Below are 42,276 nucleotides of genomic sequence, written 5' to 3'. Positions count from 1 at the left end.
GCCTGCCCACAAGGCCGCCGGCGTCCGCGACGCGATCGAGACGGCGGGGGCGAGCCTGCTCTATCTCCCGCCCTATACAAGGCGCTGATGCGGGCAAAGGCCGAGCGGACAATCAGCGCACTGTGGGACGCAGTCGGCGCGATCCTCGAACGCTTCACCCCAGCCGAATGCGCCAACTACTTCAAGGCAGCTGCATACGACCCAGATTAAACAGGACGCGCTCTAGGTATCACGTCCTGACGGGCCAGTTGGGGATTCAGAAAGCAGGGCCGCCTGTGCTGCTAACAACGCGCGATACCGGCAGCGATTGAAATGGTATCGCCTGCAAATCTTATTATGGGCTGATGCTGGCTGTTAGTAACGTCGAGGCTCGGCGGCGGTTTCCTGGCTGTTGGCGACGCTGCAATCTGCATCTTGCTCCGGTCGGCGCGCCTCTAAGGCCGGATTGGTTGCCCGTGTGTCCACAGCTTTAATGGCTATCACGCTTCCTGTGCAGAGGGGACGCTTACCGGAGGCACTCCGCCGTGGATTACGATAGCTTCTTGATCAACCACAGGGCGCGTTGCTTCAACGGGGATCGATGAGGCGATTGCGGACCGCCTTCTGCGACGGGCGAGGTCTGCTTCTGACAATACCAATCATAGCTTTCCGCGAGCATACACCGGTTTGAATACTTTGCGCGCCATCCAAGTTCGATAAGCGGCTGAACGTCGAAGTAGCATTCCTTATGATAAGTCAAATAGTGCCACGGCACCAACGGCGACAAGCGAAGGAAATGCAAAGTGCGAAGTGCGTTGATAGCAGGCCCTTCCGGAAGGCTTCGTACCTTTGATGTGCTGCCAGCATGTTGGATGAGCTCCTCCAGATCGTGACGGAGCGTTCCAAAGTCGTCCGTCCCCACATTGTAGGTGCCGCTTTTTCCGGCATCGAGTGCCAGCATGTAAAGATCCATCAAATCATGTGCATGGATAAACTGGAATTTGATGTTTCCGCTACCGATCACGTAAACGGATCTGTTCTCCTTGATCCACTCGAAAAGGATCTGGAAAATTCCGAGCCGGCCTGCGCCTAAAGTGGCCCTCGGTCGAATGGTGATCAAGTTTATGCCGTTTTTGCCGCAGACTTCCTCTGCAACTCTTTCTCCGGCAAGTTTCGATTTCCCGTACGGCTCAACGGGATTGAGAGGGGTTGCCGCCGTGATCGGCCCCGATGGGGGAATGCCGTAAGCAGCCGTTGAACTGACATGAATCAACGACTTGACTCCGGCCTTGGCGGCTTCATCCGCGACGATCCGGGTGCCTTCGACGTTTACATTCCAATAGTCCCGTCCCGCGTCGGTCTGCGCCACAAGCGCTGCGTTGTGGTGGACTACATCAACGCCTCGCATCGCCGACGCAACGCCATCTCTATTCAGAACCGAGCAGTTGATGAATTCGATCTGCTTGGGTTGCGATGGGTCCGACCAGATATCCAGCACGCGAACTTGCTCACCGCGCTCCAGCAAGCGACGCGCGGTGAGGTTTCCAATGAACCCAGAACCACCTGTTATCAAATGTCTCATGATGTTGGCCGCTCTAACGCAACTGATATTCGATTGTTTGCGAAACGTTTCGGCGAACCATCGCCATAACCGTACCCTGAGGGTTCACCACTGTTGGTTCGCATAGGATCGAAGAGTCGGCGATGAACAAATTCTCTGATCCGTGGACTCGCCCAAACGAATCGACAGCGCAGATGTCCTGGTTTTCGCCCATAGGGCAGGATGAAAATAAATGCATCGTTGTTGGATTTGCCTGCTGTGGCTGCATGGTCAGAGGCAATCTTGCAACATCATCAGACGATCGAAGCACCGGGTATCCGGCAATGCTAGGATAGACAGCCTCAGCGCCCGCGGCAAACAAAACTTCAGACAATCTTGCAAGCCCCTCAGCCAGCTCCGCGAGGTCTGCGGCTGTCAGATGGACCCGGACGAGGGGATCGGAAAAGCCGGGGAAGTTACGGACGTTCGCGCGGCCGCCTGTGCTCTGCACGTAGTAGATGGCCATCCGCCGCCACTCGCGATCCACTTCCTCCATCATGTTCGGGTGCACACCCATTGCCATCGCCAAAGCAGGTCGCTTGCTCATCGAGCAGCCCATGCTGAATCGTGGATCGAATTCCTTTACCTGGTGGGTGGGCTCGAGCTCACCCGGCGTATTGATTTCCTCTTTGAAGATGGCGACAACCTTGAGCATCGGGTGAAAACGCAGCGAGTCACCAACGTTCTTGCGTATGCCCGACCGCCTCAAGAGCGCGGGCGTCTGAACAGCGCCGCACGCCACGAACACCGACCTGGCAGAATAGTTCACCTCTCGTCGGCTCCCGTTCGATTGCGCTTGGACGGTTCGAACATGCCAACGACGGTTTGAATACCGAAGCCGAACCGCGCGGGTGTTAGCAACGAGGCGGCCTCCCGAGGCAAGGAGTTGCGGGATGAAGGTTTCGGACATTGATTGCTTTCGACCGGGAATGCCTGATCGTGTATCCGTCCCGTAGGCATAGAGTCGCGGAACCTCCAACGAAGCCCAGCCAAGCTTTCGTGCACCTTCGTCGAGCCGCGTCGACAATAAAGGTGCAGGCCCCGGCAAATACTCTACCTTCGCCGTTTGCTCGCAGGCTTCAAAGTGGGGGGTCAGGGCTGCGAGTGATAAGTCCCTCACATTGTATTTCCGACTCCAACCGTCGAGGACGGTGTCGGATATTCTGTGATAGAGGCCGCGGTTGATTTCGCTTCCGCCTCCTACGCAACATCCCTCTACATAGGCCACTTTGGAGCGACCCAGTGCGATGTTGATTCCGGCATTGCGGTATTTCTGAAGAATCTCTTCTCGAGAAAAATGCGCGGCGGATTCGAGGGGCAGGTTTTGTCCCTCTTCAACCATGATCACCGACCTGCCTGCTTCTGACAACAGCGTGGCAGCTACCGATCCCCCTGGCCCGGACCCGATAACGATGACATCAGCAGACGGCGACTCAACGTTGCTCATGGTCGTGAACTTTGTCATATTGATAATCGCGGCCGTAAAGATCCGAATACAATCCAAAGATCGCCAGCGACCCATAGAACTCTACAAATCGCCTTCGAAACTCCAGACGGGATTGCCGCCAAGCATCGACCTGAGCGCTGCGCTCCAGATGGCCTAACCGGTGGAAGGGTTTCCCTGTGCGTGGCAATGACCATGCATCAAAAAGCAGCACAAGAAGCACAAATGGTGGCCGAAGGTAGTCAGGCATCCTGCGATGCACAGATTTCAGGAACTTGGCGACTTCATGTGCCAGTTGATCTGCATCTTGAGGCGCGGGCCGTCTTGCCTGCACGACTGTCTCGGCGAACGCATCTAATGCCTCATCAAAGCTAAGCCACATTCCAAACCTCTATTTGTACCGTCATAAGTGACTTCGATACGAAAAAACAAAGCTACCCAGAACAGTTGCTCACCACATCACACGCCAGATATAATCACGCTCAGGATCTTTCGAGAACAAACGATTGCGCTTCCAGGATATCTCTATGGCATGGCGCTCCGTGCCTCAAACCGAAGAGCATCATATGTGTACTTCACGACTGCTCGGCTCTAGATTGGTCAGGTATTTCATCTTCGGCTCGATCGCCGCAACGCTGCAACTTGTTCTGCTTTACTTGCTGGTGCAGTACGGTGAAATGTCAGAGTATCTAGCCTCGCAAATCGCATTGCTAAGCGCAATTGTGTCGAATTATTTCTTGCAAAGGCGTTTCACCTTCAGATCAACAGCTAGCCACACATTAGCGCTACCGAGTTTTGTGGCGATGTCCATCCTGGCGAGCTTGGTCAATTTCCTGGCCTTCTCTGCTCTCTTACCTTATCTGCATTACATCGCGGCACAATGCGTTTCACTCGTCGTTGTCTTTCTGTTTAACTTCATGATCAGCAGCAAGATTATTTTCGCCAGGCTATAACTGCAGGCGAGATCGATCGGTGCAATCGAATGCGCTGATCGAAGCTTGTCAGAACGGCCGCTAGGTCCATCTCACTGAAATCCATCCGGCGCCACTCGCGCCTGAGCATCACCGGCGCCGGCCGCACTACGACTCAGCCGGCGGCGCCTTCAAGCTGATTGCCATCGAGCGTGGGGCAACGCCCGCCTTCGTTTTTTGACTCCGGCGATTTACCGCCTCGTGCGGTGGTTTGTCCGCTCCGAAGGCGAAGCCGGAACTTGCTTTTCGCGTCCCTTGTGATTTTAATTGGATTTGATCACTGTTCCATTGCTTTTCGCGTCCCTTGTGATGTTAATTGGATTTGATCACTGTTCCATTTCCGAGGCAATCGTGTTCTTGCCCGTCGTCGCATTTATTGAGCCGATCGACATGCCGGATTTAAAGGCCTGTCACGACAGTCCGAACGAATGGGCGATCGCGGTCGATGCGGCAAACCAATACGCATCACACAGCGCCTTCACTGTTTCTCCGGTCCGGGGCGCTGGAGATGCAGCGTCATGAAGCATTCGAGCAACGAAACAGTACGCTCATTCTGGGGACACGATGCGAGCGTGAAGGATTACGTTGCTATTGCTCGCCTGGATCACGCGACGAAACATGTGTTCATTTTGCCGGGCGTGGTTCTGGCCTATCTTCTTAAGGGCGTACATTCTCCCAATGTGACTTGGTCAATCTTTGCGGGGAATACCGTGAGATTGTCGCAGCACACGGGAAGGATACTCTGGTCCGGTACCGCCGCAGCTTCGCGGGCTACACTGAGGTGAGTCTTACCGTTTCGACGTTTGTTTATGGTCTCTTCAGCGTCGCAATGTTGGCAATCTTTCTTATAAAGTACCGCATCGAATACGTTATTTTGCTGCCGGTAGTCTCGCTTCTCTTCGCACAATATCTCGCCATGTCCATGCTACCGAATTCGACAGCTCAGAACCCGAAAATCTTTTCGCAGAACGAGGCCTGATGGTCACGACGGCCAGCTTGGGCGCACTCTTCCTTCTTTTGAGTTTCGTGGATTTACCGATACTCGAACGGCTCACCAGCCAAAAGTTCATCAGCTTTGACTGAGCCAACAACGTTCGATTGGGCGCCAATACGTCTTATTGTCTTCGACGTTGATGGGACGCTGTACCGGCAAACACCGCTGCGACTTCGGATAGGCGCCGAGCTTATGGCGCACAGCATTCGTCGGGCCAGTTTTCGCGACCTTTTTGTCGTTCGGTCATATCGAAAGCTGCGCGAAGACGTCGGCGTCCGAGAGATCGCCGAGTTCGAGGAGCATATCGCCGATCGAGTTGCGAGCCGCTTCAACTTAACCCCTCGCCAGGTTCAAACGATTGTTGCGGAATGGATTGAGGCTCGACCTTTAGTCGCCTTGGCTCAGTATCGCTATTCCGGCGTCGATAAGGTATTCAGCAGCGCGAGATCATCGGGCCGAAAAATCGGTGTTTTTTCTGACTATCCCGCAGGCGAGAAACTCATGGCGCTTGGCTTGGAAGCCGATTATGCCGTCAGCGCGCGTGATGTTAACGCGTTGAAGCCAAATCCCCGAGGCTTGGAATTGATTATGGAAAGGGCTGGAGAAAATCAAAACAGTACCGTCTTGATCGGGGACAGACCGGAGCTGGACGGGGAGGCAGCGCGTCGAGCAGGAGTTCGTTTTCTGCTGCGGAGTTCAAAGCAACTGGAAAGCTGGACGTGCTTTAGTTCATACAGCTACTGTTTATTTGAAGGCTTGCACGCAGGAGGCTGAAAAGATGCCTGCTGACGTTCTGTGAGAATGCGTCGGCGGTCTGCGCAAGCGCAGGCAGGAATTTGCAGCGCCGTCAAACCGGGCCGGCCCCACAATCAAAACCAGCCATTGGAGATGGAAGATGGAATTAGGCCGGCACCGCCATTGTCAGCAATCGGGTTTGCCTCGCGCATGCTCTTTGGCGACCAACAACTGACCCGCGTTTGTCCTGTACGCTCCTCGCAGATCTATTTGAAAACAAACAAAGCCTTCTGAAGCTGCGTATTTTTTGAACCCATCCTCGAGTTTGGCGTCCTGGCTGAAAGCAAACGAGTAGCCGACGAGTACTGTCTGCACTTCGTTTGCTTTCAGCCAGTTCGCTACCCTCGACGGACTGGTTCCCCGTAGCCGCTCCAACAATCTCGCATCGAGCATATCGTTGGTACGGTAAAAGAAAGGGGCGCTGGCGAACGTGGGGTAAATGCCAAATCCAGCGTCGATCGGATAGTATGACATCAAAGTCGCGATTTTGAGTTCTCGGTTAGGAGAACCGAGGGCGTCGTGCAGTTGCGATCGTACAATACTGAAATGCGTTGCTGCCCACTTGTTGCGGCTCCAGGCGCGTCGCCTGTTCAATTCAGTTTCGACGCCCTTCGATACCATGCTCCTTACGTGTGCCAGCGCCCCGTTGTTGTACAGGAAAAGTCCTGGCACTGCCTGCGCCATCGCTACCGCGAGAATCACGGCCCAATTGCGGGCTATCTTGTTGTCAGTTGCACCAGCAACAATGGCGACCGCACCCCCAACGAAGGGAAGCATCGGTGCGAGATACTGAAAATGCACTGGAGCCGCCAGCAAACAGCTTATGAGCACAGATATACTCGATAAGCCGCACAGCAAAAGGATTCTGGCCTCTGCAGTCGAGGCGAACCCCCTCATCGCTACGAACCCAAAGCGCGCCGACAAAAGCAGAACAAATGCAATGCCGCCGAGAAGAATAAGCGAGGGATCTCTCATCAACTTCAAGAGATCGATGATCCGTCGCCTCAAGCCCGGAATCTCGCCCATCTTCCAGAGAGCGTGCGACTCCATGTGAAAGTCGATATTGGCATAGAAAAAATTCTGGAAGTGTTGGCCCGCATACCAAATCGCGGGAAGCGCGCCGATTAAACCTCCTAAAAACACTGGAAGCAGCACCGCTTTGAAGTTTGAGGAGCGCGCCATCGCTGCAGCCAATGCGTAGATCGCCACCGCTACTGCAATGAATGCGTACGACTGCTTGCTTCCCGCAGCAATGGCTACAAGCAGGCCAGCAACGAAATGCAGCTGGGACGACCTGTCGCTCTGTTTCGGCTGAATCGAAAGGGAAACGAGGAGTAAAGCCAACGCAGATAGCGCGAGCGGCATCATATCGTTTCGCGTAACTCGCAGCGAAATGTCCAACAAGGAGCTGGTCACAACCAAAAATGTGAGCAGAGACGAGAACAGCAAGTTTTTGGACAGCGTCTTGAATGCGAAGAAAGATGCGAAGATGAACGTAAAGCTCCAAAGTACGTTGAATATCCTCGCAGAAAGATAGTGCTGATCGGTGACAAGCTCGGTGATCCGCCACCACCAGTCCAGGGCGATGACGAAGTAAGGCGTTTGAGAGTAGAAGAAATCTCGGTAGACACTCGAGGTGCGGTTCAGGAAAGCCGATGCAAGATACTGCACTTCGTCATGACTGGTCGGCAGTGAAGTGCCGACAATGGCGACCAGGACACAAAGGGCCAGCAGGACGGACAGCGCTGCGAGTGGACTAACGGAGTTCAACCGTGCTTGCAGCCCTGCACCAGATGTTGATTCGTGCATTGGTGCGTTTTCCAACGAAGCCGTGCTGAAATTTATTTGCCGATATAATTGGCGGTCCGCCGCGTCGGCGCTCAAATAACAGTATCCTCTAATTTAGGCCTTTATTGGCTTGTCGACCAGCAGATTTTTCGGCGGGTCGTCCCCGAGGGTGACTGAAATCGAGTTAGGAACGGTCGTTCCCTTCGATGCGAGCGAATGGCAACAATTGGCGCTCTGTGCTCGTTCCCGCTGACCGATTCAATCAATACGATTCTCGGCCATTGGCGGCAGCCAGTCTGATTGGCGCTAGTCTTCGAACGCTACCCTCAACGTTTCGAATGGCCCGTCATGATCTTGGCGATTTCGGCGGTCAGGAATTAGTCGGGGCCGGTCTTTTATCTAGTCTCGCCAACCACGCTCCGTCCAGCCAGAAGGAAGTTTCTTGATGCCCATCCCCGCCCCCTTCGTCTCGCGCGCCATGGACATCGAGAAGGGCTGGATCGACTACAACGGCCATCTCAACATGGCTTACTACAACGTGCTGCTCGACCGCTGCTCCGACGAAGCGTTCGAGATGATGGGGATGGGGCTGGACTACGTGAAGCAGCGGCGGCTGACCATCTACACGGCGGAAGTCCATGTCTGCTATATCAGGGAGCTGCATCTCGACCACAAGGTCAATGTCTCATTCCAGCTCCTCGATCATGACGACAAGCGGCTGAGAGCCTATCAGGAAATCCGCCACATCGACGGCTGGCTCGCCGCCACGTCCGAATCACTGTCGCTTCATGTCGACATGTCCGGGCCGAAGGTGGCGCCCTTCCCGGCCGATGTCCTGGCCAAGATCGAGGCCATGCGCGCCGTCCACGCGGCGCTGCCGATGCCCGAGCGCGCCGGCCGTTCGATCGGCATCAAGGCGCGCCGCGTTTGAAGAGGTTTTTGCGGCGCTCGACTTAAGTCATTGTTTTTATTCATACTGTTGCCCCAAAGCCACTACGCCCTGGTAAGCAATTGGCACTAGCCCGCAAGATCGCTTGAACCGCGACCCGGCCGCCGTTAACCTTACCAAGGTTTTAACGTGAACAAGCCGGATTGAGGCGTTGAACGACTCAGCGCGGCGGTCGAAAACCGTCCCCATCGAGTTGCGATACGGGCGGCTGGGCGGAAGCGGTTCGGGGAACGTGCATGAAAACCGACATAAAGGTCGAGGCGGACAGGCTGGCGGCCGACCCACGCATCAGCGACTACGATTTCTGGCGATCGCTGAAGAACCTCAACTACGAAATTTTTTCCATCGCCAACAACAACGAGCCGATCCCTTTCGCCATGATCCGCTGGCGCGCCATCCTGAAGCAAGCACGGTTGAAGCGCGGCCACGCCTGATCGTTGCGGAAAGAAGTAGGCTCGTTGTTCGATTGCTTTTTCTGGGGCGTTTGCGCCGCCCCTCATCCGGCTGCCGCCACCTTCTCCCCGTATAGTGACGGGGAGAAGACGCTGGGCCGCAACCTCGGCTCTCTTTCGGCAACGCCGGCAATTGGCGAAACTATTGGTGACAGCGTCCTTCTCCCCGTCACTATACGGGGAGAAGTGCCCGGCAGGGCGATGAGGGGCGGCGCGACTTTTTCCAGTTAAGCTTATGTACTGACGAACACCGCCGCCAGCGGCGAACGCGCCACCACCGGCGACGACTGGATGATTGCGGTGTTGGTCATCGCAAACGGAATGATGCGGTCGATCACCCGTTCGAGCTCGGCCACCGAGCCGACATGCGCCAGCGCGATGAAACAGTCCTCGCCGGTCACCCGATCGCACTGGGCGATTTCCGGCAAGTCGCGGATGATCTCGGCCACCACAGCCAACTGCCCGGGCACCGGCCTGATCCGCAGCCATGCCGACAGCTTCATGCCGAGCGCGGCCGGGTTGATCCGAACAGTGTAGGCCTCGATCACGCCGCTCTCCTGCAGCCGCTTGATGCGTTCGGCCACGCTCGGCGCCGACAGGCCGACCGAGCGCGCCAGTTCGGCGGTGCTGGTGCGCGCATCCTTTTCCAGAAGGCGCAGGATTTTCAGATCCGCCGCATCCAGATCAGCATTTTCGTTTCGAATGCGTTTCAGGAAAAACTCCTTTGTTCAGTAGAATAAATGATCTCGTTGGTCGGCCATTACCTATATAAAAAGGTAAAACTGCCTGCGATAATGATCCTATGGACGATCAAGCGCAAGCCCCAGCTGCTATCCCTGCCCTCGGCGGCCCTGTCTTTGGCAGGCTGGCGACATCGCTGCCGCCGCATGTCTGGTTCGGTGTCAGCGCTGTGTTTCATTATCTCGGGCCGGCTTTCGCCGTGCTGCTTTTCCCGCATGTCGGCGTGCTCGGAATGGCCTGGCTGCGCATCGTTACCGCCGCCCTTGTCTTCGCGCCGCTGACGCGGCCGTGGACGGTCTTCGCCCGCGCCGACCGGCCGACACGGCTGCTGCTTCTCGCCTTCGGCGCTTGCCTCGGCGTGATGAATTGCTCCTTCTACCTGGCACTCGACCGGCTGCCGATCTCGCTGGTCGCGGCGATCGAGTTCGTCGGCACCATCGGCGTTGCGCTGGTCGGCGTCAGAAGCCCGCGCAATCTCGCAGCCCTTGCCGTTGCCGTCACCGGCACCTTGCTGCTGATCGACGTCAAATGGTCAAGCGACCCGATCGGCCTGTTCTGGGCTTTCCTTAACGGCGCGCTGTTCGTCGGCTACATCATGCTTGGCCATCGCGTTGCCCGCGCCGGCGCTGGCGACGGCATCGCCGGCCTGGGCGCGGCCATGGCCGTCGCCTGCCTCATCGTGCTGCCGATCGGCTTCACCGATGCGCTGCCGGCTTTCTCGGCGCCGCCACTGCTCGTCGCCGCCATCGGCGTCGGCATCTGCTCGTCGGTAATCCCCTATATCTGCGACCAGCTTGCCATGTCGCGGCTGCCGCGATCGAGCTTCGCGCTGATGCTGTCGTTGCTGCCGGTCACCGCCACGCTGATCGGCGTCATTGTGCTCCGCCAGATACCCAGCCCTACCGATTGCATCGGCATCGCGCTGGTGGTGGCCGGCGTCGCTTTTCACAAACCGGCAAATGCCTGATCAGGCAAGCTTCTCCTTGAGAAAGGCGATCGTCCGGCCCCAGGCGAGGTCCGCCGCGTTCTTGTCGTAGCGAGCCGCCGACGTGTCATTGTTGAAAGCATGATTGGCACCTTCATAGACATGGATCGTGTACTCGACTTCGGCTGCATCGAGCTCCTTCCTGAAGGCGTCGATACCGGCATTGATGCGGGTGTCGAGCCCGGCATAATGCAGCAGCAGCGCCGCCTTGATCTTCGGCACATCCTCGGCCTTCGGCTGCATGCCGTAATAGGCGACAGCGGCAGCCAGATCCGGCGCATTGGCAGCCAGTGTGTTCACCGTGGCGCCGCCCCAGCAGAAGCCGACCGCGCCGACCTTGCCGTTGCCATCCTCGCTGCCCCTGAGGAAAGCGGCCGTTGCGACCGCATTGGCGGTGGTCTGCGCCGGATCGAGCTTGGAAAACTGCTCGCGCGCCTTGTCTTCGTCGGCCGGCGTGCCGCCGAGCGGCGACAGGAAGTCCGGGGCCAGTGCAACGAAGCCTTCCAGCGCCACGCGCCGCGTCACATCGCGTATATGCGGGTTCAGCCCCCTGTTCTCATGCACGACGATGACGGTGCCGAGCTTGCCGGACTGGCCGGCCGGCTTGACCAGATAGCCCTTCATCTCGCCACCGCTGCCGGGATAGCTGATGTCCTCGCCGGTCACGCGTGAATCGTCCCCGGCAACAATCGCCGCCCGGGCCGAATTCGCCGCCAGCAGCGGCACAATTGCGGCGGCCGCCGCACCTGATCCGGCAAGCCTGGTCAACTGTTCCATGAAGCGGCGCCGGTCGAGCGTCAGATGCGTGTATTCGTCATAGGCGTCGATCATCGCCTGGGTAATGGCGGGTCTGGTGACGGCGGGGCTGGCAGGGCTCGGTTTTGTCATGGCGCTCTCCTCGGCTTCGGGAACATGTCCGCCGCGCAAGATAGGGCAGAAGCCCGCACGGTCCAGTCACGGATCGGTGAGGCGCTGCTGACGCAAGCGCAGGTCCGCCAGACCGGCGGCTGGTCCAGGATGACACCGTTCGACTGGTGCGCTGTCCCACTTTCTCCGACCCGCCGTCCTGTCGAGCAGGCCGGCGCTACGGCTGGCGTGCCATCGGATTTGAAGCTCCCCCGGCTGGACAGAGAACAAAACGGAGACACTTCTGGCCTTTCGCTGCCGAATCACTACATTCGGGGGAGATGTCCGGCTTTTCGGAAGATATGCCTTTTTTTGATGAACGGAACGCGCGCCCCGTGGCCCCGTCGGGCATTGCTGCGCGCGCCATGGCTGCCCGCAGCGGCCATGCCAATGCGCCCGATTATCTGAACGGGCTCAACCCCGAGCAGCGGCTGGCGGTGGAAACCACCGAGGGTCCGGTTCTGGTGCTGGCCGGCGCCGGCACCGGCAAGACGCGCGTCCTGACCACCCGCATCGCTCACATCCTCGCCACCGGCAAGGCCTTCCCGTCGCAGATCCTCGCCGTCACCTTCACCAACAAGGCGGCGCGCGAGATGAAGCAGCGCATCGGCCTGCTGATCGGCGAAGGCAATGTCGAAGGCATGCCGTGGCTCGGCACCTTCCACTCGATTGGAGTGAAGCTGCTGCGCCGCCACGCCGAACTTGCCGGGCTCAGATCCGACTTCACCATTCTCGACACCGACGACGTCGTGCGCCTGATCAAGCAGCTCATCCAGGCCGAAGGACTGGACGACAAACGCTGGCCGGCCAAGCAGTTCGCCCAGATGATCGACGGCTGGAAGAACAAGGGGCTTGGCCCCGCCGAGATTGCCGAGGGCGACGCCCGCGCCTTCGCCAACGGCAAGGGGCGTGAGCTCTACAAGGCCTATCAGGAGCGGCTGAAGACGCTGAACGCCTGCGACTTCGGCGATCTCCTGTGCCACCCGATCCGTATCTTCCGCGCCAATCCGGACGTGCTGAAGGAATACCACAAGCGCTTCAAGTACATCCTCGTCGACGAGTACCAGGACACCAACACCGCCCAGTACATGTGGCTGCGGCTGCTGGCGCAGCGGCCGGGTGCCGGACGAGCTTCAACATCAACAGGTTTGCAAACGGCCGAAGGCCGCAAGCCCGACCGGGCGTCCGAGCCCTTGCGAGGCCCCTCCCGCGACGCCGAAGGCGCGCAAAAAAGGGGGGTCGGGCCCGCGCCGGCAGGCGCGGAACAGCCCGTGAGCGAAAACAAAGTAAATATCTGCTGCGTCGGCGATGACGATCAATCCATCTACGGCTGGCGCGGGGCCGAGGTCGACAACATCCTGCGCTTCGACAAGGATTTCCCCGGCGCCACCATCATCCGGCTGGAACGCAACTACCGCTCCACCGCGCACATCCTCGGCACCGCCTCCCACCTCATCGCCCACAATGAAAGCCGCTTCGGCAAGACGCTGTTCACCGAAAAAATCGCCGAGGACGACGAGAAGGTGCATGTCCATGCCGCCTGGGATTCCGAGGAAGAGGCCCGCGCCGTCGGCGAAACCATCGAGGCCTACCAACGGCAGAAGCACAATCTCAACGACATGGCCATTCTTGTCCGCGCGTCCTTCCAGATGCGCGAGTTCGAGGACCGCTTCGTCACCCTCGGCCTCAACTACCGCGTCATCGGCGGCCCGCGCTTTTACGAGCGCCTCGAAATCCGCGACGCCCTGGCCTTCTTCCGCGTCGTCGCGCAAGGCGCAGACGACCTCGCCTTCGAGCGCATCGTCAACGTGCCGAAGCGCGGGCTGGGCGAAGCCACCATCCGCCAGATCCACGACACCGCCAGGGCGCTGCGCATCCCGATGCTGGAGGCTGCGGAAAAACTCGCCGAGAGCGACGAGCTGAAGCCGAAGCCGCGCGCAGCGCTGCGCGAAGTTGCCGCCAATTTCGAGCGCTGGCAAAAGGCGCTGGAGACCACGCCGCACACCGAACTGGCCGAGACCATCCTGGAGGAGAGCGGCTACACCGACATGTGGAAGAACGACCGCTCTGTAGAAGCGCCGGGCCGGCTGGAAAACCTCAAGGAACTGATCCGCTCCATGGAGGAGTACGAATCGCTGCGCTCCTTCCTCGAACATGTCGCGCTGGTGATGGACGCCGATCAGAACGCCGAGCTCGACGCCGTCAACATCATGACGCTGCATTCGGCCAAGGGCCTCGAATTCGAGACGGTTTTTCTGCCCGGCTGGGAGGAAGGTCTTTTTCCGCATCAGCGCGCGCTCGACGAGGGCGGCCGCTCCGGGCTCGAGGAAGAGCGGCGGCTGGCCTATGTCGGGCTGACCCGCGCCAAGAAGAACCTGCATTTGTGGTTCGTCTCCAACCGCCGCATCCACGGCCTGTGGCAATCGACGATCCCGTCGCGCTTCCTCGACGAATTGCCGGAAGCCCATGTCGAGGTCGCCGAGAGCGGCAGCTCCTATGGCGGCTACGGCAATGCCTATGGCGGCGGCTCTTTCGCCTCCGGGCGGGGCGGCCAGGCGGCAGGACGGCAAAATCCTTACGGCGCTTCGCGCTTCGACAATGTCGGCGCAGAAAAATCCGGCGCCTTCTCCAGCACCTATGCGACGCCGGGCTGGCAGCGCGCGCAACAGAACCGCACCGAGGCGACCGACCGCAACTGGGGCTCGCGCTCCGGCCACCAGGTCGAGCGCATCGGCTATGGCGAGACCGACAGTGGCTATGGCGCCGGCCGCACCTCGATCAAGGGCCGCACCATCGACGGCGAGCTGGTCGCCAAATCCGTCGCCGACACGCCATCCCGCTTCAATGTCGGCGACCGCGTCTTCCACCAGAAATTCGGCAACGGCAACATTTCTGCCATCGACGGCAACAAGCTGACCATCGACTTCGACAAGGCCGGCCAGAAACGCGTGCTGGACGGGTTTGTCACCGGGGTGTGAATATCCCCCTCACCGATAGCGCGCCTGGTTCCATTTGTGGCCGAGCAGCGACAGGATGATGATCAGCCCGTTGAAGAACTGGACATAGAAACCGCTCAGGCCTGCCGCGACGACGCCGGTCTGGATGAACGACACGGTGACCGCGCCGATGGCGCCGCCGACGACGGTACCGATGCCGCCCCAGGTCGGCGTGCCGCCAACGAACACCGATGCCAGCACCGGCAGCAGATAGCCGTCGCCGGCCGTCGGCCACCAGGTGAAGTTGATCATCACCGAAAAGGTGCCGGCGATCGCCGCCCCGATGCCGACGAAGACGAATACTTTCACCCGCACGCGCTTGACGTCGATGCCCATCTGCTGGGCGCTGTCGGGATTGTCGCCGACCACCTTCACCTGCGCGCCGAAACGATGCCTGTTGTAGAGCAGCGCCGACAGCACGACAAAGCCAATGGCCCAGAAGATCTGCACCGGGATGCCGTAAAGCTGGCTGGAGAAGATCTTGTAGGCCCAGCTGTCGGCAAGGCTGGTCAGCGCCGTCGACCTGCCTTCGTTGATGATCTGGATCAGGCCGCGCAGCAGGAAGTTCATGCCGAGCGTGGCGATCAGCGACGACAGCCCGCCATAGACGACCAGTGACCCGACAAGGAAGCCGAGCAACGTGCCCGTTCCAATGGCGGCGGCAATACCGAGAAACGGGTCGTAGCCGGCCTGCACGACCAGCGCGAACACCCATGAGGCAAAACCCATCGTCGCCGGAAACGACAGGTCGATCTCGCCGCAGGTGACGACGAAGACCAGCGGCACCACCACGAACAGCGCAACCGGCAGCGTGGTGAGCACGGAACTGTAGAGATACCAGGTGGTGAAGACGGTCGGGTTGGCGATCATGAACACCGTCATCATCACCACGAACACGGCAAGCGTGCCAAGTGCGGCGCGGTTGTCGAGGATGAAGCCGCGCATCCAGTGATCGGATGGGTGTTTCCACTCCTTCCGGGGGTTGCCGGGACGGGAGATGCCTGCGGACGGCTCGTGCAGATCGGGCTCCATTGTCTTGCTCATCGTGCTCTCTGCTCCGGGTCGCCGGCGTCGTGCAGTCCCGGCAATCCACCCGGATGCGCGACGTCTTCCATGAAGTTGATGAGGTCTTCGGCCGACTTGACCTGCCTGCGGTCGGCGGTGAGCGCGACCTTGCCGCGGTCCAGCACGACGAAACGATCGGCAATATCGAAGACGTGGTGGATGTTGTGGCCGATGAACAGGATCGACCGTCCGCTCGCCCGCACCTGGCGCACGAAATGGAAGACCTTGGCGGTTTCGGTCAGCGACAGCGCCGTCGTCGGCTCGTCGAGGATGATCAGGTCGGCCTGCTTGTAGATTGCCCGCGCGATCGCCACGCCCTGGCGTTCGCCGCCGGAAAGCTGGCCGACGATCGATTGCGGCGTGAACACTTTCGAGGTGAAGCCGATCTCGCGCATCAGCCGGCTCGCCTCCTCGATTTCCTTGTTGACCTTCAGCCAGCCGAGAAAGCCGGTGAGTTCGCGGCCCATGAAGATGTTGCGCACGATCGTCTGCTGCACGGCCAGCGCCCGGTCCTGGAATACCGTCTCGATGCCGGCGTCGCGCGAGCGCGCGGCGCTCCAGCCGGTCACCGGCTGGCCGCGGATGAGGATCTCGCCGCTGGTCGGCTTGACCACGCCGGAGAGGATCTTGATCAGCGTCGACTTGCCGGCGCCGTTGTCGCCGATCAGGCCGACCACCTCGCCGCGGTCGACGCTGAGATTGACCCCGCCCAGCGCATAGACCTGGCCATAGGACTTGCTGATGTCGCGCAGTTCTATAAGGCGTTCTGCCATGGCGATCCTCACTTGGTTCCGGCTGCGGTCGCAAGACCGGCAGCCGTGTCAAAAGGTCAGCGCAGCGCCTGCTTGGCGAGTTCGGCGACGATCTCGTAATTGTCAGGCGTGACGAAGCCGGCGCCGGTGTCGACATTCATTGGCGCCAGGCCCAGCACCACCTGCTGGCAGAGGCTGAGGATCGGCAGATAACCCTGCAGGAACGGCTGCTGGTCGGCCGTCAGCTGGACCCAGCCGCCCTTGAAGCCCTCGACGATTTGCGGGCTGGTGTCGAAGCCGAAATTGAAGATATCGCCAGCCTTCCTGCCCGCCGCCTGCATGTAGGTCGGGACGTTGCCCAGCATCTGTCCGCCGGGATAGCCAACCGCCTTGACGTCGGGATTGTTGAGGAGTGCTGCGGTAATCACCGGAATGGCCAGATTAGGGTCGGAAGCCCATTCGCCGCTCGGCGGCGAGGAGAGCTGGATGACCTCGACGCCCGCCTCTTTCAGGGCGGCGACCGTACCGCGCTCGCGCGCGCCGCGGCTCTCGTTCTCGAACGGGCCGATCATGATCGCCTTGTCGCCGGCCTTGAGCCCGGCCAGCTTGAACGCCTCGGCGCCGAGCGCGCGGCCCTGCTCTTCCTGCTGGGCGCCGACATAGCCGCCGCCGAACGCTGCCGTGACCTTCGGCACCGGCACGTTCTGGTACATCATCCTGATGCCGTCCTTGTGCGCCTGTTCGGCCAGCGGCATGATCGAAGCATCGCCCGGGTGGCCCATCATGGCGATGCCGCCGGGCTTGACCGCGACGGCCTCGCGCAATTGCTGCACCATCTTCTCGACATCCCACTGGGAGAAGATGTAGTCGACCTTCGGCCCAAGATCGGCCTCGGCCTGCTTGGCGCCATTGTAGACGATGGTGCCGAAGGCGTCGCCCTCGGCGCCGCCAACGAAGAAGCGGATGTGGACGTCCTTGCACCACTGGGCATCGAGCGCCTGGGCAGGCAAGGTAGAGATTGCGGCGGCGAACGCCGTGGCGGCCGCCATGACGGTCGAGCGCAGAACTGTCCTTCTCATCGTGATGCTCATGCACTTATCCTCCCTTCGTTCCCTCGCAAGCCGAGGGGTCTTCGACGAATGCTTCGGCTTCTCGCCGCAATGCTTCGCTGGCCGGCTCCCTGTTTGATGCATGTCGTTGTCGCAAAACCGCTGCACACCCTTGGTCAGGCCCGAGGGCATGCTTTTGCGCGACATGCATTAGCCTCACGCGGGTTCGGCAGATACGTCGCACCTCCCCGGCATTGCTTGAGGTAGTCCAGCGCCCGAACTTGCCCTGTAATCTCAAGGTCGCCGCGATAGACCGGGTCGTGCCAGCCTTCGATGTCGATGGCGCCCCTGTATCCGGCCAGCCGCAATTCGCTGATCACCCGCGTCCAGTCGCTGTCGCCGAAGCCAGGCGTGCGCATTTGCACGAACGGCAGCCGGCCGAACACGCCATGCTCGCGGATCACGTCCCAGCGCACCGTCGCGTCCTTGCCGTGGACATGAAAAATGCGCGGCGCCCATTTGCGGATCTGCGGGATCGGATCGATCAGGTAGACGAGCTGGTGGCAGGGCTCCCATTCCAGGCCGAGATTGTCATCTGGCAATTCGTTGAACATCAGCTCCCAGGCGTCCGGATTATGGGCGATGTTCCAGTCTCCATCGGCCCAGTTGCCGTCCATCGCGCAATTCTCGAAGGCGATGCGCACGCCCTTGTCGGCGGCGCGCCGGGCCAGTGGTCCCCAGACCTCGCGGAAGCGCGGCAGGCTGTCGGGCAGCGGCTTGCCGCGGAGGCGGCCGGTGAAGCCGCTGACCATCGCGGTGCCGAACAGATGCGCATGGTCGATGGCCGTTTCCCAGGCATCAAGCACGCCGTGATCGACATCGCCGCTTTCCAGCGGATTGCCGAAGACGCCGAGCGAGGAGACGACGACGTCGGCGTCGCCGATCGCCTCGCGGATCTGGCCGGCCAGCCGCGGAAGATCCTTGCCGCCCAGCGTCTGCCAGAAGAAGGGCTGGATGCTTTCGAAGCCGAGCGGCAGGATCGCCTTGATATAGGCGGCCGGGTCATCGAGATTGGCCCGCACCATGGTGCCGATCCTGATGTCGAGAAGCGGGTTTGGCATCGTCACCCTTCCTGTGCGATCGCGACCCGGCGCCCGGTTTCGGCGCTTTCGATCGCGGCAAAGACCATGGCCAGGCTCTTGATGTTGTCGGCGCCACGCGTCTCCGGCTCGCTGCCGGTTTCGACGGCGCGCACAAAATCCTGGATGATGCCGAGATGGCCGCCGATGCGGTCTCTCGGATCGAGCGGCGGCACGGCGAGCGGCTCTGTGCGATCGAACAGGCCTTCACGGATAGGCCGCGCGACTTCCGCCCTCAGCCCATCCTCACCGTCCCAGACCAGGCTGCCGTGCTCGGCGACGATGCGCCATGTGCTCTCCCAACTGGTGCGGAACCCGTCGGCGCACCAGGAGCCGGCATAGGTGAACAGCTTGCCGCCGCCGAGCTCGAAGATTGCGGTGGCCGACGATCCCTGCCGGTACCAGGAATTGACCGGCTCCCATTCCTGGCAGTAGACGCTGGCCGGCGCGCCGCCGACCATGTAGCGGGCGGCGTCGAAAGTATGGATCGCCATGTCGAGCAGCAGGACATGGCGCATCTCCTCGCGAAACCCGCCGAAATGCGGCGCGACGAAGAATTCGGCGTGGATGCTGGTTGGCGCGCCGATGGCGCCGGAATCGAGAAAACGCCTGATGCGCCTGACGTTGGCGACATAGCGGCGGTTCTGGACGACGGCGTGCACGCGCCTGGCGCGTCGGGCTGCCTCGACGATGGCGCGCGCGTTCTCCGGGCTGTCAGCCAGCGGCTTCTCCGTCAGGAGGTGACAGTGATGCGCAAAGGCCGAAAGCGCGACATCGCGCCGGGCCGCCGGAACCACGACGTCGAACACAGCGTCGGGCTTGGCCTGGTCGAGCACGGCGTCAAGATTGGTCCCGACAATGGCGCCGGCAAGCTCGTATTCGCGCGCCCTTGCCTTCGCCCTGTCGGCGTCGAGGTCGACAAGGCCGACAATAGCCAACCCGTCGATCTGCCTCGCCGCATCGAGCCAGTGCTTGCTCATCGCTCCGCAGCCGACCAGGACGACATTCATCATCCAGCGCTCCTCCTCCGCTCGGCCCCTCCAGACCGATCGTCACGGCATTCACGGCATGACCGTAAACGTTTTTCCGTAAACGTTTACGAGAACACACCGGAAGGCGTAGAATGTCAATTGGCCGCTCGCGAAAATCACCTAGATCACCTTGGCCTGAAGAGCGGCTGATGATAGCCAGGCAAGGGGGAGAACTGTCCTTTGGCGTCCAGCATCCACGACCTTGCGCGTCACCTGAACATTTCGATCGGCACCGTGTCGCGCGCGCTCAACGGCCGTGCCGACGTCAATGCCGACACCCGCCAGCGCGTGCTCGATGCGGCGGCAAAGCTGAACTATTCGCCGAACCAGTCCGGCCGCAGCCTGCGCCGCGGCGCCACCCACTCGATCGCCTTCATGCTGCAGCCGCACCCGGGCGACCAGCAATATGGCGAGCCGTTCTTCATTCCATTCCTGACCGGGCTGCAGGCGAAACTCGCCGAAAGCGGGCTCGATCTGATCGTGGTGATGGGCGCGCCGGGCGACTACCAGCAGGAGCGCCTGCGCCGGGTGGTCGAGACGCGCCGCGCCGACGCCGTGGTGCTGGCCTATACGCGTCGCGAGGACGAGCGCATCGATTACCTGACCAGGGTCGGCTTCCCATTCGCGACGCTCGGCCGCAGCCGCTCCGGCGGCAAGACCTATCCGTCGCTCGACCTCGATTTCGAAAAAGCCGGGGCCGACGCGGTCGACCGCCTGGTGGCGCGCGGCCACCGCCGCATCGCCGCCATCCGCCCGTCCCTCAACCTCAATTTCGGCTACCTGTTCCTGGCCGGCTATCGCAAGGCCTTGCGGCGGCACGGCATCGAGGTCGACCCCGGGCTGATCGCGAAAGGCTTCATCAACGAGGCCGGCGGCGACGCGGTGACGCCGCAGGTCATGCGCTGCAAGGACCCGCCGACCGCCATCATCTTCAACAATGACGCGATGGCACTCGGCGGCTGCAAGGCGCTGGCCGAGATGGGCATCAAGCCGGGCCACGACATTGCGGTGATCGTCATCGTCGACACGCCGCTCTGCCGCTATTTTTCGCCGGCACTGACCGGCTTCCGCCCTCGCCTGGAGCCGATGGGACGGCGGCTTGCCGAAATGTTGCTGGCGTCGATCCCGGCCTTCGCCGGCCCCGAAGGCGCGCGGATCATCCGTGAGGTCTGGCCGCTGGAGCTGATCGCGCGCGACAGCGACTGATGATGGCCGGGCCTTCCCTCCAGCCACGTCGATCGCCTAGGATGAGCCACGCGCAGCAGGGGAGAATCCATGGGCAAGGGACGGGTCGAGGCATTTTCCGATGGCGTCATGGCCATCATCATCACCATCATGGTGCTCGAGTTGAAGGTGCCGCATAGCGCGGATTTTTCCGCGCTGGCACCGCTATGGCCCACTTTTCTCAGCTACGTGCTGTCCTTCATCTATGTCGGCATCTACTGGAACAATCTGCACAACATGTTCCACACCGTGCAGCGGGTCGATGGCCGCGTGCTGTGGGCCAATCTGCATCTGCTGTTCTGGCTGTCGCTGATGCCCGTGACCACCGCCTTCATGGGCGAAAACCATTTCGCGCCGGTGCCTGTCGCCGTTTACGGTGTTGTCCTGGCGCTTTGCGCGGCCGCCTACTTCATTCTGGTCGTCCTCCTGCACCGGCTGCATGGCAACGACACTGCCTTCGCCAGAGCGGCAGGCACCGATCGCAAGGAAAAGATCTCGGTGGTCCTCTACATCGCTGCCATTCCGCTGACCTTCGTCAATCAATGGATCAGCGTCGCGCTCTATGTGCTGGTTGCCATGATCTGGTTCGTGCCGGACAAGCGTTTCGAAAGGCAGATCGAAAAATAGGCCCGCCCTATCCCCGCATCGCCTTCAGCTTTTCCGCCACCGAGGCCGCAAGATCGGCATAGCGCTCCTCCAGCCGCTCGGCCGCCTTGATCACCGAAAAATCATGGCCGAATTTTTCCAGCGCCATGCGCAGCTTCTCGACGAACTCCGCCTGCTTTTCGAGCGCCGAAAACAGCGTTCTCACTTGCGCTTCGCTGATGTCGGGATTGGCAAGCATTTGCGGCACCTCACGGCTCATCTGGTCGCCGGTGGCGGTCTGTTCTTTCAGGATCTCGATCCAGTCGGTCAATCGGTAATCTCCTTCTTACGCGGACAGCATGCGCAGCGCCTGCCGACGTGGTCAACCCGAGGACGCCCAAACGGGCTTGCGCGAGCCTGTCGCCGCGTTAAGTTCGGCGCAACCTGAACGAGGACACGATCGATGACCACCGACGCCGAAATTCAGAGCGCTTTGCCTGCCCTTGGCTCCGGCAACGTTGCCGTCATCACCGGCGGCGCCAGCGGCATCGGCCTTGCCGCGGCCAGGCGGCTGGCGGCAATGGGCCTGAAAATCGTGCTTGCCGACATCGGCGGCGCGCGGCTCGACGAGGCTGCCGGCGCGGTTGCAACCATTGCCGGCGACAGCGCGGTACTCGCGGTCGCCACCGACGTCTCGAAAGCCGACGAAGTCGACCGGCTGGCCGAAAAGGCATTCGATGCCTTCGGCGGCGTGTCGCTGTTGATGAACAATGCCGGCGTCGGCAACAATCCCGGCAAACCCTGGGAGAACCGCGACGCCTGGAAGCGGCTGCTGGACATCAATTTCTGGGGCGTCGTCCATGGCGTCGAGGCCTTCGTGCCACGCATGCTGGCTGCAGGAAAACCGGGCCTGATCGTCAACACCGGCTCCAAGCAAGGCATCACCACGCCGCCCGGCAACCTTGCCTACAACGTCTCCAAATCGGGCGTGAAGAGCTTTACCGAAGGCTTGGCGCATGCGCTGCGCAACGAGCCCGGCGGAAAGATTGCTGCGCATCTGCTCATTCCGGGGTTCACTTTTACCGGCCTGACCGAGGGTGCAACCGAAAAGCCCGCCGGCGCCTGGACCGGCGAGCAGGTGATCGACTTCATGCTGGCCGCGCTGGTGCGTGGCGACTTCTACATCCTGTGCCCCGACAACGAGGCGACGCGGCCTATGGACGAAAAGCGCATGGCCTGGGCGATCGGCGACATCATCGAAAATCGCCCTGCTCTGTCGCGCTGGCACCCGGACCACAAGGACGCTTTCGCGACGTTCATGGAAAGCTGACGCTCACGCCGCATGCGTCTTCGAGCCGCGCTTTTGTGCAGTGGCTTTCATGCCCGCCGTATCATGCCGTTTCGCCGCCTGTTCACATTTTCTACGGATCTCCTCGACCTCGGATTCGGTCAGGTGCTCGATGCCGATAAAGGTATTGTGAGCTTTGCCGACCCGGATCAACTCGTCGAGTTTCGTCTGAATCGCCGTGCCATCGCGGTTCTGGGTATTCTGGATGAGGAACACCATCAGGAAGGTGACGATCGTCGTGCCGGTGTTGATGATGAGCTGCCACGTATCGGAAAACCCGAACATCGGTCCGCTTGCCGCCCAGCCAACGATGATCAGAAAACAGACGGCGAATGTCGCCGGCAGACCGGCAAGATGGGCAACGTAGGTGGCGATCCTGGTGAAAAGCTTCTCCATCATGGCAGGAGAAACAACCAGCATCCGCTCCGGGTTCCCTCCTTTCACCGACGTAGCCGTTCAGAGACCCGCAAGGATCAGGGGATTTCGTGCTCCCAGCGGTCGAGAAAGGCCTCGATGGAAAGCGCCTGCATGTCGGGAATGGCCCTGGCGAGTTTTTCGACCGACCAGTCCCACCAGCCGAGGCTTTCAATCCGCGCAGCGGTTTTCTCGGCAAAACGCTGGCGCAGCGGCTTGGCCGGAACGCCGGCGACGATCGCATAGGCAGGTACATCGCGCGTCACCACCGCATTGGCGCCGACGATCGCGCCATTGCCGATGGTCACATCAGGCATGATTACCGCGCCATGGCCGATCCAGACGTCGTGGCCGATGGTGACGGACGTCGCCCGCCGCCGTTCGCGGAACGCCGCGTCGACGCCCAGCCAGCGAAAATACTCGTTTGGCCGGTAGCTGACCTTGTGCTGGGTCAACCGCTCAATCGGATGCTCGAGCGCGTTGATACGGCTGTTGGCGGCGATCGAACAGAACTTGCCTGTTGTCGTGTAGATCGCCTCGGCATGGCGCTCGAAATAGGAGAAGTCACCGACTATGACTTCGCGCAGGATGACCCGCTCGCCGATCGAGGCGTAGCGCCCAAGCTTGCATGCCTTCAATTCCGCGGTCGGATGAATGCGCGGCTCGGGGTCTTTCAGGACAAGATTTTCGGGAGGGTCCATGCCGGCGGCTTTACGCCCGAGCGATTAGTCCCGCAAGCGGGGACCAATCGTTGTCACCTGTTTCCAGAGCCTATTTCGGCTTGCCGTTGGTCCACACCACGTTCTGGCCATAGAGCGGCACCGTGGTGACCGACATTTTCGCCGAACCGTCCTGCACCTGGCGCGAATGCGACAGATAGATCAGGGTCTCGTTGGTCTTGTCGTAGATGCGGTTCACCACCTGTTTCTTCCAGATCAGGCTGATGCCTTGCTTGAACACCTCCTCGCCGGCCTCGCTCATGTCGATGTCGCCGATGGTGATCGGCCCGGTTTGGCGGCAGGCGATCGAGGAATCGGATGGGTCCTCGAACCAGTTGCCCTTTTGCAGGCGGTCGATCACGCCACGGTCGAAATAAGAGACATGGCAGGTCACGCCTTCGACCTTCGGGTCCTTGATCGCCTCGACGATGATGTCGTTGCCGAGCCAGTCGACGCCGACCTTGCCGACCTCCTGGGCGACAGCCGCACCAGCACCGACGACAAGGCACGCGGCCAGAGCGCCGCCGATCAGTTTTCGCCCAATCAGTCCTTGCCCAATCAGTCCCTGCAAGGAAGCCTCCTGCCGTTCGAGTTTTGCCGACCTCAGGTGGGACGGCGGGCAGCACTTTGCAAGCGGATCATTTTTTAAGGGAAAGCCGGTTGCGGCAACGCGACATCTTTGCGCGAGCGAGATCAAACCGTTAAGAGTGTTCGCCCAACAAGCTCCAAAGGCGCCGACACGGCGCCAATGAAAAATCGCGACGGACAGCCAATTGATGATGCGTTCAATACTGGTCGGCATTCTCGTCCTGATGGCGGCGGGCATCGGCTGGCTCACCTTCGAGTGGTACCGCGGGCATTATGGCGGCGAGCCGTTCGGCGCGCCGTTCACGCTGGTCGACCAGAATGGCGCTCCGATCAGCGAGTCTGCCTTTCGCGACCACCCCAGCGTCGTCTTCTTCGGCTTCACCCACTGCCCGGAAGTCTGCCCGACCACGCTGTTCGAACTGGCCGGCTGGCTGAAGACGATGGGTGACGATGGCAAGAACCTGCGCGCCTATTTCGTGACGGTCGACCCGGAGCGCGACACGCCCGAAATCATGAACGCCTATATCAGCAACTTCTCCGACCGCATCCTCGGCATCACCGGCGACCCGGACAACGTCCGCGCCATGGCCAAATCCTTCGGCATCTATTCGAAAAAGGTCGATACCGGCGACGGCGACTACACGATGGACCACACCGCTTCGGTGCTGCTGCTCAACGCCAGGGGCGATTTCGCCGGCACCATCGCTTATGGCGAAAGCCCCGACACCGCCATCGCCAAGCTCAAGCGGCTGGCGGCGGCAGGCTAGTGCATGATCCCGAACCGAAGCTCCGCACCAGCGAACAGTGGGAACCGGATTTCGGATAAGATCATGCGCACAAAGAAAATCGTTTGATGACCCAAACGCGGCTTTACTTCAGCACTGGAAAGATCGAGGCCGACCGTATCTTCGCGGCGTTCGAAGCGGCATTCGAAGATGAGGGCCTGCCGATTGGCTTGGTCGAAGTCGACGAGGACCGCGACATCCACGAAGTGTCGCTCTATGCCGACGGCGATGTCGATGCCGTCGAGGCGCGCTTGAAGGAGATCCTTGCCAGGCTGGCCCTGTCGAGGCCGATTGCGCGCGAGCCCGTACCTGATATCGATTGGGTGACGCGTTCGCTGGAGGGACTGAAGCCGGTGCGCGCCGGCCGTTTCTTCGTCCACGGCGCGCATGACCGCAGGAAGCGCCACAGCGGCGAGCTCGCCATCGAGATCGAGGCGGGCCTGGCTTTCGGCACCGGCCATCACGGCACAACCGCCGGCTGCCTCGAAATGCTGGAACAGGTCGTGCGGCGCGAGCGCCCGCGCAACGCGCTCGACCTCGGCACCGGCAGCGCGGTGCTGGCCATCGCGCTGGCCAAGCTCGCCCATATCCCGGTGCTGGCGACCGACATCGATCCGGTCGCCACAAAAGTCGCCGCCGCCAACGCGCGGCTCAATCACGTCAAGGCGCTCGTCGAAACGGTGACAGCGCCGGGCTTTCATCATCCGATCTTTGCCGCGCGCCGCCCTTTTGGCCTCATCGTCGCCAACATACTGGCGCGGCCGCTGATGCGGCTGGCGCCCGAAATGGCCGGGTATATCGCCTTGGGCGGCTCGATCGTGCTGTCAGGCATCCTCGACCGGCAGCGCGACGCGGTGATCTCGGCCTATGTCGGCCAGCAGTTCCGCCATGTCAGCACGTTGCATCGCGAAGGCTGGGTGACAATCCACCTCAAGCGGTGACGCGCAGCGCCTTCAGTCGCACACCGCAAAATCGCTCAGACGTAGCGCGACCTTGCCGCCTTCTTCAGTTCTTCGCGATTGTAGCCGTTGGCTTTCAGCGTTTCGTCGTCAAAGCCAAGCAGAACGCCGCTCACATAACGGCTCGCTTCGCGCTGGCGCGCTTCGATGAGAGCGTTCACAGCGCTTCTGAAAAATCCGCGTCTGGCTGAATTCGTGGACATGATGGTCTCCTTTGCAGGGCAGTAAGACTCGTTCCTCCACGTCGAAAAGGTAAGCTCTGCTGACCTTTTTGAAAATCGCTGATTCTGCATGGCGTCCATGCGCAAAAGCGCACGTCGATGACCACTGTCGATGCCGGCGCCGCCCCTCATCCGCCTGCCGGTACCTTCTCCGTCACTATACGGGGAGAGTCCGGTCCATCCTCCGCAGCTGCTGCGGAGGACGGGCAGGGCAATGAGGGGCAGCGCAGACCTGAAGCGATTGCCCTGCTGGACCGAATCCGGCCTGCGCCTGGCGCAGCAAAAGTCGATTCCGATTTCCGGGGTCATGCGCTACGGTCGCGCCAAAGCATCGGGCCCAAAAGTGGAAACCGGTTTTGGGAAAACCCGATGCTCAAACAAGAGGCTAGATGTGAGCGGCGGCACGGTTCGACTTGAAAGTCCGCCGCTCACATCCAGCATCCGAGGAGAGGCCATGATGTTCCAGACCTTTGAATCCGCAGGCGACCCCACTGTCGGCAAGCCGCGTGTGGCGCTGCTGCGTCAATGGCTGAGAGCCAACGGGCTGGATGGCTTCATCGTGCCTCGTGCCGACGAGCATCAGGGCGAATATGTCGCCGACCGCTCGGCGCGGCTGAAATGGCTGACCGGCTTCAGCGGCTCGGCCGGCGTCGCCATCGTGCTCGGCGACCGTGCCATCATGTTCGTCGACGGCCGCTACACGCTGCAGGTGCGCCACGAGGTCGATCTCGACATCTTTTCGATCGAAAGCCTGATCGACAATCCGCCCGCCGCCTGGATAAAGGACAATCTCGGCAAGGGCGTGCGGCTTGGCTTCGATCCGTGGCTGCAGACGATCGGCGACGTGAAAGCGCTGAAAGCGTCGGCCGAAAAATCCGGGGCGACATTGGTGCCGCTCGAGAGGAATCCGATCGACGCCATTTGGGAGAACCAGCCCGAACCGCCGCTGGCGCCGGTCGAGCTTCATCCTATCGGCTTTGCCGGCGAATTGGCCAAGGACAAGCTGGCGCGGCTGGCCGAGTCGATCGGCAAGGATGGCGCCACCCATGCCGTGTTGACCGACCCGTCCTCCATCGCCTGGGCCTTCGACATCCGCGGCGGCGATGTGCCGCACACGCCGCTGGCGCTCGGCTTCGCCGTGCTCGCCGCCGATCGATCGCACCTGCTTTTCATGGACCAGCGTAAGTTTTCACGCACCGTCGCGGCCTATCTGACGCAGCTCGCCGAATTGCACGAACCCGGTGAATTCGAAGCTGCTATCGCAGCCCTGGCCAAGGGCGGCGCGAAGATCGCGCTGGATCCGGTGCTGGCGGCGGAGAGACTGAGAATGCTGGTCGAGGACAATGGCGGCACGGTCATCACCGCACCCGACCCTGCCCGCATTCCGCGCGCGACGAAAAACCAGGCCGAGATCAGCGGCGCCCGCGCCGCGCACCGCCGCGATGGCGCCGCCGTTGCCAAGCTGCTTTGCTGGCTCGACCGCCAGGAACCGGGCAGGCTCGACGAGATCGCGGTCGTCACCAAGCTCGAGGAGTGCCGCCGCAGCACCGGCGAGGAAACACAGATGCCGCTGCGCGACGTGTCCTTCGACACCATCGCCGGCGCCGGCCCGAACGGCGCCATCATGCACTACCGCGTTTCCCGCGCCACCAGCCGAAAGCTTCAGTCTGGCGAACTGTTCCTGCTCGATTCGGGCGGGCAGTATCAGGACGGCACCACCGACATCACCCGCACCGTGCCGATCGGCACACCGACCGAGGAAATGCGCGAACGCTTCACGCTGGTGCTGAAGGGCATGATCGGCATTTCCATGCTGCGCTTTCCCCCGGGCACGCGCGGCTCCGAGATCGACGCCGTGGCGCGCCTTGCCCTGTGGAAACACGGTTGCGATTTCGCCCATGGCACCGGCCATGGCGTCGGCTCCTATCTGGCCGTGCACGAGGGCCCGCAACGCATCGCCAGGACCGGCACCGAAAAGCTGCTGGCAGGCATGATCGTCTCCAACGAGCCCGGCTACTACAAGGAAGGTTCTTACGGCATCCGCATCGAGAATCTCATCCTGGTGACGCCGGCCGAGCCGATAAAGGGCGGCGACATCGCCATGCACGGCTTGGAGACGCTGACGCTGGCGCCGATCGACACCAGGCTGGTGCGATCGGACCTTTTGACGCGCGACGAGTTGCATTGGCTCGACACATACCACGCCCGCGTACTGGCCGAGATCGGACCGATGCTCGACGGCGAGGCGCTGGCCTGGCTGGAAAAGGCGACCGCACCGCTGCCGCACGATGCAAAGATCTGATTTTCGGCAAGGCCGGGAACGGCCTGTGGCTTTATCGCTGCCAACCGGCTTTCTTCAACAGATGCGCCATCTCGTCTGCCCAATGTGGATTGCGCAGCCTGAACGGCGCCAAGGCATCGCCTGAAGGGTTTTCCATTTCCCGCATCAGCTCAACGCAAGATCCAGCCTCCGGCAAGCGGCCGAGCGAAACGTAGCAGCAGGCTAGTGTTTCGTGGGTGGGCCGCCATGCCGGAGCGATCTTGCGCGCCTTGATGGCCGCGGCAAGCGCCTCGCCTGCCTGTCCTCCAAACAGGTAGGCGAGCGCCAGGATATTGAACCAGACGAAGTTCTGCGGATCGTAAGGGTTCAACATAAGGCCGTGTTCGAGCGGCGCTATTGCCTCGGATGCGCTGCCGCGGAAAAGCTGCCCCATTCCCATCACCAGATGACCAAGGGCGAAGCTTGGGCTGATCTCGATCGCCTTTTCCGCGGCAAGAATAGCCTGTTCCGGTGCATTGGCGTAGATGCTGCAGATGGCCAGCGCGTAATGCGAATAGGGATTCTTCTCATCGAGCCGAACCGCCTTCAAGGCTGCATCGAGGCCTTCCCGGATGTCCCGTTGCGGTTCGTCACTCCAGCCGTAAGCGACGATGCCGGCGCTGACGCGACCGAGCCAAAGGTGGGCCTCTGCGAGTTCAGGATCGAGCCTGCATGCCTCCCGGAACAGCCTGCGGGCACTCAAGTGAGTCTGACGGCCGACGTGGTGGAAATGCCAGGTACCTTGCCGCACCAGGTCCCAGGCCGTCGCGTTTCCGCTGCTGCGTGCAGCGGCTGGAAGCGACTCCGTCTTGAGAAGTTCGGGCTCGATCGCCCCAGCCACCCGCTCGGCTATGGCATCCTGGACGGCGAATGCCTCCGTCAGTTCCATCTCGTATCGTTCGGCCCAGATCTGATTGGCCGAGGCCGCATCGACCAATTGCGTCGAGACCCGGATGTGCTGGCCGGACCGGCGCACGCTGCCTTCCAGCACATAACGGACGCCAAGCTCGCGGACCACCTGTTTGGAGTCGACGGGCTTGTCCTTGTAGATAAAGCTGGAATTGCGGCCGATCACCCGAAACCAGCGGAACTTCGTCAGTGCTGTGATGATGTCCGCCGTGATGCCGTCAGCCAGATAGGCCTGTTCCCTGTCGCCGCTGACATTGGCGAACGGCAAGACCGCGATGGACGGTCTTTCGGAGAATCCCGGCGGCTGGCCGGAACTTGGCAGCGCGCCGTCTGCAGCGGCGTCCAGCACATGGACGCTGCCGGCGAAACGATATCCGGTGCGGGGAACCGTGGCGATCCACTCGCTGCCGTCTGGCTGTGGCCCGAGCAGCTTGCGCAGGGCGGCAATCTGCACAGAGAGATTGCTTTCTTCGACAACGGTATCGGGCCAAGCCGCTTCCATAAGCGCCGTCTTGCTCAGCACTTGAGCCGGTGCCTCCAGCAGGGCTTGAAGCAACGACAAGCCTTTGTGCCCGAGCGCAACCGGCCGGCCCTCGCGGACAAGCCCCCCGCGCAGCATGTCCAGCACGAACGGGCCGAACGCTAAGCATCGCGGCGCTACGGCACTCCGCTTGCCGGCTTCGGAAGAATTCGGAACTTTTCGCCTCCCCTTTTAGGACTCCCGCCGGACGTGCGGTCATCTTGGCCGTTCTTCGCACAGACTAACACATATGGAGGTCAAAATGACGATGTTGAAGCAAGCGTCCGGAGCGGACAACGTCACGCCCAGCGACAGAAAAGCTGTAGTCGTCGGGGGTGGCGAGGCTTATCGAGCCGAACAGGGGTCGGACTATCTGCCGGGAATAAGTGCTGAGACCGTCGGCGCGAAGGCGCTTTGGCTGGGTGTCGTCACGATGCCTCCGGGGAAACGGACCAAGGCCCACGTCCACGCACGTCACGAAACAGCATTTTATATGCTGAGCGGAGAGGAGCTGGAGATGTGGAGCGGGGACGAACTGCAATTTCGGGATGTCGTGCATCCCGGCGACTATCTCTATATTCCGGCCAACGTGCTCCACGTTGCAGTGAACAGGGCAAGCACGCCGGCCATTTTTATTGGCGCCCGCAACGAACCGACCGCTCAGGAAAGCGTCGTCCTGTTCCCGGAGATGGACGGGAGGATACCGTAGAAAGGCGACCTTCCAGGAATGATTGGTGGGGCGTCCTTCAACAGAACATTCCGCCAATGGTGTGCCGCGAGACCAGGACCATTTCTATCGCCCTGGCACGGTCGCCGACGGATTTCGCTTTGAAACCCGTTGAAGACACATGGCGGGTGCAGGATGACGGTCGTGTCGGCACAAGGTCTGGCGTGGTGGAACGAGAAGGCAGAACGTGGGCGAAACCGACGAGCGGCTTCTGGCGCTGATCGCTCAGAACAATGCGGCTGCGGTGGAAGCCATGGTCGAGCGCAAGCTGCCGCGGCTGATCCGTCTCGCCACGCGAATGCTGGGCGACCGCGGCGAGGCCGAGGATGTCGCGCAGGAGACCTTCTTGCGCATCTGGCGGGCGGCTCCGGGCTGGCGCGCCGGCGAGGCGAAGTTCGACACCTGGCTGCATCGCGTCGCGCTCAATCTCTGCTACGACCGGCTGCGCAGGCGGCGGGAGACGCCGGTGGCGGAACTTCCCGATCGCCCCGACGAACGCCCGGGCGCAGAAGCGGATATGCTCGCGGCCGACGATCGGCACCAGGTGCGGCGCGCGCTGGCCGAGCTGCCGGAGCGCCAGCGCGAGGCGATCGTGCTGCAGTATTATCAGGAGCTTTCGAACAGCGATGCGGCAGAAGTCATGGGGATCAGCATCGAGGCATTGGAAAGCCTCCTGTCGCGGGCACGGCGGCAGCTGCGCTCCAGGCTCGGACGAGACAGGGACGAAATGACATGACTCCAGAGAGGTTTTCCGAGCTCGTTGCCGCCTATGGCGGGTCCCCGCAGCGCTGGCCTGAGAACGAGCGGGCGGCGGCGCTGGAGTTCATCGCCGCCAACCCGGTTGAAGCCGAAGCCGCACTTGCACCGGCGGTGGAGCTCGACGATCTGCTGTCGCACCATCGCGTCGCAGTTCCGGACGGCGCGCTCGCGCGAAGGATCGTCGCCACGGCGCCGTCTGCGCTTTGGCGCTGCACCCAACTCGTCTGGCGGTGTGCCGGATTGGCCGGCATCGGACTGGCGGGCGCGCTGGCCGGGGCGCTGACAGTCGCCGTGCTGCTGACGCCCAACAGCGCCCCTGACGATGGCGACACCTATGCGCTGACCGCATTCGGCGACATGCAGGGGGACGTGCAATGAGCGAACGCAGCATCAGGATCCTGCTTGCCGTCTCGTTGGCACTGAACGTCTTCGTGCTCGGCGCCGCCGCCGGCGCTGGCTATATATGGCAGGCGCAGCAGGGGCAGCGCGACAGAGCGGGCGACCAGCGCGGCCTGCGCTTCGCCGCGGCCGGCCTGTCGCCCGACCAGCGCAAGGCGTTCCGCCAGGCGCTCGCAGAGGCGCGGCGCCAGTCGGCTGCCGACATCGAAGCGGCTCGGGTCGGCCGCGAGGCGGTGGCGCGCCTGATCGAGGCTGAGCCGATCGACGCAGCGGCGGTCAATGAGACGCTCGCCTCGGTCCGGCAAGCCGATATGGCGCTGCGCGGCTGGCTCGAACAGGCAATCGTGACCTTCGCGACGGGACTGACGCCAGCCGACAGGGCGCGACTTGTCGACGGCCTGCGCGGCCGCAGCAACATGCTGCGCCGAGCGGGCGAAAAATAGCGCTGGAAACAGCGACGGATTCCAGTCGCTGCCGCGTTGAAGCCTCCAAAAGCAATGCTGACGGAGGCACCATTGGCAAGTCCGAGCGATGTCGCGGTTGCGCTCAACCGATTCGGCCTGGGCGCCCGGCCCGACGACGAGGCGCCGGCCGACCCGAAATCCTTGCTGATAGCTCAGTTCGAAAGTTACGACGCAAACCCGGCGGTCTTTTCCGGCGCGCAGGACTCGGCCACACTCGGCGCCGGCTATGCCGAAGCGATGCTCGAGGCCAAAGACGCCGACGCGGCCGCAAAGATGGCCGCCCGCAAGGCGGCACGCCAGGAGGCTCAAGCGCTTTATCGCGACGAGGTCGACATGCGAGCACGCGCAGCGCTCGAAACATCGACCCCCTTCGTCGAACGGCTCGTGCATTTCTGGTCGAACCATTTCGCCATCTCGGCGGAGAAACCGCAGGTGACCCTGATCGCCGGCGCCTTCGAGCGCGAGGCGATCCGCCCACATGTGCTCGGCCGCTTCGAAGATATGCTGCTCGCCGCCGAGCGCCACCCGGCGATGCTGTTCTATCTCGACCAGGTGCGCTCGATCGGTCCCAACTCGAAAGTTGCCAAACGCGCCGCAAAACGCAGCGCCAAGCGCAAACCCGGCATCAACGAGAACCTGGCCCGCGAAATCATGGAACTGCACACACTCGGTGCACGCTCCGGCTACAGCCAGGCCGACGTGACCGAATTCGCACTGGCGCTGACCGGTTTCAGCACCGGACGCGCTAAAGGGCGAGGCCAGGCCGGCGCTTTCACCTTTCGACCCGGGCTGCACGAACCGGGCCAACGCACGATCATCGGCCAGACCTACGACCAGCGCGGCGACAAACAGGCGCTCGCCGTGCTCGGCGACCTCGCGGCGGCCGAGGCAACCGCAACGCACATCGCAACCAAGCTGGCGCGCCACTTCATCGCCGACGAGCCGCCGGCCGCGGTCGTGACGCGGCTCGCCGAAGCCTTTCGCCGGTCAAAGGGCGATCTCGTCGCCGTCTACCGCGCGCTCCTCGACAGTCCAGAAGCCTGGCAACCAGCAGCGGCGAAGTTCAAGACGCCGTGGGAATGGACGATCTCGGCGCTGCGCGGCCTGGGCCGCAGCGAACTCGGCAAGCCGCGTCTGGCGCAACTGCTCAACCAACTCGGCCAACCGGCATGGCGGCCGCGTTCGCCGGCCGGCTATGACGATGTTGCCGGGAGCTGGGCAGCACCCGACGCACTGGTCCGCCGGGTCGAGGTGGCGCAGCGCCTCGCCGCGCAGGTTGGCGAAATCCATCCGCGAGATCTCGCGCGAAAACTCTTTGCCGGCTCACTCAGCGACCTGACGATGGCCGAGATCGAGCGCGCCGAGAGCCGGCGCACCGGCATCGCGCTGCTGCTCGTGTCGCCCGAATTCCAACGAAGATGACTTTCAGCGAAGATGATTTCCAGAGGAGATGACCAAGATGGAACGCCGTCAATTCCTTACTCTCGCCGGCGCCGGCCTCGGCTCGCTGATCGCGCCGCGCATCGTCTTCGCCAATGTGGAAACCGATCGCCGCTTCGTTTTCATCATCCAGCGCGGCGCCGCGGACGGGCTGGACACCATCGTTCCCTATGCCGACCCCGCCTACCGCGCACTGCGCGGCCCATTGGCCATCGACGATCCGATAAAGCTTGACGGCACGTTTGGCCTGCATCCTTCGCTCACCGGTCTCCGCAAGCTGCATCAGGACAAGCAGGCGCTGTTCGTCCACGCGGTCGCTTCGCCCTATCGCGAGCGCTCGCATTTCGATGGTCAAAATGTGCTCGAAAGCGGCGGCAGCTCGCCCTATGAGCGCAAGGACGGTTGGCTGAACCGGCTGGTCGGCATGCTGCCGAAGTCTCGCGGCGAAGCAATCGCTTTTGCACCGATCATCCCGCTGGCGCTGCGAGGCGAGGCAGACGTCACCTCCTATGCGCCGTCCGCCCTGCCGGAGGCGCCGGACGACCTGATGATGCGCGTCGGCAAGCTCTATGTCGCCGACGAACAGCTGCATGCGCTGTGGAGCAGCGCGATGGAGACACGGGCGTTGGGCGCGGTGAACGCGCAGCGCAAGGATGCAGCGAGCGTCGGCCGCACCGCTGCGGGCTTCCTCTCCAAGGCCGACGGTCCGCGCGTTGCCATGATCGAAACCAGCGGCTGGGACACCCATAGTGGCCAGCAAGCCAGGCTGGCCAACCAACTCAGAGCGCTCGACGCGCTCATCGATGGGCTGCACGTTGGCCTCAGCGATATCTGGAAGGATACGACCGTGCTGGTCGCCACCGAGTTCGGCCGCACTGTCGCCGTCAACGGCACTGGCGGCACCGACCACGGTACGGCATCGGCTGCGATGATCGCTGGCGGAGCGGTGAATGGCGGGCGGGTGCTGGCCGACTGGCCGGGACTGTCTACCGGTGCACTCTACCAAGGACGCGACCTCGCCCCGACGCTCGACCTCGACGCGCTGATTGCGGTGACATCAGCCGAAACGTTTGGTCTCGATCCGCAAGAGACGATGCGTAGGCTCTTTGCAGGAGGTCAATTCGATCCCGCGATCTCCAACATCGTGCGCAAATAGGACTGGCGTACTCAGCCGGTCCGGTTATCCGACGAATTGCCGGGCCAGCACCAGCACGACGGCGCCGGCCAAAAACATCGCCATAAGCCCGCCGCGCAGCGAGACCAGCCCGGCGACGATCAATGCCGCCCATTCCGCCGGCCCGCCGCCAAGTGCTGCCGGCGCCACCAGCGTCGTCAGCACTGCGGCAGGCACGGCGTTCAGCCCGGCCTCGACGCGCGGATGGATGTTTTCGAAGCGCGAGATCACCAGATGGCCGCCGATGCGGGTCAGATAGGTCGCGATCGCGCCGGCGATGATGATCCAGAAGGTCGTGCTCATGGCCGCGCCTCCACGCCGCTGTGGCGCGGCGGCAGGATGACCGCGAGCAGCACGCCAGCCACGGCGCCAATCGAGACGTGCCAGGGCGAGCCCACCGTCTCGTAGGCGATGATGGAAGCAGCAGCACTGGCGACGACCACCGGCAGCCACAGCGGCCGTTTGCGAAAGCCCATGACCAGTCCGAGGAAATAGATCGGCAGCAGAAAATCGATGCCCAGCGCATGGGTATCGGGAATAAGCCTGCCGAATACCGCGCCAAGCGCGCTTTCGGTCACCCAGAACACATAGACCGGCAGGCCAAGCCCCATATACCAGGCGAAGCCGACCGTCTCGCCAGCCTCCGCCTTGCGCTCGGCCACGGCGAACTGCGGATCGGTGAGCAGGAAATAGCCGACCGCCTGCTGCAGCGGCGGCCAGTGCGCGATGCGCCGGCCGATGCCCGCGGAGTAAAGCACATGGCGGAAATTCACGGCGAAGATCGACAGCACGATCAGCCATGGCGCGACATGCTGCCCGAACAATTCGATGCCGACCATCTGGCTGGCGCCGCCGAAAACCATGGCGCTCATCAGCAAGGCTTCAAGCACCGAAAATCCGTTGTCGACGGCGAGCGCCCCGAACAGCAGTCCAAACGGCGCCGCCGCCACCACGACGGGCATGCTGAGCCGCACGCCTTGCCAGAAATCGCTTTTTGCGCGGTTTTCGGAGATTGCTTCCGCCGACATCAGCCACACCTTAGAGCGCCGCTCGTCCTTTTGGACGATCAAAGGACGCTCTAACACTTTGAATCCACGCGTCGGGCCATCCGAAAATCGATCCCGATTTTCGGGCCGATGCGGGGGAAAGCTGGTATGTAGGGAGCGCTGTCAGCCTTGTCACACCAATTCGCTTGAGCCAACGATCAGCGGAAGTGATCCTCGTCGCAGGTTCAGGCGTGCGCGTTTCGGCCAGTGCTCAGTCCACCGGGACCTTGGCTTCGATCGCCCTGCCCCAGTCGAGCAGCGGCTTGGCCCGTAAGGCGAAATCGACCAGCTCGTCGACCAGCGCCGGCCCGTGGATTCCCGCAGGGTCGATTTCGTGCCGGACGGCGAAATGCCGGTTGCGGATGGCCGCCGCGAGATCGGCCGCCGTGACATGCTCGAAGCCGCGTGGCGCGCGCTTCATGCAGCCTTCCGCATCGAGTTCGAGGCGGTTTTGCTTCAGCGCCTCGATCAGCGCCCGGAATTCACCCGGCCGCGTCGCGATGGCGTTGCGCATTGCCAGCAGCAGCGCCGGTCCGGGCTGCCACCAGGCGACGCCGGCAAAACAGCGCTCAAGCCCGATATGGATGAAGAACACGCCCTGTTCCATCTTGGTGCCATCAGGCGAGAGGATTGCCGACAGATGCCGGTTGTAGGGCCGCTTGTCCCTGGCGAAGCGCACGTCGCGATTGATCCGGAACAGCGACTTCTTGCGATCGCCGCGCAAGCCCAGCCCCGCTGCCGCGAAGCGCTCGGAGAGCGCTTCGACCAGATCGCCGAAGGGGTCGCGCAGCTCGCTTTCGAAGAGGTCGCGGTTTTCCAGAAACCACTCCCGGCTCTGATGAAAATCGAGCGCCTTGAGGAAGGGAATGGCGTTTTGGCCGAAACCGCTGAACGCCACCGTCACGCCTTGCCGATCCGCGCCAACCAAGCGTCTTCGTCAATCACCTCGATGTCGAGTTCGGTGGCAAGCTTGAGCTTGGAGCCAGCACCTGGCCCGGCAACGACGAGATCGGTGTTCGCAGAAACCGAGCCCGCGACCTTCGCGCCGAGACGTTCCGCCATCGCCTTGGCTTCGGGGCGTGTCATCTTTTCCAGCGTGCCTGTAAACACGATCGTCTTGCCGGCGACCGCGCTGTCGGCCGAGACGTTTACAATGTACGGTTTCGGGTGGACCTGCGCGAGCAGCGCTTCAAGCACGTCGTCGTTGCGTTCATTGCCGAAGAAATCGCGAAGCGCACCTATCACCGTGTCGCCGATGCCGTTGATAGATGGGAAAACGGTGTGTGGATCGGCAGCCGCTGCTGTGTCCTTGCCGATGCGGATCAGCTCCTCAATGGTCGAGAAGGATCGGGCAAGCACAGCGGCCGTCGTTTCACCGATATGGCGGATGCCCAGCGCGAAGATGAAGCGATCTAGTTCTGGTTCGCGGCGAGCGTCGATGGCGGCGAAGAGCTTGTCGAGACCTTCGTAGTTGCGTTCCTCGACACCGCGTACATTCTTGCGCGTCTTGCCCGATGCGGCCTCGCGCTGTCTGGCCTGCTCCTCGCGCCGCTCAGCCAGAGCCTTGGTGACTGCGGGACGGCGATCCCTGAGAGTAAAGATATCGGCGGCTGTTTTGATCAACCCCGCATTGAAGAACAGGTCTATGTATTCGGCGCCCAGGCCTTCGATATCCATGGCGCCGCGTGACACAAAGTGGCGCAATCCTTCGACGGCCTGCGCGGGACAGATCAGTTCGCCGGTGCAGCGTCGGCGGGAATCTTCCTTGCCGGTCTTTTCGTTGATCTCGCGCGTCGCCGGTGAGCCGCAGATCGGACATTTGTGCGGGAATTCGTAGGGCACGGCATCAGGCGGACGCTTGTCGATAACGACGCTGACGATCTGCGGAATAACGTCCCCTGCCCGCTGGATCACGACTGTGTCGCCGATACGTACGTCATAACCGTCGCGGATCGGCTGGCCGTTGCTGTCCAGACCCTTGATGTAGTCTTCGTTGTGAAGCGTGACATTTTCGACCACCACGCCGCCAACGGTGACGGGAGCTAGCCGTGCAACGGGCGCCAGCGTGCCGGTACGGCCAACCTGAATGTCGATCCTAAGCACGGTCGTCATCGCCTGTTCAGCCGGAAATTTGTGGGCGATGGCCCAGCGTGGTTCGCCGGTGACGAAACCCCATCTACGCTGCAACTCCAACTGGTCGATCTTGTAGACGACGCCGTCGATGTCGTAGCCAAGCGATGAGCGCTGGGCCTCGATAAGGTGATAGTGCGCGACCAGTTCCTCGACCGACTTTGCCCGCACCATCAGCGGACTGATCTTGAACCCCCACTCCGCGAATCTTTGCACTGAATCGTATTGGGTCGGAGCTGGGTCCTCGGATGTATAGCCCCATGCGTAGGCAAAGAAGTTGAGTTTGCGGCTGGCGGTAACGGACGGATCCTTCTGGCGCAAGGAACCGGCCGCAGTGTTGCGCGGATTGACGTAGTCCTGGCCGCCGACCGCTGCCGACCGTTCCTTCAACGCCTTGAATTCTGCATAGGTCATATAGACCTCACCGCGTATTTCGATGATATCAGGCCAGCCTGAGCCCTTCAGTGTCTTGGGAATGTCGGCGATTGTCCTGAGATTGGCGGTGATGTCCTCCCCAACGGAGCCGTTGCCGCGCGTTGCTCCCTGCACGAACACACCACCTTCATAACGCAAAGAAGCCGATAGCCCGTCGATCTTCGGCTCAGCCGTGAAGGCGATATCGAGATCCTTGTCGCGATCAAAGAATCGCCGGCCACGTTCGATGAAGTCGGTGACGTCCTGGTCGGTATAGGCCTTGGCGAGACTGAGCATCGGCACCGCATGGCGCACCTTGGCAAAGCCTTCCGCCGGTGGCGCGCCCACTTGGCGCGATGGCGAATCCTCTAGCACCAAAGCGGGGAAGCGCTGTTCGATGGCGAGGTTGCGCCGCGTTAGCGCGTCATATTCCGCGTCCGTTATAATCGGTGCATCCTCGGTGTGGTAGCGCCGGTCATGCTCGGCGATCTCAGCCGCCAGCCGCTTTAGCTCGCTTGCGGCCTCGCTTTCGCTGAGCGAATCAACTGGTTTTTCGGCCATGCATTGCTCCCTTCCCGATGGCGCGACACAATAGAACAGGATTCTCTCATGAGGGAGAGACCGGGCACGAAAAAATCATTGCTGAACAGCGGGATGGAGCCACATCCTGACTCGATCCACGACGCCGAGCATGAGCTCCGCTATGCTGCTGTGTTTTCGCGAAGCAGCCGCTCGGCGGCCGCACGCGCCTCGTCGGTGATGGTCGCCCCGGCAAGCATCCGCGCGATCTCTTCCTGGCGCGCCGCCCGGTCCATCTCGGCGATGCCGGTGGCGACGCGATCGGCGCCGCCGGATTTGGAGATCAGGAAATGCGTCGCCGCGCGTGCCGCCACTTGCGGCGCGTGCGTGACCGAAAGCACCTGCACGCGCTTCGACAGCCGCGCCAGCCTTTGCCCGATGGCGTCAGCCACCGCGCCGCCAACGCCGGTGTCGATTTCATCGAACACCAACGTCGGCGCCGAGCCGCGGTCGGCCAGCGCCACCTTCAGCGCCAGCAGGAACCGCGAAAGTTCGCCACCGGAGGCGACTTTCATCATCGGGCCCGGTCTTGTGCCAGGATTGGTGCGCACCCAGAACTCGACCTGATCGATGCCGTCTTCCATGCGGCTCTCGGCCTCGCTTGCCATCTCGACGATGAAGGCTGCCCGTTCGAGCTTCAGCGCCGGCAGTTCGGCCATCACCGCCTTGGTCAATCCGACCGCCGCCGCATGGCGAAGCGACGAAAGCTGGGCAGCGGAAATGTCATAGGTCTCGCACGCGGCGGCGGCCTGCTTCTGCAGCCCGTGCAGGCGCTCCTCGCCGGCGTCGAGATCGGCGAGATCGGCGGCCATCGTATCGCGCAATTGCGCCAGATCGTGGACCGCCACACTGTGCTTGCGTGAGGCGGCGCGCAGCGAAAACAGCCGCTCCTCGGCCTGTTCCAGCCGCCGCGGATCGTATTCGGTGGCGCGAAGTGCCGCTTCCACGCCCGATTGCGCTGCGTCGAGCGACAGCATCGCCTCATCGAGCGATTTGACCACGTCTTCGAGCAGGCCGGGCGCCTCGGTCACCTTGCGCTGCAGCCGTCGCAACAGGCTGGCGAGTTGCGGCAGGGGCGAAGACGGGCCCGAGAGCACATCTTGCGCATCGTGGATTTCCGAGGCGATCTTTTCCGCCCGCATCATCGAGGCGCGCAACTCGGCGAGGTCGGCTTCCTCGCCTGGCTGGGGATCGAGCTTCGTCAATTCGGCGACCGCGGCGCGCAGATAGTCGGCCTCGCGGGCCGCCGCTTCCACCTTGGCACGATGCCGCGAAAGTTCCAGTTCGCAGGCCCGCCAGTACCGCCATGCCTCGCCGGTCGCCCGCACAGCGCCGAGATGACCGCCAAAACTGTCGAGCAATTCGCGATGGGCGCCGGAATCGACCAGGGCACGCTCGTCATGCTGGCCGTGGATCTCGACCAGCGCGTGACCGACATCGCGCATCAGTGTCACGCTGGAAGGCTGGTCGTTGACGAAGACGCGGGTACGGCCATCCGCCGTCTGCACGCGGCGCAGGATGATGTCGCCATCGTCCTCGATAGCGTTGTCGGCAAGCAGCATGCGGGCAGGATGGTTGCGCGGCACGTCGAACACGGCGATGACTTGGCCCTGTGCCGCGCCATGCCGCACCAGCGAGGCGTCGCCGCGGGCGCCAAGCGCCAGCGACAGCGCGTCGAGCAGGATGGATTTTCCAGCACCGGTTTCGCCGGTCAGCACCGAAAGACCGGACGAGAAGTCGATGTCCAGCTTCTCGATCAGAACGATATCGCGGATCGACAGTCTGGAAAGCATGTGACGCGCCGCTCAGGCGCCGGTGATCAGCTTCCCGGCCTTGGCGATCCACGAGCCCGCATTCTCGCGCGGCTCGAGCCCACCAGTCTGCAGGAGCTTGTAGGAATCCTTGTACCACACGCTGTCGGGATAGTTGGTGCCGAGCACAGCAGCGGCAGTCTGCGCTTCCGATGTCAGCCCCATCGCGTAATAGGTTTCGGTAAGACGCGCGAGCGCTTCCTCGACATGGCGCGTGTTGGAATAGGTCTCCACCACGACGCGGAACCGCTTGACGGCGGCGATGTATTCACGGCGCTCGAGATAATAGCGGCCGATCTGCATCTCCTTGCCGGCGAGCTGGTCGTTGGCGAAGCGGATCTTTTCCTTGGCGTCGTCGACATATTCGGAATCGGGCCAGCGCGTCACCAGATCCTGCATCGTCTGCACGGTCTGACGCGCTTCTTTCTGATCCTGGGTGACATCCCTGATTTGCCGGTAATAGCTCAGCCCGATGATGTACTGGGCATAGGCAGCGTCGTCGGTCGACGGATAGAGCGTGAGATAGCGCTTGGCCGAACCGATCGCCTCGGTATAGTTGCCTTGGCGATAGTCGGCAAAGGCGCCCATCACCATCGATTTGCGGGCGTATTCGGAATAGGGATGCTGGCGGTCGACCGCACCGAATTTGCGGCTCGCCTCCTGCAGGCGCCCGGCATTCAGATTGGCGAGGCCCTGATTGTAGAGAACGTCTGCCGGCTCGGTCTGCTCGACATAGGTCGACAGGTCGACATCCTTTTCGGACGACATGCAGGCCGACAGGAACAGCGATGGAACAACCACCGAAAGCGCCAGGAAAACAGCCCGATGCGGCGCTTTCGATTGACCAATTCGCTTGAAGAACATGATTGGATTCCGCCCTTTCGGCGTCATTTCAGTCGACATTTCGCCCTGGGGCAGCAGGCATAACCATAATCGCCGTGCCCGGCAACGCTATCTCCGGCCATTCGCACATTTTTGTGGCAGCCTGGCGCAACCCGCACACTTGCGTGATTTCGCCGGCCGATGGTGCATTCATGCAACACAGGCCGGCGGCCATAAAACCCGAGAAACGTTAAGAATCAGATCATCCAGGGCGCGTAGACAG

42 protein-coding genes and 2 pseudogenes (1 of these 44 cut by a window edge) are annotated in these 42,276 nt (G+C 62.0%); 20 read left to right on the top strand and 24 right to left on the bottom strand.

Features of this window, described 5'->3' with window-relative positions; translation table 11 throughout:
* Positions 1–210 (top strand): annotated as a pseudogene (locus AC0L18_RS20890) (IS630 family transposase); the annotation flags it as partial.
* Positions 211–529: 319 nt separating this feature from the next.
* Here AC0L18_RS20890 and AC0L18_RS20885 read toward each other — a convergent pair.
* From AC0L18_RS20885 to AC0L18_RS20875, 3 genes are read right to left on the bottom strand one after another with little or no spacing between them, the layout of a single operon-like run.
* Positions 530–1,561: an NAD-dependent epimerase/dehydratase family protein gene (locus AC0L18_RS20885; protein ID WP_473493994.1), complete on the bottom strand. Its 1,032-nt coding sequence runs from the start codon at positions 1,559–1,561 to the stop codon at positions 530–532.
* A 13-nt stretch (positions 1,562–1,574) separates the two neighbouring features.
* Positions 1,575–3,044, bottom strand: a complete 1,470-nt coding sequence (locus AC0L18_RS20880; protein ID WP_473493993.1) for a GMC family oxidoreductase N-terminal domain-containing protein — start codon at positions 3,042–3,044, stop codon at positions 1,575–1,577.
* Positions 3,013–3,405 (bottom strand): hypothetical protein, encoded by a 393-nt coding sequence (locus tag AC0L18_RS20875; protein WP_473493992.1) that lies wholly within the window; start codon positions 3,403–3,405, stop codon positions 3,013–3,015. Before AC0L18_RS20875 ends, AC0L18_RS20880 begins: the two co-directional genes overlap by 32 nt.
* 145 nt (positions 3,406–3,550) lie before the next feature.
* Here AC0L18_RS20875 and AC0L18_RS20870 point away from each other — a divergent pair, with 145 nt between their 5' ends.
* The 3 genes from AC0L18_RS20870 to AC0L18_RS20860 all read left to right on the top strand — a co-directional run bounded on the left by AC0L18_RS20870 (position 3,551) and on the right by AC0L18_RS20860 (position 5,762).
* Entirely contained in the window at positions 3,551–3,976 is a 426-nt protein-coding gene (locus AC0L18_RS20870) for a GtrA family protein (RefSeq protein ID WP_473493991.1), read from the top strand.
* Positions 3,977–4,261: 285 nt separating this feature from the next.
* Positions 4,262–4,516, top strand: coding sequence for a hypothetical protein (locus AC0L18_RS20865; protein WP_473493990.1), 255 nt, complete (start codon positions 4,262–4,264; stop codon positions 4,514–4,516).
* A gap of 553 nt (positions 4,517–5,069) precedes the next feature.
* On the top strand, positions 5,070–5,762 hold the full coding sequence (locus AC0L18_RS20860) for an HAD family hydrolase (RefSeq protein ID WP_473493989.1): 693 nt from the start codon (positions 5,070–5,072) through the stop codon (positions 5,760–5,762).
* 147 nt (positions 5,763–5,909) lie between these two features.
* Here the strand turns inward: AC0L18_RS20860 and AC0L18_RS20855 are convergent, their stop codons facing one another.
* Positions 5,910–7,667 (bottom strand): hypothetical protein, encoded by a 1,758-nt coding sequence (locus AC0L18_RS20855; RefSeq protein WP_473493988.1) that lies wholly within the window; start codon positions 7,665–7,667, stop codon positions 5,910–5,912.
* Positions 7,668–8,016: 349 nt separating this feature from the next.
* Here AC0L18_RS20855 and AC0L18_RS20850 point away from each other — a divergent pair, with 349 nt between their 5' ends.
* Both AC0L18_RS20850 and AC0L18_RS20845 read left to right on the top strand, forming a co-directional pair.
* On the top strand, positions 8,017–8,502 hold the full coding sequence (locus tag AC0L18_RS20850) for a thioesterase family protein (RefSeq protein ID WP_473493987.1): 486 nt from the start codon (positions 8,017–8,019) through the stop codon (positions 8,500–8,502).
* Positions 8,503–8,756: 254 nt separating this feature from the next.
* A complete protein-coding gene (locus tag AC0L18_RS20845; RefSeq protein WP_473493986.1) occupies positions 8,757–8,954 on the top strand; it encodes a hypothetical protein in 198 nt (65 codons plus the stop codon).
* Between the two features lie 251 nt (positions 8,955–9,205).
* Here the strand turns inward: AC0L18_RS20845 and AC0L18_RS20840 are convergent, their stop codons facing one another.
* A complete protein-coding gene (locus AC0L18_RS20840; protein ID WP_473494000.1) occupies positions 9,206–9,685 on the bottom strand; it encodes an Lrp/AsnC family transcriptional regulator in 480 nt (159 codons plus the stop codon).
* 89 nt (positions 9,686–9,774) lie between these two features.
* On the opposite strand from AC0L18_RS20840, the gene AC0L18_RS20835 reads away from it, so the two are divergent.
* Positions 9,775–10,680 carry an EamA family transporter gene (locus AC0L18_RS20835; protein WP_473493985.1) on the top strand — a complete coding sequence of 302 codons (906 nt, stop codon included), beginning with the start codon at positions 9,775–9,777 and terminating at the stop codon, positions 10,678–10,680.
* Here the strand turns inward: AC0L18_RS20835 and AC0L18_RS20830 are convergent, their stop codons facing one another.
* Complete coding sequence (locus AC0L18_RS20830; RefSeq protein ID WP_473493984.1) at positions 10,681–11,586, bottom strand: dienelactone hydrolase family protein; 906 nt, start codon at positions 11,584–11,586, stop codon at positions 10,681–10,683.
* Positions 11,587–11,885: 299 nt separating this feature from the next.
* On the opposite strand from AC0L18_RS20830, the gene AC0L18_RS20825 reads away from it, so the two are divergent.
* Positions 11,886–14,582 (top strand): ATP-dependent helicase, encoded by a 2,697-nt coding sequence (locus AC0L18_RS20825; RefSeq protein ID WP_473493983.1) that lies wholly within the window; start codon positions 11,886–11,888, stop codon positions 14,580–14,582.
* A 9-nt stretch (positions 14,583–14,591) separates the two neighbouring features.
* Here AC0L18_RS20825 and AC0L18_RS20820 read toward each other — a convergent pair whose 3' ends face one another.
* From AC0L18_RS20820 to AC0L18_RS20800, 5 genes are all read right to left on the bottom strand, one after another.
* Positions 14,592–15,644 (bottom strand): ABC transporter permease, encoded by a 1,053-nt coding sequence (locus tag AC0L18_RS20820; RefSeq protein WP_473493982.1) that lies wholly within the window; start codon positions 15,642–15,644, stop codon positions 14,592–14,594.
* A complete protein-coding gene (locus AC0L18_RS20815) occupies positions 15,641–16,438 on the bottom strand; it encodes an ATP-binding cassette domain-containing protein (RefSeq protein ID WP_023798768.1) in 798 nt (265 codons plus the stop codon). Before AC0L18_RS20815 ends, AC0L18_RS20820 begins: the two co-directional genes overlap by 4 nt.
* 56 nt (positions 16,439–16,494) lie before the next feature.
* Positions 16,495–17,508 (bottom strand): substrate-binding domain-containing protein, encoded by a 1,014-nt coding sequence (locus tag AC0L18_RS20810; RefSeq protein ID WP_473493981.1) that lies wholly within the window; start codon positions 17,506–17,508, stop codon positions 16,495–16,497.
* A gap of 134 nt (positions 17,509–17,642) precedes the next feature.
* Entirely contained in the window at positions 17,643–18,587 is a 945-nt protein-coding gene (locus AC0L18_RS20805) for a sugar phosphate isomerase/epimerase family protein (protein ID WP_473493980.1), read from the bottom strand.
* Between the two features lie 2 nt (positions 18,588–18,589).
* A complete protein-coding gene (locus AC0L18_RS20800) occupies positions 18,590–19,618 on the bottom strand; it encodes a Gfo/Idh/MocA family protein (RefSeq protein ID WP_473493979.1) in 1,029 nt (342 codons plus the stop codon).
* A gap of 198 nt (positions 19,619–19,816) precedes the next feature.
* On the opposite strand from AC0L18_RS20800, the gene AC0L18_RS20795 reads away from it, so the two are divergent.
* Both AC0L18_RS20795 and AC0L18_RS20790 read left to right on the top strand, forming a co-directional pair.
* A complete protein-coding gene (locus AC0L18_RS20795) occupies positions 19,817–20,842 on the top strand; it encodes a LacI family DNA-binding transcriptional regulator (protein WP_287192582.1) in 1,026 nt (341 codons plus the stop codon).
* Between the two features lie 69 nt (positions 20,843–20,911).
* The gene (locus tag AC0L18_RS20790; RefSeq protein ID WP_091594188.1) at positions 20,912–21,487 is read left to right on the top strand and encodes a TMEM175 family protein; all 576 of its coding nucleotides are present in this window, start codon (positions 20,912–20,914) and stop codon (positions 21,485–21,487) included.
* Positions 21,488–21,494: 7 nt separating this feature from the next.
* On the opposite strand, the gene AC0L18_RS20785 is transcribed toward AC0L18_RS20790, so the two are convergent.
* Entirely contained in the window at positions 21,495–21,776 is a 282-nt protein-coding gene (locus AC0L18_RS20785) for a hypothetical protein (RefSeq protein ID WP_128167136.1), read from the bottom strand.
* Positions 21,777–21,908: 132 nt separating this feature from the next.
* On the opposite strand from AC0L18_RS20785, the gene AC0L18_RS20780 reads away from it, so the two are divergent.
* Positions 21,909–22,775 (top strand): SDR family NAD(P)-dependent oxidoreductase, encoded by an 867-nt coding sequence (locus AC0L18_RS20780; protein WP_473493978.1) that lies wholly within the window; start codon positions 21,909–21,911, stop codon positions 22,773–22,775.
* 3 nt (positions 22,776–22,778) lie between these two features.
* On the opposite strand, the gene AC0L18_RS20775 is transcribed toward AC0L18_RS20780, so the two are convergent.
* From AC0L18_RS20775 to AC0L18_RS20765, 3 genes are all read right to left on the bottom strand, one after another.
* Positions 22,779–23,189 carry a low affinity iron permease family protein gene (locus AC0L18_RS20775; protein ID WP_473493999.1) on the bottom strand — a complete coding sequence of 137 codons (411 nt, stop codon included), beginning with the start codon at positions 23,187–23,189 and terminating at the stop codon, positions 22,779–22,781.
* Positions 23,190–23,266: 77 nt separating this feature from the next.
* Positions 23,267–23,908 (bottom strand): LbetaH domain-containing protein, encoded by a 642-nt coding sequence (locus tag AC0L18_RS20770; RefSeq protein WP_473493977.1) that lies wholly within the window; start codon positions 23,906–23,908, stop codon positions 23,267–23,269.
* Positions 23,909–23,978: 70 nt separating this feature from the next.
* The gene (locus AC0L18_RS20765; protein ID WP_287071432.1) at positions 23,979–24,497 is read right to left on the bottom strand and encodes a CreA family protein; all 519 of its coding nucleotides are present in this window, start codon (positions 24,495–24,497) and stop codon (positions 23,979–23,981) included.
* Positions 24,498–24,702: 205 nt separating this feature from the next.
* Between AC0L18_RS20765 and AC0L18_RS20760 the strand changes: the two genes are divergently transcribed.
* Positions 24,703–25,281, top strand: coding sequence for an SCO family protein (locus tag AC0L18_RS20760; RefSeq protein WP_473493976.1), 579 nt, complete (start codon positions 24,703–24,705; stop codon positions 25,279–25,281).
* Positions 25,282–25,367: 86 nt separating this feature from the next.
* Positions 25,368–26,240: a 50S ribosomal protein L11 methyltransferase gene (locus AC0L18_RS20755; protein ID WP_473493975.1), complete on the top strand. Its 873-nt coding sequence runs from the start codon at positions 25,368–25,370 to the stop codon at positions 26,238–26,240.
* Positions 26,241–26,275: 35 nt separating this feature from the next.
* Here AC0L18_RS20755 and AC0L18_RS20750 read toward each other — a convergent pair whose 3' ends face one another.
* Positions 26,276–26,461 carry a hypothetical protein gene (locus AC0L18_RS20750; RefSeq protein WP_473493974.1) on the bottom strand — a complete coding sequence of 62 codons (186 nt, stop codon included), beginning with the start codon at positions 26,459–26,461 and terminating at the stop codon, positions 26,276–26,278.
* 475 nt (positions 26,462–26,936) lie between these two features.
* Between AC0L18_RS20750 and AC0L18_RS20745 the strand changes: the two genes are divergently transcribed.
* Positions 26,937–28,781: an aminopeptidase P family protein gene (locus AC0L18_RS20745; RefSeq protein ID WP_473493998.1), complete on the top strand. Its 1,845-nt coding sequence runs from the start codon at positions 26,937–26,939 to the stop codon at positions 28,779–28,781.
* 31 nt (positions 28,782–28,812) lie between these two features.
* On the opposite strand, the gene AC0L18_RS20740 is transcribed toward AC0L18_RS20745, so the two are convergent.
* Positions 28,813–30,327 carry a winged helix-turn-helix domain-containing tetratricopeptide repeat protein gene (locus tag AC0L18_RS20740; protein WP_473493997.1) on the bottom strand — a complete coding sequence of 505 codons (1,515 nt, stop codon included), beginning with the start codon at positions 30,325–30,327 and terminating at the stop codon, positions 28,813–28,815.
* A 169-nt stretch (positions 30,328–30,496) separates the two neighbouring features.
* Between AC0L18_RS20740 and AC0L18_RS20735 the strand changes: the two genes are divergently transcribed.
* The 6 genes and pseudogenes from AC0L18_RS20735 (at position 30,497) to AC0L18_RS20710 (ending at position 35,173) form a co-directional block, all read left to right on the top strand.
* On the top strand, positions 30,497–30,937 hold the full coding sequence (locus tag AC0L18_RS20735) for a cupin domain-containing protein (RefSeq protein ID WP_473493996.1): 441 nt from the start codon (positions 30,497–30,499) through the stop codon (positions 30,935–30,937).
* A gap of 202 nt (positions 30,938–31,139) precedes the next feature.
* Positions 31,140–31,691 (top strand): annotated as a pseudogene (locus AC0L18_RS20730) (RNA polymerase sigma factor); the annotation flags it as partial.
* Complete coding sequence (locus AC0L18_RS20725; RefSeq protein WP_473493973.1) at positions 31,688–32,092, top strand: hypothetical protein; 405 nt, start codon at positions 31,688–31,690, stop codon at positions 32,090–32,092. The pseudogene AC0L18_RS20730 and the gene AC0L18_RS20725, both read left to right, overlap by 4 nt.
* The gene (locus AC0L18_RS20720; protein WP_473493972.1) at positions 32,089–32,556 is read left to right on the top strand and encodes a periplasmic heavy metal sensor; all 468 of its coding nucleotides are present in this window, start codon (positions 32,089–32,091) and stop codon (positions 32,554–32,556) included. Before AC0L18_RS20725 ends, AC0L18_RS20720 begins: the two co-directional genes overlap by 4 nt.
* Before the next feature lie 72 nt (positions 32,557–32,628).
* Positions 32,629–33,999 (top strand): DUF1800 domain-containing protein, encoded by a 1,371-nt coding sequence (locus tag AC0L18_RS20715; RefSeq protein WP_473493971.1) that lies wholly within the window; start codon positions 32,629–32,631, stop codon positions 33,997–33,999.
* 37 nt (positions 34,000–34,036) lie between these two features.
* Positions 34,037–35,173, top strand: a complete 1,137-nt coding sequence (locus AC0L18_RS20710; protein WP_473493970.1) for a DUF1501 domain-containing protein — start codon at positions 34,037–34,039, stop codon at positions 35,171–35,173.
* Positions 35,174–35,197: 24 nt separating this feature from the next.
* Here the strand turns inward: AC0L18_RS20710 and AC0L18_RS20705 are convergent, their stop codons facing one another.
* The 7 genes from AC0L18_RS20705 to lpxC form a co-directional block, all read right to left on the bottom strand.
* A complete protein-coding gene (locus AC0L18_RS20705) occupies positions 35,198–35,494 on the bottom strand; it encodes an AzlD family protein (protein ID WP_473493969.1) in 297 nt (98 codons plus the stop codon).
* Positions 35,491–36,219: an AzlC family ABC transporter permease gene (locus AC0L18_RS20700; protein WP_473493968.1), complete on the bottom strand. Its 729-nt coding sequence runs from the start codon at positions 36,217–36,219 to the stop codon at positions 35,491–35,493. Before AC0L18_RS20700 ends, AC0L18_RS20705 begins: the two co-directional genes overlap by 4 nt.
* Positions 36,220–36,448: 229 nt before the next feature.
* Positions 36,449–37,141, bottom strand: coding sequence for a DUF2461 domain-containing protein (locus tag AC0L18_RS20695; RefSeq protein ID WP_473493967.1), 693 nt, complete (start codon positions 37,139–37,141; stop codon positions 36,449–36,451).
* Positions 37,138–39,342 carry an NAD-dependent DNA ligase LigA gene (ligA, locus tag AC0L18_RS20690; RefSeq protein WP_473493966.1) on the bottom strand — a complete coding sequence of 735 codons (2,205 nt, stop codon included), beginning with the start codon at positions 39,340–39,342 and terminating at the stop codon, positions 37,138–37,140. Before ligA ends, AC0L18_RS20695 begins: the two co-directional genes overlap by 4 nt.
* 140 nt (positions 39,343–39,482) lie before the next feature.
* The gene (gene recN / locus AC0L18_RS20685) at positions 39,483–41,153 is read right to left on the bottom strand and encodes a DNA repair protein RecN (RefSeq protein ID WP_473493965.1); all 1,671 of its coding nucleotides are present in this window, start codon (positions 41,151–41,153) and stop codon (positions 39,483–39,485) included.
* 12 nt (positions 41,154–41,165) lie between these two features.
* The gene (locus tag AC0L18_RS20680; protein ID WP_128174186.1) at positions 41,166–42,035 is read right to left on the bottom strand and encodes an outer membrane protein assembly factor BamD; all 870 of its coding nucleotides are present in this window, start codon (positions 42,033–42,035) and stop codon (positions 41,166–41,168) included.
* A gap of 215 nt (positions 42,036–42,250) precedes the next feature.
* Positions 42,251–42,276 carry the end of a UDP-3-O-acyl-N-acetylglucosamine deacetylase gene (gene lpxC, locus AC0L18_RS20675; RefSeq protein WP_473493964.1) on the bottom strand. It continues 922 nt past the right edge of the window, so the window shows 26 of its 948 coding nt (coding positions 923–948); its start codon lies off the right edge, out of view; the stop codon is at positions 42,251–42,253.

It is taken from the genome of Mesorhizobium sp. WSM4819, assembly GCF_055811215.1.
This window is presented reverse-complemented; position numbering and strand designations above follow the sequence as displayed.

Excerpts from the sequence above, each read along its gene's own strand:
- AC0L18_RS20710 (WP_473493970.1), top strand. The coding sequence starts at position 34,037 with ATGGAACGCCGTCAATTCCTTACTCTCGCCGGCGCCGGCCTCGGCTCG.
- AC0L18_RS20885 (WP_473493994.1), bottom strand. The coding sequence starts at position 1,561 with ATGAGACATTTGATAACAGGTGGTTCTGGGTTCATTGGAAACCTCACC.
- AC0L18_RS20775 (WP_473493999.1), bottom strand. The coding sequence starts at position 23,189 with ATGGAGAAGCTTTTCACCAGGATCGCCACCTACGTTGCCCATCTTGCC.
- AC0L18_RS20705 (WP_473493969.1), bottom strand. The coding sequence starts at position 35,494 with ATGAGCACGACCTTCTGGATCATCATCGCCGGCGCGATCGCGACCTAT.
- AC0L18_RS20745 (WP_473493998.1), top strand. The coding sequence starts at position 26,937 with ATGTTCCAGACCTTTGAATCCGCAGGCGACCCCACTGTCGGCAAGCCG.
- AC0L18_RS20810 (WP_473493981.1), bottom strand. The coding sequence starts at position 17,508 with ATGAGCATCACGATGAGAAGGACAGTTCTGCGCTCGACCGTCATGGCG.
- AC0L18_RS20800 (WP_473493979.1), bottom strand. The coding sequence starts at position 19,618 with ATGATGAATGTCGTCCTGGTCGGCTGCGGAGCGATGAGCAAGCACTGG.
- recN (WP_473493965.1), bottom strand. The coding sequence starts at position 41,153 with ATGCTTTCCAGACTGTCGATCCGCGATATCGTTCTGATCGAGAAGCTG.
- AC0L18_RS20720 (WP_473493972.1), top strand. The coding sequence starts at position 32,089 with ATGAGCGAACGCAGCATCAGGATCCTGCTTGCCGTCTCGTTGGCACTG.
- AC0L18_RS20790 (WP_091594188.1), top strand. The coding sequence starts at position 20,912 with ATGGGCAAGGGACGGGTCGAGGCATTTTCCGATGGCGTCATGGCCATC.
- AC0L18_RS20735 (WP_473493996.1), top strand. The coding sequence starts at position 30,497 with ATGTTGAAGCAAGCGTCCGGAGCGGACAACGTCACGCCCAGCGACAGA.
- AC0L18_RS20700 (WP_473493968.1), bottom strand. The coding sequence starts at position 36,219 with ATGTCGGCGGAAGCAATCTCCGAAAACCGCGCAAAAAGCGATTTCTGG.
- AC0L18_RS20680 (WP_128174186.1), bottom strand. The coding sequence starts at position 42,035 with ATGTTCTTCAAGCGAATTGGTCAATCGAAAGCGCCGCATCGGGCTGTT.
- AC0L18_RS20740 (WP_473493997.1), bottom strand. The coding sequence starts at position 30,327 with ATGCTGCGCGGGGGGCTTGTCCGCGAGGGCCGGCCGGTTGCGCTCGGG.
- AC0L18_RS20805 (WP_473493980.1), bottom strand. The coding sequence starts at position 18,587 with ATGCCAAACCCGCTTCTCGACATCAGGATCGGCACCATGGTGCGGGCC.
- AC0L18_RS20870 (WP_473493991.1), top strand. The coding sequence starts at position 3,551 with ATGGCATGGCGCTCCGTGCCTCAAACCGAAGAGCATCATATGTGTACT.
- AC0L18_RS20875 (WP_473493992.1), bottom strand. The coding sequence starts at position 3,405 with ATGTGGCTTAGCTTTGATGAGGCATTAGATGCGTTCGCCGAGACAGTC.
- AC0L18_RS20725 (WP_473493973.1), top strand. The coding sequence starts at position 31,688 with ATGACTCCAGAGAGGTTTTCCGAGCTCGTTGCCGCCTATGGCGGGTCC.
- AC0L18_RS20755 (WP_473493975.1), top strand. The coding sequence starts at position 25,368 with ATGACCCAAACGCGGCTTTACTTCAGCACTGGAAAGATCGAGGCCGAC.
- AC0L18_RS20835 (WP_473493985.1), top strand. The coding sequence starts at position 9,775 with ATGGACGATCAAGCGCAAGCCCCAGCTGCTATCCCTGCCCTCGGCGGC.
- AC0L18_RS20825 (WP_473493983.1), top strand. The coding sequence starts at position 11,886 with ATGTCCGGCTTTTCGGAAGATATGCCTTTTTTTGATGAACGGAACGCG.
- AC0L18_RS20830 (WP_473493984.1), bottom strand. The coding sequence starts at position 11,586 with ATGACAAAACCGAGCCCTGCCAGCCCCGCCGTCACCAGACCCGCCATT.
- AC0L18_RS20750 (WP_473493974.1), bottom strand. The coding sequence starts at position 26,461 with ATGTCCACGAATTCAGCCAGACGCGGATTTTTCAGAAGCGCTGTGAAC.
- AC0L18_RS20760 (WP_473493976.1), top strand. The coding sequence starts at position 24,703 with ATGATGCGTTCAATACTGGTCGGCATTCTCGTCCTGATGGCGGCGGGC.
- AC0L18_RS20770 (WP_473493977.1), bottom strand. The coding sequence starts at position 23,908 with ATGGACCCTCCCGAAAATCTTGTCCTGAAAGACCCCGAGCCGCGCATT.
- AC0L18_RS20850 (WP_473493987.1), top strand. The coding sequence starts at position 8,017 with ATGCCCATCCCCGCCCCCTTCGTCTCGCGCGCCATGGACATCGAGAAG.
- AC0L18_RS20815 (WP_023798768.1), bottom strand. The coding sequence starts at position 16,438 with ATGGCAGAACGCCTTATAGAACTGCGCGACATCAGCAAGTCCTATGGC.
- AC0L18_RS20880 (WP_473493993.1), bottom strand. The coding sequence starts at position 3,044 with ATGACAAAGTTCACGACCATGAGCAACGTTGAGTCGCCGTCTGCTGAT.
- ligA (WP_473493966.1), bottom strand. The coding sequence starts at position 39,342 with ATGGCCGAAAAACCAGTTGATTCGCTCAGCGAAAGCGAGGCCGCAAGC.
- AC0L18_RS20820 (WP_473493982.1), bottom strand. The coding sequence starts at position 15,644 with ATGAGCAAGACAATGGAGCCCGATCTGCACGAGCCGTCCGCAGGCATC.
- AC0L18_RS20845 (WP_473493986.1), top strand. The coding sequence starts at position 8,757 with ATGAAAACCGACATAAAGGTCGAGGCGGACAGGCTGGCGGCCGACCCA.
- AC0L18_RS20780 (WP_473493978.1), top strand. The coding sequence starts at position 21,909 with ATGACCACCGACGCCGAAATTCAGAGCGCTTTGCCTGCCCTTGGCTCC.